Here is a 43,824-nt window from a genome sequence, read left to right as displayed (position 1 = left end):
GTTTCAGGCCGGTCAGTATATTAATCTGAAGCTGCCGGGCGTTGAGGGTAGCCGGGCGTTCTCTATCGCCAACAAACCCTCCGATGCCACCACACTGGAACTGCATGTCCGTCTGGTGCCGGGCGGGGCGGGCACCACCTACCTGCATCAGCAGCTGGAGGTGGGGGATACCCTGGATGTGAGTGGTCCCTATGGTCAGTTTTTTGTGCGTAAATCGGATCAGCAGGGCGCGATCTTTATCGCCGGTGGTTCGGGGCTATCCAGCCCGCAATCGATGATTCTGGATCTGCTGGAAGAGGGCGACAGCCGCCCGATCACCCTGTTGCAGGGCGCGCGCAATCTCTCTGAGTTGTATAACCGGTCGCTGTTTGAAAACCTCGACAGAGAGTTTGCCAACTTCACCTATGTGCCCGCGCTGAATGCGCCGGAGCCGGAGGATGACTGGCAGGGCTTTACCGGTTTTGTCCATGAAGCGGCCCAGGCGCAGTTCAATGGTCGGTTTGATGGCAATAAAGCGTATCTCTGCGGTCCGCCACCGATGATCGATGCGGCGATAACCACCCTGATGCAGGGACGGTTGTTTGAGCGGGATATCCATATGGAGCGCTTTGTCACCGCTGCTGATGGTGCTGAAGAGCAGAGCCGCTCGGCGCTATTTAAACGGATCTGATTGTTCTGATCTTTCACCGCTATACATACCGATAGCTTTGAGACAGACAAAACCGCAGCGCTATGCTGCGGTTTGCCTGTTCCAGTAGGCAATAAATTGCTGCGTAAAGGTTGTTACTCTGCTCGACAGGTGTTGACGGTGGGGATAGATTACATTAACCGGTATCTGGGTATTACACACTTGGGGCAGGAGGCTGACGAGCTCCCCCTTTTCTAGCATGGAATGAATGGCAAACTCCGGGCAAAAAGCGATCACTCTGCCGGTGAAAGCCATATTCGCCGCCGCCAGAGCGCTGTTCACCCGGGCAATAATCCTCGGTTTTATTTCAACTTTCTGTTTGTCTTGCAAAAAGCCCCAGCTTCCCGCTTGTCGATAGTTGCTATCAAATACACAGGGCAGGTCTGCCAGTTGTTCTATTGTGTCAGGCCGACCATAGTGCGCTATAAACTCAGGCGATGCGCAAAGGATCATCCGGGTGAAACCTGCAGGCTTTGCAATCAGCGATGAGTCCGCCAGCTTGCCAATTCTCAGGGCAACATCAAAGCCTTCGCTGATCAGGTCTACAAAGCGATCATTCAGTTGCAGTTCGATTTTCAGGTCAGGGTTGGCGGATGTCAGTTCTGCGATAAACGGCATTAACACCAGCTCGCCAAAGGTCGTTGGTGCCGAGATACGTAATCGTCCAACCAGACTTTGGCTTTCGTTAAGGAGCTGAGCTTCGAGATTGACAATATCATCCAGTATTTTTTTGGCCTGTTCATAGTAACTGTAACCTTCGCTGGTGACCTGCATGCTGCGTGTCGAGCGAATAATCAGTCTGACTTTCAGTAGCGCTTCCAGCTGTGATATATGCGTGCTGACGAGGGCTTTGGTTTTGCCTAAACGGTTTGCTGCGGCGGTAAAGCTGCCAGCCTCTGTAACGGTCACAAAGGTAGACATCAGGTTCAGTTTATCCATTCTCGGAAAGCCTTATCGGAAGTATTAACTAATTGTTAAATTATATTAAACAATATGTATATTAAATGGATTATTGTTTGTTTTATTGATTGAGTCAAAATGTATCCATCAACTACGAATCAATTGATGAGGATAACTCAATGAATACTTCTCCTGCTTATGCGGCAACGCTGCTGCGCCTCGCTCTGGGTAGCATGTATCTGGCACATGGCTTGTTAAAACTGCTGGTGTTTACACCGGAAGGCACGGCAGGCTTTTTTAGTTCACTTGGACTGCCAGGCTTCTTCGGGCCTGTCACTATGGCGTTGGAAATCGCTGGCGGTACTGCACTGATTTTAGGCGTTTATGCTCGCTACGTAGCGGCAGCCCTGATCCCTGTGCTGCTGGGCGCCGTCATCCTGGTTCATGGAGCCAATGGCTGGGGCTTTGGTAATAAAGGTGGAGGCTGGGAGTATCCGGTGTTTCTGATCGCGGCATCTGTTGTGCAGTTTTTGCTGGGCGATGGACGCTATGCCCTTAAGTCTCAGGTGGCAAAGTCCGCCGCAGCCTGAATTGTATGGGGACGCTGGCGGTCGGCTGTCGGCGTTCCTGTTGGCCGAGCTCAAGGAGTGGAATTATGTTAGTTAATGGCGTGTGGCAAAGTAAATGGGATCCGGTACAGAAAAAAGATGAGCAGGGGCGCTTTCTCCGTCAAAGCAGTGCCTTTAGAAAAACGATCGCTGCAGATCGTATTGCCGCGGTAAAGTATGGCGCTGTTGAAACGCTGGGGGTGAAACTCTATGTGGCATATATCTGCCCCTGGGCAACCCGCACACTGATCGCCCGGTCTTTGCTGGGGCTGGAAAAGTATATACCTGTCAGCATTGTTGATCCGCAACTAAGTGATAGCGGCTGGCAGTTTCACGGATATCCCGGGAGTACACCGGCAAAGCAGGAATCGATAAGCTATATTTATCAGCTGTACACCGAGGCCGATCCTGACTATACCGGACGTGCAACAGTACCTGTTTTATGGGACACAGAAGGTCACACGATAATCAATAATGAGTCTGCGGACATCATCAGGATTTTTAACCATGATCTGCGGCCTGTACATAACGCTGAGATTGATCTGGCACCTGAATTACTGCTGCATGAGATAGATCGCTTTAATGAGCGGATCTACGATACCTTAAATAACGGGGTCTATCGTGCCGGCTTTGCCTCCTCTCAGGAGGCGTACGAAGAAGCTTACAACGATGTGTTTACAACCTTAGCCTGGTTGGAAAAGCATTTTGGACACAGTGTGTATGCGGTTGCTGATCAGCTTACCGAGAGTGATATCCGTTTGTTTGTTACTCTGGCTCGTTTTGATGTGGCCTATTATGGATTATTCAAAACCAATAAGGCGCGAATCTCTGACTATGCAAATATTTCTGCGTATATGGCGCGGTTGTTAAAGATTCCGGCGTTTAGTCAGAATACTAATATCGATCATATAAAAGCCGGTTATTACTCCATCAAGGAATTGAATCCGATGGGAATAGTACCTCAGGGGCCAGAGTTAGACTGGTTTGATTATCTGAATTAGGAGATTGTTATGTCGGAAGTATCTGCACCGGTTATGTTTATCGGTCACGGTTCACCCCGCTGGGCGCTGTCGCCAGGTGCCGCGGCGGCCCGGTTGCAGGAGTACAGTGTTTACTTTACTCAGGTGAAGGCGCTACTGGTGATATCACCCCACTGGATTACCCGAGGGATGCAGCTGACTGCATCTCCTCAACCGGAAACCATCCATGATTTTGGTGGCTTTGACGAGGCGCTGTATCAACTGCAATATCCGGTTGCCGGAGACCCCGGTCTTGCGGGTCATATTCAGACCGTCTTGCAGGACCAGGGAGTAGCGGTTTCACTGAATCAACAACGTGGCTTAGATCATGGCACCTGGGTTCCGTTGCTGCATATGCTGCCGGAGCATAAAATTCCGGTACTGCAGTTGTCGATTGATGCGGGTTCGACACCAGAGTCTCTGGTAGCGTTGGGCGGGGCATTAAAGAGTCTTCGTAGTGAGGGGGTTGCGATCATCGCTTCCGGAAGTCTGACTCATAATCTCTATCATATGGGTGATGAGCAGGGTTCACCACTGGACTATGTGGTGCGGTTTCAGTCCTGGGCCAGAGCGCAGGTCATTGAGCGCAATATTTCAGCCCTGAGTCAGCCCCACCTGGAATCAGATGATTTTGCCCAGGCTCACCCGAGTGCTGAGCACTATCTGCCGCTGTTGATAGCGATGGGCGCCAGTCGTGAGTCCGATCAGCTCTCCGTATTAGACAGCCCGGTGCTATACCGCGCGTTATCGATGGAGTCTTATGGGTGGAGCTGATTAAATAATTAACTCAATACTGAAATTATTAACCATATGATCAACAGGCCTTGCGACTCAGCAGGGCTTTTTTTTATCTCATAATCTATCCTGATTAATAACTCTTTTTAAAACAGAGGGTTGTACCATGTTTTTCTGTTCAGCTTCGATGCTGGCACAGTGGTTGCTCATCTATTAAGGCGTAATAACTATAACAAGCGCCAGAGGAGATTCGTATGCCGGATCAGAACACCCATTTGATCAGGGTTGTTAACCGGGATCAAAGCTTTAAATGTGCATCAGATCAGGTGTTGCTGATTGCGATGGAGCGGATGTGTGCAAATGTGATTAACGTGGGATGTCGTGGTGGTGGTTGTGGCGTTTGTAAGATCCGTATTCTTCAAGGGGAGTATGAGTGCAAACGGATGAGTAAAGCGCATATCTCTGACGCTGAACAACAGCAGGGCTTTGTTCTGGCCTGTCGGGTTTTTCCGCGAACAGATCTTGAGATTGAAGCGGATCACTATCAGCCACGGGAATCATATTATACAAACAGGGACGCCAGGAAGGCGGCCTGCTAAATACTGAAAGCAGTTGAGCAATCAGTTGAACACTCAGCTGAACAATAAAAGCAAAGTGCAGAGGAAATCGAGATGAGAAAAGGTGTAATGCGCCCCGGTCATATTCAGATCCGGGTTTTGGATGTTGAAGAAGCTCTGAAACACTACCGGGACCTGATGGGCCTGATCGAAGTTGAACGCGATAGCCAGGGACGTGCCTACCTCAAAGGCTGGACCGAGGTGGACAAATTCTCCGTTGTCCTGCGGCAAGCCGATGAGCCGGGTATGGATTTTGTGGGTTACAAAGTGCTGGACAACCAGACGTTGGAAAAACTGCATGGCGAACTGGTTGAATATGGCTGCAACGTCGAAGAGATCCCTGCCGGTGAACTCAATGGCTGTGGTCGTCGTATCCGTTTTGATTCACCTACTGGCCATATGTTTGAACTGTTTGCCGAGAAGGAACAGACCGGTAAATGGGGCCTGTCTAAAGTAAACCCCGAAGCATGGCCCCGTGGCCTGACGGGCATGAAGGCGACCCGTTTTGACCACTGTCTGCTGTATGGGCCAAACATCGCCGGTACTCTTGATCTGTTCCAGAAAGTGCTGGGCTTTGAGCTGGCAGAGCAGGTGCTGGATCCCGAAGGTACCCGCATCGCCGGATTCCTGACCGCCAGTATGAAAGCCCATGATGTTGCCTTTATCGAGTGTCCTGAGCCGGGTAAGTTGCACCATGCCTCGTTCTTCCTGGATACCTGGGAAGATGTGCTGCGCGCCGCCGACCTTATCTCAATGGAAGATGTTTCTCTGGATATCGGTCCAACCCGCCACGGCCTGACCCATGGTAAGACGATCTACTTCTTTGACCCATCCGGTAACCGTTCAGAGGTATTCTGTGGTGGTGATTATCACTATCCGGATCATGAGCCAGTCACCTGGAAAGCGGAAGATCTTGGCAAGGCGATTTTCTACCATGACCGGGTGCTCAACGAGCGTTTCCTGACTGTTCTGACCTGAGCCCTGACTGGATAACCTGATAATTATAAGGCTGCACTGTTGTTTCAATCTGGCAGTGCGGCCATTGTGACGGGGGTTATAACCCCGTCGGATATAGTTCTATTGTCTGTTGTTCCCTGAGACTGCGAGCGTCAGACAGATTTTCCCCTGAGGTTAGCGAGTACCGACATGCACGAATTTAAAAACTTTATTAACGGTGAATTTGTCACCACGGCCAGCGGTAAAACCTTTGAAAACCGCAACCCGGTCGACAACAGTCTGCTGGGGCTGGTTCATGAAGCGGGGCAGCCTGAAGTGGATGCAGCCGTAAAGGCGGCTAAAGCCGCGATGCAGGGGCCCTGGGGGAAGATGACTCAGGCGCAGCGAATTGCTCTGCTGGATAAGGTCGCCAACCGAATCAATGAACGCTTCGATGAGTTTCTCGATGCCGAGTGTAAAGACACCGGTAAGCCCCACAAGATCGCCTCTCATATCGATATTCCCCGTGGCGCAGCCAACTTTAAAGCGTTCTCTGAAACCCTGGCGAACCATCCGACGGAAGCCTTTAAACTGGATACACCGGATGGCCGCGGTGCACTGAACTATGGCCACCGTACCCCCAAAGGGGTGATCGCCGTGATCAGCCCCTGGAACCTGCCACTGCTGCTGATGACCTGGAAAGTGGGCCCGGCGCTGGCCTGCGGTAACACCGTGGTAGTCAAACCTTCAGAAGAAACCCCCGCCACGGCAACATTGCTTGGTGAAGTGATGAACGAGTGTGGCGTTCCTAAAGGTGTCTATAACGTCGTCCATGGTTTTGGCCCGGATTCAGCCGGAGCTTACCTGACTGAGCATCCCGGTGTGAATGCGATCACCTTTACCGGTGAAACCCGCACCGGCGAGATCATTATGCGCGCAGCCTCTGTTGGCTTGCGTAATATCTCTCTGGAGTGCGGCGGTAAGAACCCCGGTATCGTGTTTGCCGACTGCGATATGGACAAAGCGATCGAAGGCACCATGCGTTCGGCGTTTGTTAACTGTGGCCAGGTCTGCCTGGGTACTGAACGGGTTTATGTTGAACGTCCTATTTTCGACGAGTTTGTGCAGCGTCTGAAAGAGGGGGTCGAAAAACTCAAACTGGGTGTGCCGGAAGACCCCGAGGTGGATTTTGGTCCGCTAGTGAGTCAGGAACACAAAGAGAAAGTATTGTCCTACTACCGCCTGGCGGTGGAAGAGGGTGCGACTGTGGTCACTGGTGGAGGTGTCCCCGAGATGGGTGATGCACTGAATGCCGGAGCCTGGGTTGAGCCAACCATCTGGACCGGCCTGCCTGATGATGCCCGTGTTGTGCGTGAAGAGGTCTTTGGGCCCTGCTGTCACATCCGTCCGTTTGATACCGAAGAGGAAGTGATCGAACTGGCCAACGATACCAAATATGGTCTTTCGGCAGCGATCTGGACGGAAAACTCTGCCCGGGCGTCCCGCGTCGCGGAAGCGATGGAAGTGGGGATCTGCTGGGTTAACAGCTGGTTCTTGCGGGATCTGCGGACCGCCTTCGGTGGCGCGAAAGAGTCCGGTATCGGCCGTGAAGGCGGGGTACACGGTCTGGAGTTTTATACCGAGCTGAAAAACGTCTGCATCAAGCTGTAATGGCTGATTCACTGACAACTAGATATTGAGACGATGATGAATACAGAACAGATAAAACTACTGGGCGATGAACTCTACCAGGCCCTGTGTCAGCGACAGCAGGTGAAGCCGCTGACCTCACGATTCGAGGATATCACCATCGAAGATTCCTACCATATCTCCTTGCAGTTGTTGCAGCGCCGGCTTGATGCGGGTGAACGGATTATTGGTAAGAAGATCGGCCTGACATCAAAAGCGGTGCAGAACATGCTTAAAGTCGATCAGCCTGACTTTGGTTATCTGACGGATAAGATGGCCTTCAGTCAGGGCCAGGAGATGCCTATCTCCCAGCAACTGATTCAGCCGAAAGCGGAGGGTGAGATCGCCTTCATCCTGAAGAAAGATCTGTTGGGACCAGGTATTACAGCAGCCGATGTTCTGGCGGCAACCGACTGTGTGATCCCCTGCTTTGAGGTGGTGGATTCCCGCATCGACAACTGGCAGATCAAAATTCAGGATACCGTGGCGGATAATGCCTCCTGCGGACTGTTTGTCCTGGGCGATAAAGCGGTCGATCCCCGCAAAGTGGATCTGTCCACCTGCGGTATGGTGGTGGAGAAAAATGGTTCGGTGATCTCAACCGGTGCCGGTGCTGCGGCGCTGGGCAGTCCGGTGAACTGTGTCGTCTGGCTGGCGAATAAGCTGGGTGAGTTTGGCATCCCGCTTAAAGCTGGAGAAGTGATTTTATCTGGTTCACTGGTGCCGCTGGAGCCAGTGCAAGCCGGGGATTATATGAGCGTTAGTATCGGTGGTATCGGTTCGGCTTCTGTCCGTTTTGTATAACCACTAGCAATATTTGGCTTCCTTATTCAGAAGCTTAGGGTGAAATTTTATGAGTAAGAAATTAAAAGCAGTGATTATCGGGCCGGGTAATATCGGTACCGACTTGCTGATGAAGATGAAACGGTCTGAGTGGATCGAACCGGTGTGGATGGTGGGGATCGACCCGGAATCCGATGGCCTGAAGCGCGCCCGGGAGATGGGTATTAAAACCACCGCTGAAGGCGTTGATGGGGTGCTGCCGCACGTCATCGAAGATGATATCCGTGTCGCCTTCGATGCTACCTCGGCCTATGTTCATGCCGAGAACAGCCGCAAGCTGAACGAACTGGGCGTCATCATGATCGACCTGACACCGGCAGCGATTGGCCCCTTCTGTGTGCCACCCGTCAACCTGCGAGCGCACGCACAAAATCTGGAGATGAACGTCAACATGGTCACCTGTGGTGGCCAGGCAACGATCCCGATGGTCGCCGCTGTGTCCAGCGTGCAGCCGGTTGAGTACGGTGAAATTATCGCCACCGTCTCCTCTAAGTCTGCTGGCCCTGGTACCCGCAAAAATATCGATGAGTTTACCCGTACTACCGCCGGTGCCGTGGAAAAGGTCGGCGGCGCGAAAAAAGGTAAAGCGATCATCATTATCAACCCCGCTGAGCCACCGCTGATGATGCGCGACACCGTGCACTGTCTCACCGAAGGCGAGCCGGATCAGGCGGCCATTACCGCCTCCGTTCACGCCATGGTGAAAGAGGTACAGAAATATGTACCCGGTTATCACCTGGTCAACGGTCCGGTATTTGATGGCAACCGCGTCTCCATGTTTATGGAAGTGGAAGGTCTGGGTGATTATCTGCCGAAGTATGCTGGCAACCTGGACATCATGACCGCCGCGGGGTTGCGCACCGCTGAGATGTTTGCGGAAGAAGCCGCTAACGGCAACATTACCCTGCCAGCACGCGGCTAAATGGAGGAGAAAACAATGAATCTGAAAGGTAAAAAAGTAGTCCTCCACGACATGAGTCTGCGGGATGGGATGCACGCCAAACGTCACCAGATCTCGCTGGAACAGATGGTGAATGTGGCCACGGCACTGGATGAAGCGGGTATGCCGCTGATCGAAGTCACCCATGGTGATGGTCTGGGCGGTACCTCGGTGAACTACGGTTTTCCGGCGCACAGCGACGAAGAATATCTCGGCGCGGTGATTCCGAAACTGAAAAACGCCAAAGTCTCTGCCCTGTTGTTGCCCGGGATTGGCACGGTCGATCACCTGCGCATGGCGAAAGATCTGGGTGTGAACACTATCCGTGTTGCCAGCCACTGTACCGAAGCCGATGTGACTGAACAGCACATCGGTCTGGCCGCCAAACTGGAGATGGACACCGTCGGTTTCCTGATGATGGCGCACATGGCCAGCCCAGAGAAAATTCTCGAACAGGCGCGGCTGATGGTCTCTTATGGCGCTAACTGCATCTACTGCACCGACTCTGCCGGTTACATGCTGCCGGATGAAGTAACCGAGAAGATCGGTCTGCTGCGGGCTGAACTGGACGCCTCTATTGAGGTGGGTTTCCACGGCCACCACAACATGGGGATGGCGGTCGCCAACTCCCTGGCCGCTATCGATGCCGGTGCCGGGCGTATCGATGGCTCGGTGGCTGGGTTAGGTGCCGGTGCCGGTAATACCCCACTGGAGGTGCTGGTAGCAACACTGGTACGGATGGAAGCGGACCACGGTATCGATCTGTACAAGATCATGGATGTTGCGGAAGACCTGATCGTACCGATGATGGACCAGCCGATCCGTGTCGATCGTGACGCGCTGACACTGGGCTTTGCGGGTGTTTACTCCTCATTCCTGCTGTTTGCGAAACGGGCGGAAGCGAAGTATGGCATTCAGGCCCGGGACATTCTGGTCGAGCTGGGGCGCCGCGGCACCGTTGGTGGACAGGAAGATATGATTGAAGACCTGGCACTGACCATGTTTAAAGAAAAGCAGGCAAAAGAGAAGGGGTTAATCTGATGGCTGACGTTCAGGAAAATAAGTTAACACAAGCACAGATCGAAGAGCTGGCGATTCACCTGGAAAACGCCGAACTGGAAGCATACGAAGTCACCAAGATCACCGATGATTTTCCGGAGATGACCTATAAGGATGCTTTTGATATTCAGTGGGAGATCCGTCGTCGTAAAGAGGCGAGGGGCAACAAGATTGTTGGTATGAAGATGGGCCTGACCTCCTGGGCGAAGATGGCGCAGATGGGGGTTGAACATCCCTGCTACGGCTTCCTCGCGGACTACTTCTCCGTGCCGGACGGTGGCGAGATCAAACATGATGAACTGATCCATCCGAAGATCGAAGCGGAACTGGCGTTTGTTACCAAAGCCCCGTTGAAAGGGCCCGGCATCCATATCGGTGATGTACTGCGCGCTACTGATTTTGTCATGCCAGCCGTTGAAGTGATCGATTCCCGCTATAAGGATTTCAAGTTCGATCTGAAGAGTGTTATTGCGGATAACTCCAGTTCCAGCCGCTTTATCACCGGTGGGCGTATGGCTCCTCCGGCGGATCTTGATCTGAAAACCCTGGGGGTTGTGATGGAGATCAATGGCGAAGTGGTGCAGACCGGTGCAGGTGCAGCGGTGCTGGGCCATCCGGCGTCATCTGTGGCGATGCTGGCGAATATGCTGGGTGAGCGCGGCGAAGAGATTCCGGCGGGCACCTTCATCATGATCGGCGCGATCACTGCGGCGGTGCAAGTCAATAAAGGCGATAGCTTTAGCGTTCGCTATCAGGATCTGGGGACCATTAGCGGTAAATTTGTTTGAGACCGCTGGGCCTGATCATTTATGATTGATCAGGCTGATCTTTAAACAAAGCGTTTAATCAGCAAGATCCGAAGCAGCCCTGATGATGGGCTGCTTTATTTTTTAGAGGTAAATCATGGCGGATAGCTGCATTCAGAGTCAACTGACGGAGCCGGGACAGGAAGGGCCGGTGACTGTGAGTATCTCCCGAAAAGTAAAACCCGGTTTCGAGGCTGACTATGAAGCCTGGATCTCCGGGGTCATTGAAGCCGCCTCAGAATATCCAGGGCATCAGGGCAGTAATGTGCTGCGTCCTTCAGCGTCAACAGGGAACCGTTATGTGCTGATCTACCGCTTTGACAGTTATGAAAACTGTGAAAGATGGGAGTCCTCAGAACTGCGAAAGCAGTGGCTTGATAAACTTGCCCCTCTGATTGAGGGGGAGGCCGAGGTGCAGCGGGGAACCGGTCTTGAGTTCTGGTTTGATCTTCCTGAGTTGCCAGTTAATAAACACCCTTCACCGCATAAGATGGCGCTGGTTTTGATTGCGGTGGTCTATGTACTGATTATGGCGATCAACCTGAGTCTGGGGCCCTACCTCAGTGGCGTTGATCTCTGGTTAAAAACCGCAATAATTGTAACCCTTCAGGTATTGCTGATGACCTATCTGGTGATGCCCAGAGTGACCCGTCTGTTGAAAGGGTGGTTATTTAAATAAGCGTTAACATAAGGACTGTTTTTAAATAAGGATGGTGTGATGCCAATAGTCTCTATTAGTATGATGGAAGGCCGCTCTGACGAGCAGAAAGAGCGGATGATAAACGAAGTCAGTGAAGCGATTGCCCGTTCTCTGGAAGCGCCGAAAGAGAGTGTCCGGGTATTAATTTACGAAATGCCAAAGCAGCATTTTGGCATCGGCGGACAGTCCGCAAAGGCGCTGGGTAAGTAAGTTGTGTTTTAAGCCTCCTGCCGGAGGCTTTTTTATCCCCCTTTGCTTTTCGGGTCAATAAACCGCTGTCGCGGTGTTATCATGGGCCTTCTACTTTTCCCCAAGCTAAATGAGCCCCGTTAAATCGTGAAGCCTGATCTTCTCAATGGTGAAATCCGCCCAACGCTGATTAAGATGACACTGCCGATGATGCTCGGCATCGTCAGCCTGATGCTGTTCAATGTGGCGGACAGTTATTTTGTCAGCCGGCTGGGGACTGAACCCCTGGCAGCGCTGGGTTTCACCTTTCCGGTATCGTTTACGGTGATCAGTCTCTCTATTGGTCTGAGTGTCGGTACCTCAGCCACAATCGCCCGGCTAATCGGATCAGGCAATGCCAGTGGTGCACGTCAATTGACCACGGATAATCTGTTACTGACGACACTGCTGATGGTGTTGATTGCTTCATTCTTCGTCCTGTTTATCGATCCACTTTTTCGGCTTCTGGGAGCAGGGGATACCTTGATGCCCTATATCCACAGCTATATGTCGGTATGGTTTTTTGGCTCGGTTTTTTACGTTCTGATCATGGTGTCGAATAGTTCTCTGCGTGCTTGTGGCGATACCCGCACGCCGGCGATGCTGATGGGGTTTTCCTCAGTGATGAATCTGCTTCTGGATCCGCTGCTGATCTTTGGCTGGGGGCCGCTCCCTGCTCTGGGCATTCAGGGGGCGGCTATTGCCAGTCTGATTGCCTGGGGAATTGCTGCCGCTGCTGCGCTGGCAAATTTATATCTGCGCAAAGGCTTGCTGGTGCTAAGAATCGAATCCTTGTCTGTTGCGATGCAGCATTGGCTGATGGTGATGAAAATCGGTTTTCCTGCGGCCCTTTCCAATATGATGACACCGATAACAGCAGCGATTATGACAGCGGTTGTGGCAACCCACGGGCCTGAAGCGGTGGCTGCGTTTGGTGTCGGAAACCGGCTGGAATCGCTTTCGCTGCTGGCAAACCTGGCGCTCTCTATGACGCTGCCCCCTTTTATAAGTCAGAATTTTGGCCGTGGGCAAGTAGTGCGGGTGCGGGCGGCATACCTGAGTGCTGTCCGGTTTGCTTTGCTCTGGCAAGCATTGATTTATATTATTTTATTTATTTTTGCCGGGGGAATCGGTGCGCTTTTCAGTGATCAGGCAGAGGTGATTAATCTGATCAGTTTATGGATTTTGATTGTCCCTCTGGGATTTGGTTTTCAGGCAGTCACTTTTCTCACCGCTTCAAGTTTTAATGCGGTTCATCAACCTATGAAAGCGATGCGTATCAGTGTTTTTCGTCTGTTCATTCTCTATGTACCCTGCGGTTATCTGGGGAATTACCTTGCCGGGCTGGAGGGGATGTTTGTGGCGTTTGTTATTGCAAATATGTGCACTGCAGCAATGGCGTTCAGGTGGATGCAGCGCCATCTGAACAGTCTTAATCCTTTGACAACGCTTAAATAAGTTGTATCTTGTCTTAACGTTGTAACAGAGACGCAGTACTCTTTCGCAGCGAAACAGGGCTGCTAAATTGACCTACTAAACGAAAGTCATATTACGCCTGTTCGTTGATAGATATATGATCTGGAAAAATACAAAAAATAAAAAACTATAACTACAACTCGAAACAACAAATCTCAAGAAGCAAAGGGGACGTGAGCATGACACAGAAAATTGCTCTGGTAACAGGTGGTACCGGTGGTATCGGTACCGCTATCTGTCGCGCATTGGCGGACGCAGGTGTAAAGGTCGTTGCTGGCTACAATTCCGGTGGTAATCACGAAAAAGCAAAAGCCTGGCAGGAAGAACAGAAAGCGGATGGCTACGATATTCTGGTAGCCTATGGCGATGTAACAGATGAAGAGTCATGTGCTGCCTGTATTAAAACGGTTGAAGAAGTGGCCGGTGGCAGTGTTGATATTCTGGTGAACAATGCAGGTATCACCCGTGATGGTACCTTCCGCAAGATGAGTTGGGAGCAGTGGAACGAAGTGTTGTCTGCCAACCTTGATTCTATGTTCCATATGACCCGCCTGGTGATCAATCCAATGCTGGATAAGGGCTGGGGACGGGTTATTAATATCTCTTCTGTTAATGCTCAGAAAGGTCAGTTTGGTCAGTGTAACTACTCTGCTGCGAAAGCGGGTATTCACGGCTTTACCAAGGCTCTGGCGCAGGAAGTTGCAGCGAAAGGGGTTACCGTTAACACCGTTTCACCGGGTTACGTTATGACGCCGATGGTTGCTAAGATTCCTGAAGAGGTGCTGGAAAAGATTATCCGTCAGGTACCCGTGGGTCGCCTTGGCGAGCCTGCCGAGATTGGCAAGGCGGTTTCTTACCTGGCCAGTGATGACTGTGGTTATGTGACCGGTTCTGACTTCTCCATTAATGGTGGTCAGCACATGTCGTAAGCTGTATTCAGCATTAAAAAAACCCGCATCTGCGGGTTTTTTTGTTACTTTAATAAGCGTTTCATAACCCTGCAGGGGTTAGTCGTGCGCCAATTAACCTGCTTGCTGAAGGTTGCTATAGAAGCGGATCTGCAATGCTTCATGTTGCAGGGTAAAGGGCTGACACTGCCACTCCAGCTCCAACAGTTTAAGGTCGTTGCTGTTGTCGGAGGTCTGACGTTGCTCCAGTGCTTTTTGCAGTCGGTCCATCTGGTATTCCATTCGCAGTGTATGATCCTGCTCTGGAGAGTCCAGTTCCAGCAGAATCTCAAGTCGGATACAGAGTTGCCGCAGGGCTTTCTCTGTCAGAGTCAGTAGTTCCTGCATCTCCATACGGCCCGAGATCAGTTCCAGAAGCAGTTCGTATCGGGCTTGTATGAGTGTTTCGAAATAATCATCAGCCGGATCGCACCGGTCCCAGACCGATTGAATTTCATCGAGCACTAATTGATCCAGTGTGCCGTCATCGATAAAGTTTTCCAGTTGATCACACAGTTCTATGCGCTGTAACAGGGCCTGATAGGATCTGCTTTCTGTGAGTGACGTGGCTGGTTGTTCATCTGCCTGGGTGTGTTTTTTCTCACTCTGTCTGCTTCGATTGAGGTTTTCAAACACCTCATTACAGGCTTTGCGGAATTCGGGCCAGAGTTTGCGTTCCAGACTGTGGAATGTATTGCCCGCCTCTTTCCAGCGTTTTTGCAGTGCTCTGGTCTGACTGGCAGCAGCGTGGGGATCTTCATCAGTAACCAGTAGCTGCGCCTGTTCCAGCAGGGATCGTTTTTCTTCAGCGATCTGTTCCCGGTGGGCGGCAATCTTGTTATCCAGCTGTTTTAGCAGGGCATTGAACTCGGTTTGCACCTGGCGCCCCGGTGTCCGGTCCACCGGTGCATATGCTTTCCACTCCCGTTTCGCGGTGCGGCTGACCTGCTCGATCAGGGACCAGTCAGGTTGTTGCCAGTCGATCTGCCCGAGGAAATCGTTTAACTCAGTCACCAGTTGCTTACGTTTACTGAGGTTATCCGTACGCTGTTGTTTCTGTTGTCGGAAGTACTGTTCACAAGGCGCATATGCCTGATCCGCTGCTGTTTTAAAACGCTGCCAGGTCTTATGGGAGTGAAGTGGATCATCGCTGTCGAGTTGTTTCCACTGTCCCTGAAGTGTATGGATCTGCTTTGCCAGCAGGGGAGGCTCAATAGCACTGTCAATCAGCGCTTCCATCGCTTCGCAAAGCTGTTCCTTCTTAGCCGAGACGGCAAACCCCTGCCAGTTTTTCAATTCCGCCAGGCGTGCTAGCAGGCCCTTATGGCGTTGCAGAAGATGCTTGGGGGTGGTGCCATTCATCCCGCTTAACTGAGCTTCAGCCTGTTGTTCCAGCTGGCAGGCGTGTTTAACCTGACCTGCTTCTATCTGCTGTTCCAGAGCGTCGAGCAGTTCTGCGAGATCCTGACTGCAGTGTTGCTGTTCAAGTTTCAGCTGGCTCAGTTGTTCAAGGATATTGCTGCGTTGTTGTTCTACTGTTTGTAGCAGGGCTGGGCGCTTAATCTCTTCTGGCCAGTTCAGCTGTTCATTCAGCCGGTCAAGCTGATGCAGATGCTGTTGGAGTCCGGCGCGATCGGCGTCACCGGATAATCCGCTATCTAACAATCCTGAAATCTCACCACATAGCTCCAGCCACTGACGGCCGGTGTGCTGATAACGTTCAAAGCGTTCTGATAACTGTCTGAAAGTCGATGTTATTGCGTTTTCAGCATCGCTTTGCAGCTGTTCGCAGGCCTGATTCCAGCAGGCTTGTTCCGCGTCGAGATCCGCTTTGCAGAAGTGTTCACCGCAGATCAGAGTGGTACAGCGATGCAGGGTGTCTTCAAGTTTCTGTAACAGAGCCCGGTTCTGTTGCGCCTCCGCTTCAGCCTGTTGCTGCTTTTCTTCAATCTGATGGCATCGGGCCTGCTCTGCAGACAGGGTTTTCTGACACAGTTCTACAAGCCCTGAATAGCGCTTTTCAATATCTGCATCTGTAACCTCATCCAGGCTATTCCACTGTTGGCAGAGGGCTTCGAGTTTGGCGCCGTATAATGGAAAATGATCCGTTCGGCTCAACTGTTCAAGACTACAGAGCAACTCCTCTTTACGCAGCAGAATCTGCTCCTGGTGGCGGGCGGTTTCCTGTAGCTGTTGCTGTTTGTTGCGGATAATTCTGAAAACTGATTTATCACGCCCCTTAATCGCTTTAAGGGTTTGTTCCAATAGTTCTGGCGAGTGAAGTTTTTCGGCGGCGGCCTGACGAAGCTGGGTGCTGCTTCCGTTGATCGCCAGTGAGCTGAGGCAGTGCTGATCGCTGACACGCTGGATAGCTTGTAGCTGAATATCGGATCTGTCACTGTTCAGGGCAATATGGGCGAGCATATTCTCATCGTGGAGATAGTTCAGACATTCGCTTTGTTGACTGTGGGTGTAGGACGGATCCAGAATCACTTCGCAGATCCGCTTAGCGGCACTTCTGCGGATATCCGGATTGATATCATGGGTCAGAATATCTGACAGAAGCTCAGGAGCCGCAATTTTTTCAACCGCAGCCAGCCGGACTTCGATACTCTGATCCTGACGGGCAAGCCGTGCGAGTACTTCTCTGTGCTCAGTCTTGCCTGGGCTCAGCCGGTGAACTGCCCGGATGCGGACAGCGGCTTTATTATGTTTCCATCGGGGTTTGAAAAACTTCGCAAACATTACATCGATCCTGCAAGGGCCACTATATATACAACGGTGCCTGTGGCCAGGTGCTCATATTCTAACGGCTCTTAGCCGTGCAGGAAAAGCCTTGACAGAAAAGAAAAGTGTCTCCCTGGGCAGACAATTGAGGCGATTGGCTTGTCTGCCGGGCTTTACAGTGGCTTATGAGGGGATAATTTATTTATTCCTTGGGTAGAATCTCAACCTTTCCGTCTACGTAATACCAGTGGTTGTCGTGTTTCTCGAAGTTTGATCTTTCGTGCAGGTCGGCTATCTGTTCTGCCGTTTCAAAATGCGCAATAAACTCAACCACCCCCTTTTGATCGTCTGCCTGACCTGCTTCGGTGCTGATAATTTTCAGCCCGGTCCAGGTGGTAGCTTTTATCTGTTCTGCGATCAGTGCGGCATCATCTGGCTGGCGGTGCGCCTGCAGCGTCGTTTTAATCAGGTAATCAACGGCGCCCAGGACAAAAGCGGTGTAGCGTGAACGCATCAGTGCTTCTGCAGTCGGGGCGGGTTTGTGGCCCTCGATCGCTGGTTCGCAGCAAAACGAAAATGGCTTATTTGAGCCACAAGGGCAGGCTAGCGTGGTATCTTTGTGGTCATGAAGCATAAGGGCCCCGGCTTAGATAGAATTCAGATATGAATAGGCTATTATAGGGAGCTGTAAAATTAAGCATATTGATCAAAAGCATAACCATACAGATATCATTGGTTTTACGGCCGATGATTTTAAGGCGAATAGAATGGCGGCATCCTCAAACACAACTTTTTTCTGGCATGACTATGAAACCTCCGGTGCAGACCCTAAGCGCGACCGCCCGCTGCAGTTTGCCGGTATCCGCACCGATGATGAGCTGAATATTATCGACGAACCGGTAATGTTCTATTGCAAACCCGCAGAGGATCTTTTGCCCCACCCGGAAGCCTGTCTGATTACCGGTATCACGCCGCAGAAAGCGCTGCATGATGGTTATTGCGAAGCCGAGTTTATGGCGCTGGTGCATGAGCAGCTAGCCCGGCCGGGCACCTGCGGCGTGGGTTATAACAGTATCCGTTTTGATGATGAGATAACCCGTTATAGCCTGTATCGTAACTTCTTTGATCCCTACGGCCGGGAGTACCAGAATGGCTGTTCCCGCTGGGATATTATCGATATGTTGCGACTCACCCGGGCGCTGCGGCCAGAGGGTATTGAGTGGCCTAAATATGAAGATGGTCGCCTCAGTATGCGTCTGGAGGATCTGACTAAAGCCAATGGTATCGATCATGGTAATGCCCACGATGCTTTAGCGGATGTATATGCCACTATCGCGATGGCTCGCCTGGTCAGAGAACGTCAGCCAAAACTGTATCAGTATGCGGTGAATAACCGGGATAAACGCACCATTCAGGGAATGCTGGATGTGATGACCATGAAACCGGTACTGCATATCTCGTCGATGTATCCGGCAGAGTGGGGGAATGCCGCTATCGTTGCTCCCCTGGCGATCCATCCGGTGAATAAGAATGCGGTACTGGCATTTGATCTGCGCTGTGATCCGGCGCCACTGCTTGAGCTTCCGGCCAGTGAGGTTCGTCGGTTGCTTTATACCCGCGCTGAGGATCTGGCAGAGGGCGAGCAACGCATCCCTGTGAAGCAGATTCACACCAATAAGGCGCCGGTGATCGCCCCCGCCGGGATGCTGACAGCCGTGGAGGCGGAACGTCTCAATATATCGGGAGAGAGCTGCCGCGCTCATCTGGCGATGTTGCGCAACAGTCCTGATCTGAAACAGAAACTTGCAGAGGTGTTTTCAGAGTCCGGTTTTGAGGATGACCTTGATCCTGATCATATGCTCTATAGTGGCGGATTTTTCGGAGATGCCGATAAGAGGAGTATGGAGCTGATCAGAACCACTGATCCGCAGCAGCTTGGAAGCCTTGAGCTGGCGTTCCAGGATAGCCGTCTGGAGGAGATGTTTCTGCGTTATCGGGCCCGGAACTATCCGTTTACTCTGAGTGAGGAGGAGCGGGGACGCTGGGAAGAGTTTCGCCGACGTCGCCTGTTGGGGCCGGATAATAACGGTCATCTCACCATGACCGAGCTGTTCAGTAAACTAAACGAACTGTATCAGCAGCCAGACCTGAACCCATCTCAGAAGGGGATTCTTGAGGAACTGGCGCTCTACGCTGAGGCGATCTATCCAATGGATGAGGTGTATTGATGAGAGATTCTGTTTGCACAGTGACTGCTGGACTGATGGCCCTGGCGATCAGTGGTGCAGTGCTGGCGGACAGAAAAGAGGATCTGGTCAACCCGATCCCCTATGCGGTGGTTAAACCGGCAGGACATATCGATTCACCCGTCGACCCGGAGACTATTTACGATAATAAACGCCGTGGCTTTGTTGACAGTGAGCCGATGCCTGAGATTGAGCCCTATGTGATTCCAGAGCGGCAGCTGCCGCCGCCCACCGTTGTGCCTTATAGCGATCCTGCGCCTGTTGAGCGGGTTGTCAGTGCGGAGAAGAAGGCGCCCCCCCTGAAAGGGGAGGACCGCATTTTTGAGCAGATTGCCCGTGATCAGCTGGAGATCCAGTGTACCCTGGATGATACCCTGGATCAGTGTGAGGGGATCGAGATTGAAGCTCCGAAAGAGAACAAGCCCCGCTCACACAGGGTGATCGACCGTCAGATTCAGGCTTCCGGCACAAACTGACCCTCAACTTTTAAACGCGCAATCTCCGGTTCGCAGTTCTGCTGCAGCGCTTTTTTATCCACCTGATCACGATGTTGCTCACCGAAGGAACGGACGGTCAGACGGCGTTCGGGCAACTGGGTATAACATCTGAGCAGATCATCGAGCGATAATTCTCTGACGGCGGTGACCAGCTTTTCCCGGCTGTCAAAGTTGGTATCGCCACGGTCGATCTCCTGCCAGTAGCGTTCGCTCAGTTCACCCATGCGATTCTCTTTCTGGTTAATCCGGGAGATAACGCTGCTCTTAAAACTGTCCAGCTGCTGTTTATTCATCGCTTTCAGGGTGCCTGTCATGTGCTCGATGAATGTGTTGATCTGGGTTTCCAACCCAACTGGATTAGTGTTAGGAGACTGAATCACAAATGCTAATCCTGGGGCTTTACGCATCGGCAGTGCGGTTGCGAAGACCACATAACCCAGTTGTTGCTCGGTGCGCAGACTGCTGTAAAACGGCGTCGAGAGAATCTCGCTCAGCAGAATATACTCAGCGCGGGTTTTGGTTTCACTGTTATCACCCTGAAAATAGACACTGATTGCTGAGTCGTTATGCTCCAACGGCAGGGTCTGAGTCAATTCGGAATCCTTGGGCAGCATAATAACCGGCAGAGTATGACTGTTGGCATTTATCTGTGCAGCGGGCAGGGCTGTCTCGACCGTTTGCGCCATTGCCAGCGCTTCAGTCCGGGTCAGGTTGCCATGGGCCAGCATGCGAACTTCGACTCTGTTTAGTAGCTGAGGTATGAAGGACTGTAGCTGTTCAAGGGTGACCGACTTTAATGCGGCGAGTTTTTTATCTGCGTTCCAGCTCTGTAATAACAGGTTATAAACCTCCCCGATCGTTTGATTAAACGGCTTATCCCGGCGGCTGTTTTCCAGCTCCTGAGCGTAGTTCTCTTTGATTCTGGCGAAGCGACTCTGGGTGAATTGTGCCTGTTGTAGTGCGTTGACTACCTGGGTTAGCAGCTGTTGCTGTTTATCATCATAGCCAGAGATTCTTACGCTCAGGCCTCGCATATGAGGGTAGATGCGGGTATCCAGTCCGGCCAGCGAGGCATCGTAGAGAGTTTCATTCAGCTGATCACTGACCAGTTTGGTGTAGAGGGCTGTCATCACTGCGTTCTCCGCAGTACGGTTGGCCTGGTCTGAGATAACCGAGAAAAAGAAGTCCGCTTTGGGCAGTCTGAAGATCTGATCCTGCTTATGCCAGAGAGAGTATCCACCCTGTTGCAGAATAAGTTCCGGCTTTTGTTGCGGATGTGCCACCGGTTTTATGTCAAACTGGTCAGCGATAAAGGGGTTAAGCTGACGTACCTGTAATGTGGGATCTGTCGCCGGATGGGCCCACTTTTGCAACCGTTCTTGACTGATCGGCTTAACACTATACCCGGCCTGGAACCAGGGGTCTTTCTGATCGGTTTCCACTGTTTTGGCCTGCAGGGTAACCAGCAGGTTGTCGGGAGTCATCTGCTCAAGAATATTGTTGATCAGCTCCGGTTCGAAGCGCTCCATCAGATAATCGGCGCTGATAACAGAATCGGCCGGATAAAGTTGCAGGTTATGGGAGAGCCGGGCTACCTCATGAATCGGTTCTGATTTCTCTTTGAAGCGGAAACCGATACGACTGATCTTCTGCTCCTCCTGGTACAGCGCTTCAGAAACCCCTTTTTGTTGCAGCAGGCGAATGGCCGCGAAAGTGGTTTCGATTACCTGATCAGAGTGTTTGAGCCCCTCATCGGTGAGCGATATCGACAGCTCAATCGAGGACTGGTCGGGCAGATCGTTACCACGGTAAGCGCCGAGTCCGTTTGCCCAGCCTTTGTTCTTCAGGGTAGCGAGCAGGCTGCCCTTGCCCTCATAGCCCAGCATCGATGCGATATACTGGGCAGGTTTTTCGCGATAGTAGTCCCGGGTTGCCTGAATCGGAAAGGTGAGGGTCAGCTGCTGAAGGTCTTGCAGGGTTTTGATGTTTTGTTGTTCCGGCAGATCGCGGTACAGCGGCACCGGTGAAATAAAGGGTTTGGCCTGACGGTTTTCTACCGCAGAAAACTTCTCTTCAACCAGACGTTTCAGCTGTGCCACCGGTTCTTTGCCCAGGACGACCAGAGACATCAGGTTGGCTGAGTAGTAGCGCTGATAAAACGCAATCAGGTCATCTCTTAACTTACCGTCATCATTAGACAGGGTTTCGAGACTGCCCACGGCAAAACGACTCATACTGTGTGCGGGATTCAGCACATGTTTACCGGCAGAGAAACCCCGGCGGCCATCATCTCTCAGCTTCGACTGATACTCTGAATTGACGGCATGGCGTTCCCGGTCAACATACTTTTCAGTAAACAGCGGTTCGATAAAAAAACGCGAGAAACGGTCCAGTGCCGGCGCCAGTTTGTCTGCTTGAATATCGAAAAAATAGTTGGTGTTTTCGAACGCAGTAAAGGCGTTATGGTTGCCGCCATTATTGCTGATGTATTGCTGGTAACTATCCGCTTCTGGGTACTTTTTCGTGCCCAGAAACAGCATGTGCTCGAGGAAATGGGCCAGACCAAGACGGTTTTCCGGGTTGGCATTGGAGCCGACATTGACATCCACCGACGCGGCGGCCTTATCGGTAGTGGGGTCTGAGATAACCAGCACCTTCATCTGATTGGGGAGTGTAAATGCAAGATAGTCGCGATCATCGGTGGGGCTTTTTATAACCGCGGCTGACACCGCTTTTGTGGTGAAAAACAGCAGCAGAAACAGTGTGTAACAGAACGTCTTCTTAGTCAGCATAGGGTGCATTCACTCAAACCTCAGGATGATGGAACTCAGATTAATTCATTCAAAAAGGATTGTCTTCAGGGGGACTTTACAGCGATTAACATTGCCTTGCCTGTTTATCAGCCTGCGGGAAACGCCGCAGGACTCGCCCAGTTGTCATGATCAGCGGATTATTGTGATGGTTATGTTGGTCGTTGGACATCAGTTTAAGCCTTACTGCTATAGCGTTATTCTGGGTGATCAGGCAATCTGGGATATTGGACCAGAAGTTTTACCGTAGGTTCGATTGTTTCTTTATTATTCTCGTATGCTTTACAATCAGTTGCAGCAAACTTTTGTTGTTATAACTTTTTGGGTGGGATGGATTCTATGAATCGCGAAAAGGTGATTTACGCTTTCTTTATTGTGCTGGCCTTAACCATGAACTTTGGCTTTTTCATCGGCGAGATAGATGATCCTGCACACCATAATGTCTATGAGTTTTTTGCTGCCATCGTCGTGAGTATGATCTGCACGGTGCTTAAGTTCGGTGACCGCACACATCTGGGTGCACTGATGATGGCAACCAGCCTGGTGGCAGACCTGCAGCTGGTGATTGCTGCGCTGATCTGGGGTTATGGCGCCCAGCTGTCAGATGTCGGTGTCACCACAGAGATGTTCAGCAGTGTGATCTCGATGTCCGGAGGTGCGTTGCTGGCGAATATTGTGTCGGTGATTCTGCTGATGGTCGAGACAATCGTTGTGCGCCGTTAAGAGCGCTTCGTTATGAACGATATCTTCTATGTGATGTTGCGCCGCCTGCGACATCCCCTGATCACCCTGATCTCTATCTACTCGCTGGCAACTCTGGGATTTGTCATGATTCCCGGTCAGGATGATCAGGGCAACGTCTGGCATATGGATTTTTTCCATGCCATCTACTTCGTCAGTTTTATGGGCTCGACCATCGGTTTTGGCGAGATCCCCTATGCCTTTACCTCGGCTCAGCGGGCCTGGACTCTGGTGTCGATCTACGGCACGGTGATTGCGTGGTTGTACAGTATCGGTTCACTACTGGCGCTGTTTCAGGAACCGATGTTTGGCCGTATGCTCCGCCGCCGGGCCTTCGCCAAAGAGGTCAGAAACTTTAATGAACCATTTTATCTGATCTGTGGTTATGGCATCACCGGCAGTGCCATTATCAAAAAACTCTGTAATCGGGGTATCCGTTCGGTGGTGATCGATATCGAACAGGAACGCATCGATGAACTGGAAGTTGACGGGCTAGTACTGCGTGTCCCCGGGCTGTGTGCCGATGCTTCTCTGCCTGAGGTGCTGGATGATGCGGGGTTGCAACATTCCAGCTGTATCGGGGTTTTGGCGCTGACCAATGATGATAACGTTAATCTGTCTATCTCAATCGCCAGCAAACTGCTGGCACCGGGCCGGCTGGTGGTGAGCCGCACAGAGTCTGAAGTGAATGCCCGTAATCTGGCCTCTTTTGGCACCGACTATATTGTCGATCCGTTCAGGGACTATGCTGAGTACCTCTCTCTGGCTGCCCATGCTCCCTATACCCATCTGGTCTATGACTGGCTGGTTAATCCCTATCATCGGCCACTGTCCAGTGCTTACAAGAAAACCAGTGGCCGCTGGATCATTTGCGGCCTGGGTCGTTTCGGTAAGGCGTTGACGCGGGAGTTTGCCAAACATGATGTGGAGCTTATCCTGCTGGATGATGATCCCTTACAGCTGAAGAGTTTTAATAACACCGTGGTCGGGCTGGGCACAGAAGCGCAGACCCTGGAGCTGGCGGGTATTCAGGACGCGGTAGGTATTGTTGCAGGCACCGATAACGATGCCGATAATCTGTCGATTATTATGACCGCAAAAGAGTTAAATCCAAAGCTGGTGACGGTGGTTCGTCAGAATCTCAGTACCAATATGCTGGTGTATAAGAACTCCAAGGCTGACTTCATTATGGAGCCCGGCAAGATCATCGCCAACCGGATTCTGGCGAAACTGAAAACGCCGTTACTGCCGGTTTTTATCGAACAGATGCAGTTGCAGGATGATGTCTGGTCACATACCCTGCTTAACCGGATGAGTAGTATCGCCTCTGACAGAGAGCTGGATAGCTGGTCTATTACCGTGAGTCCGGAGACAACCCCGGCAATTACCACACTCTCGGCTGAGGGGGTTGGCGTTAAGCTGAGCAACCTGATGAAAGATCCGCGCCATCGTAAGGATCAGTTGCCCTGTTTTCCGCTGATGTTTCGCCGCAATGGCGATCTTAAACTGTTACCGGGTGAGTTGACTGAGCTGGAAGAGGGGGATGAGATACTCTTTTGTGGTCTGGCGGAAGCCAGCAATCAGATGAGCTGGAGTATCAATAATTACAATATTCTTTACTATCTTCAGACCGGCGAAGAACCGAGTCATAACCTGCTGGCCAAATTGTTGAAGCGAATCTGATGCCCTATTTTCTATTGACCCTGACAGTCCTGTTCTGGGCGGGTAACTTTGTTACTGCCCGGGGCATTCATGCTGATTTTCCCCCTCTGACCATGTCATTTATGCGCTGGGGGCTGGCGTTGCTGATCATCCTGCCCTTTGTGCTGCCACGCATACTGCGCAAATGGCTCCTGATCCGGCAACATCTGCCCATATTAATCCTGTTATCGGTACTCAGCGTGGTCTGCTTTAACTCCTTTATCTATCTTGGCGTACAGACTACCCAGGCGACCAATGCGACGCTGATGCAGTCGGCGGTGCCTATTATCATTCTGGTGTTTACCTCGCTGTTTCTTGGGGAAACCGTGGTTCGCCGGCAGTGGCTGGGGGTCATTATCTCGCTGACCGGGGTATTGATGCTGGTGGCCAAGGGGGATCCGGAGATTCTGATGACCCTGTCGTTTAACCGCGGTGATCTGTGGATTTTAGCCGCGGTGCTGAGCTGGTCCGCTTACTCGGTGATGTTGCGACTGAAACCGGTTGAGCTGGATGGTTTTACCTTTTTCGGTTTTACCGTGGTGGTGGGCGTCGTGGTGTTGTTTCCTTTTATGCTGTGGGAATATCTCGCCGGAGCGCGTCCACAATGGAGTCCGCAGACCCTGTCAGCGATCGTCTATATGGCGATCTGTCCGTCGATTCTTTCCTACATCTTCTGGAACCGGGGGGTGGCGGAGCTGGGGCCGGCTAAGGCCGGACTGTTTATCCACCTGATGCCGCTGTTTGGCCTGATTCTTTCGGTTATCTTCCTCAATGAGGCGGTGGAACCTTTCCATTTTATAGGGATGGGGCTAATATTCAGCGGCATCTATCTGGCGATCCTTGCCGGTCGCAACCATAACGATAAAAAGTCATCAGCATAATCATCTGTACCGCTGAATGGCTGAAATACAGTTCTAGGAGTTTCTATGCGTACCCTGTTGGTCTCATTATTTGCACTGATTATCGGTTTTGGTCTGCTAGTACCCGATGCCGAAGCAAAACGTTTTGGTGGTGGTTTCAGTTTTGGTAAATCCTATTCAACGCCGAAGAGAGTTCAGCCTGCGGCTCCGACTCAGCAGAAAGCTGCGCCAACGGGCAGTACAACCAATGCAGCAGGTCAGCCACGTCGCAGCGGCTTTGGTGGTCTGATGGGCGGTCTTCTGGCGGGTGGTTTGCTCGGCGCACTGTTCTTCGGTGGTGCTTTTGATGGCATTCAGTTTATGGATATCCTGCTGATCGGATTATTGATCTTTGCCGCAGTGAAGATCTTTTCGGCGCTGAAAGGAGGTTCACAAACCCAGTATGCAGGTCATCAGCGCCCCGCAGATGCGATGGCTCAACCCCAGCAGCGGGAGCCATCAGCAACAGCCGCCTATCAGGATATTTCTCCGGCGACCGGGTCCGGGTTTAATTTCGCAGCAGATGCGTTAGAACTGCCACAGTGGTTTAACGAACAGGCCTTTCTGGAAGGGGCCAAAGGGCATTTCAGTCATCTGCAGAACGCCTGGGATAACAGTGACTGGGATGATATTGCCACCTATACTTCTGCAGAAGTTCTCGATGTTCTGAAACAGGAGCGGCTAAAGCAACCGGCTGATCAGACAACCGAAGTGGTTTCCGTCATGGCCGAACTGGCAAACTTTATCGATAACGGTGATCATGTGATCGCATCAATCAACTTTTACGGCTGGCTGAAAGAGGATAGTGATCAGACCACAGAGTTCAGTGAGATCTGGCACCTGCAACGGGATATGAATGGGACTGAGGCTAACTGGATTATTGTTGGCATTCAGCAGCCCTGATTCAGTCTGATCGCCCCAGAGGTGACTAACCCCCAAAACGCAGCTTCTGAATGAAGCTGCGTTTTGTTATGCCTGAAAATCTTTTTCAGTGGAAAAAGATCAGCTTTCTTTGCGGGTAAAGACCCAGGTATCGCCACTCGAAAGGCTGTCATCATACTGATAACCGGCCAGATCGAAATTTTTCAGCTGTTCAGCATCACTGATCTGGTTTTTGATCGCGTAGCGACACATCAGTCCCCGGGCTTTTTTGGCAAAGAAACTGATGATCTTATATTGCCCATTTTTCCAGTCTTTAAACACCGGGGTGATGATCCGTCCATTGATCTCTTTAGGCTTAACGGATTTGAAGTACTCATTAGAGGCCAGGTTAATCAATACCGGTTGATCGTTTTCTGCCAGGGCCTGATTCAGGTCATCAGTGACAATGTTGCCCCAGAACCCATAGAGATCCTTGCCCCGGCTGTTTGCCAGTTTGGTTCCCATCTCCAGACGGTAGGGCTGCATCAGGTCCAGAGGTTTCAGTACGCCATAGAGGCCTGACAATATACGCAGGTGTTGCTGGGTAAACTCCAGTTCGGCTTCGCTGAAATCTTCAGCGTTGAGTCCACTATAGACGTCCCCGTTGAAGGCCAGAACCGCTTGTTTGGCATTGTCTGGAGTGAAGGGTTGAGACCAGCTTTCATAGCGGGCAACATTCAGCGCCGATAGCTTGTCGCTGAGTTTCATCAGTTCGGCAATATCCTGAACTGAGTAATCCCGCAGTGTCTGAATCAGTTGTTCGGCATGATCCAGATGCTGCGGTTGTGTATAACGCTCGGTTGTGGCCGGCGTATCGTAATCGAGATTTTTAGCAGGAGAGATAACCAGTAGCATAGTATATGTGTGTCATTTTCTGATAATGCTCTGATCCTAAACTAAAAAGGCCAGCCCTGAAAAGGGCTGGCCGATAAGTTATCGCTATGATCCTGATAGTCAGGAGTGAAGTCTGGTATTCAGATCATCCACTACCTCACACCAGTCTGAATCTGTTTCCAGACACTCTTTAATAAAATTGGCCTGGCTGTCTGTCCAGAATGTGGCTTCAGACAGCTTAACATCCTGGCTGAACAGGGTGTGGGTGCGGATAAACTGATCGATATATGAATCATCGCCGGGCATACCCAACTGTTCAAACAGGGCGTTCATCGTATGTGCTGATCTGTCCATCACGACCTCCATTTTAAAAATTGCCCATTAAGTCTTGGCCAGGATGGGGGCTTTGTCAAAGTGCTGGCGGTGAAGCTGATCGTTCTGTGTTGATATGTCTGGTGTTCAGTCGTTGTTGCCCCGTTGCCGCTCTAGTTTCTGTTTTTCATCCAGTTTGATATAGATTGCCAATGCCCCGAATGTACCGATAGCGACCAGAATCGCAATAATAAACGGGCTCGAGTTTTCATTGCCTACGGCACGGGTATACATGGCAGAGATCAGCATGCCTCCGACAAAACAGAGCGCGCTCATAATGATGTTGTTAACAATCGTTGCAGGTTTACGGTCAGGTGCGCGGCGTATCATGATAACCAGGGTTATCAGCAATGAACCCAGAACAATAAAAGAGGGGAGAAGCGAGGTCATAATGATTCCTTACATAAGAGATGGCTATTTGTACCACTGATCAGGGTCTGAAAAAACCCTTGTGATCATTTCATCGGCGATAACCCAGGCCAGCCACTTAATTTTCTTGTATTATAGGGCGCAATTTTCGTTAGCTTTCAGTAAAAAGATAATCCGATGACCAAGCAGACCGTTCTGACCGGTATTACGACCACCGGTACCCCACATATTGGTAACTACCTGGGCGCCATTCAGCCCGCGATTGAAGCCAGCCTGAACAGTAACTATAACAGTTACTTCTTTCTGGCTGATTTTCACGCTCTGATTAAATGTCACGATCCTGACCGGGTGGCCCGTTCCACCCGTGAGATTGCGGCAACCTGGCTGGCGCTGGGGCTGGATACCGATAAGGCGACCTTCTACCGGCAGACCGATATTCCAGAGATTACTGAGCTGACCTGGATCCTTACCTGCATGACCTCTAAAGGTCTGATGAACCGCTCCCATGCGTATAAGGCCTCTGTCGATGCTAACCGTGAAGCGGGCCGTCAGGACGACGATGATGTCACCATGGGACTGTTCAGCTATCCGATTCTGATGGCGGCGGATATTCTGATGTTTAATGCGGACATTATCCCCGTGGGTAAGGATCAGATTCAGCATATTGAGATGGCGCGTGATATCGCCGGTCGTTTCAATCACACCTACGGCACACTGTTTAATCTGCCGGAAGCCCAGGTGGATGAGCAGACCCAACTGATTCCGGGCCTGGATGGCCGCAAGATGTCGAAGAGCTACGATAATACTATCCCGTTGTTCAGCCCTTCCGATGAGCTGTATAAGCTGATCAAACAGATTAAAACCGATGCCCGGGAACCGGGTGAGCCGAAAGATGCGGATAGCAGTACCATTTTCCAGCTGTACGCAAACTTTGCTACCGCTGCTGAGCAGGAACAGATGCGCGCGAAGTTTGATAATGGTATTGGCTGGGGTGATGCGAAGAAAGAGCTGTTTGAGTTTCTTGACAGCTATCTGAGTAAGCCCCGCGAAGAGTATAACCGGCTGATGAATGACCTCGGATTTGTTGAACAACAGCTGCTCAAAGGTGCTGAAAAAGCCCGTAGCCATGCGGCGCCATTCCTCGAGGATATCCGTGTCGCGGTGGGCATTCGTCCTCTGACCTGGCAGGGAGGGGATTCCACGGCGGCTGCAGAGAAAAAAGAGAAAGAGCAGTCTGCCGAACAGCTTGCCCGGGCGGAAGAGGGACGTCGCCGGGCGATCCTGATGCAACTCAAGCCGTTGCTGGATCGGGTCAACAGTGCTGACGACAGTGCGGCGGAGGCGAAACGACTGATTGCCGAGAAAGCGGCTGAAGTTGAGACGCTGAAGAAAAAGGCGAAGCAGAAAGCGCAGAATGAGCTGGACCTGCTGCGCGAAGAACTGGCCGCGTTGCTGGTCTAACTACCCTTGCTGGTTTAAGTATGACAACTGTTGTCAGGGGGAGGTCTGCCCCCTGGCGATAGTGCTCCTGAATGATACGGACTCTGGAGAGATACAAATGTATACCACTCTGATCTCAGTTACACAGCTGGATACTCTGCTTCAGGCAGAGCCTGCGGCAGTGGTTGTGCTCGACTGCCGTTTCTATCTGACGGCACCGGAAAAGGGTGAAGCGGTCTACCTTGAGGGGCATATTACAGGCGCGGGTTACCTGAATCTGGATACTGAGCTTTCATCTCCTGTCACGCCCGCCAGTGGTCGGCACCCACTGCCCGATTTTGCAACACTCTGTGCAGTGCTGCGTAAGCGTGGCGTGAATAGTGGCACTCAGGTTGTGGTCTATGACGATTGCAATGGCGCGATGGCATCCCGCGCCTGGTGGCTGTTGCGCGTGCTGGGGCACAAGCAGGTCGCTGTGCTGGATGGAGGCTATCCCGCCTGGCTTGCCGCGGGTCTGCCCGTCAGCGATCAGTTGCCTTTACCATCAGCGGGTGACTTCAGTGGTCAGCCTGATCTTTCGATGATCCTGCCCTTGCAACAGGTTGCCCGCTATCCTGAAGAGGGCGCACTTGTCGACGCCCGTACCCCTGAGCGCTTTCGCGGCGAACAGGAACCGATCGATCCGGTTGCAGGACATATTCCCGGGGCGATTAACCGCCCACTACAGCTGAACCTTACAAGCGATGGTCTGTTTAAATCTGCCGATCAGTTACATCAGGAATGGCTGAGTTTTCTGCAAGGCTGCCCCTCGCAACAGGTGGTTCACTACTGTGGCTCAGGGGTGACCGCCTGTCACAATCAACTGGCGATGGAACATGCCGGGCTCCACGGCTCGAAGGTCTATCCGGGCTCCTGGAGCGAGTGGATTCGTGACCCTCAGCGACCGGTGGCAACCGGTCAATAGTTGCGCTGAGGAGAGTCTTATGGATCACCAGAGTGCGCGTAATTACCTGCTCAGTCGCCCTGAAGCCTGGGAAGATTTTCCTTTTTACCCCCATATCGCTGTTATGAAGGTGCGCACTAAGATGTTCGCGACACTGTCCGTCGAAGACGGTGTCGCGCGGATGAATCTTAAATGTGATCCTGCAGAGGCGCAGATGCTGCGGGATATATTCACAGCTGTGCTGCCTGGCTATCATATGAATAAACGCCACTGGAACACGGTTATACTGGATGGGAGTATCCCTGCCGGAGAGCTGCAGAGGATGATCGATCGTTCCTATGGTCTGGTGGTGAAAGGGATGACCCGGAAAGAGCGACTGCCGCTGGAACTGAAATATGGTTGTGAAACTTTATACCGTTAACTTCTGATCAGCCCGGCTTTGTCAGGAAATCCTGAAAACGAGTTTAATCTGCTGGTCATAAGCGGTAAGCTCTGTATCAGTTGAGATAGCTGTTATTAGCACTGAATATTCACGATATGGAGTTCGTTATGACCCGTTTTCAGTCAGGGGTTATTGCCGAAGCTAACGCTGATGCCCTGTTTATTACCCTGAATATCAACCGCTCACCCGAGTCAGCAGACTGCCTGCGTCAGGTACTCGCTGAGGTGCCTGCGACCGAACAGGGTTTCAGACAACGCTACCCTGATGCGGATATGCACATCACCGTTGCCATTGGCAGTGAATACTGGGATCAGCTGAGTCCGCAACAACGGCCTGCGCAGTTAAGGGCATTTCCGGCCCTGAGCAATGACGGGATCAGCATGCCCCATACACCGGTTGATCTGTTGCTGCATATCCGCTCTGAACGACACGATCTTAATTATGAAGTGGCTGCGTTATTCTCTGAAAAACTCACCGGCCATGCTGAACTGGCTGAAGAGGTTCACTGTTTTCGTTATCTCGACAGCCGGGATCTGACCGGTTTTGTCGATGGTACAGAAAACCCCGAAGGGGATCATCGGGCAGAGGTTGCACTGGTCGGGGAGGAGGATTCTGTTTTTGCTGGTGGCAGTTATATACACCTGCAGCGCTATGAACATGATCTGAAAGCCTGGAATCAGATCCCGCTGCAGCAACAGGAAGATATTCTCGGCCGGACCAAAGCGGATAACCGCGAATATGCCAGCGCTGATAAAGCCGCTTTTGCTCATACTAAACGGGCATCACTGAAAGGCTCTGAAGGGCGCTCAATTGAGATATTGCGCCACAGTATGCCCTACGGCAATCTGACGCGCAGAGGGCTGATGTTTGCTGCATACTGCCGCTCGGCTGAGCCCTTTACCAAGATTCTGGAAAGTATGGTGCTGGGTGATGGTTCGGGTCATCACGATCATCTGATGAACTTCACCACAGCGGTGACCGGGCAGGCCTTTTTTGCACCCTCTTCAGCGTGGCTGGAAAAGCTGATCTGATAACTTTTTGTGTAACGGGATCGACTGCAAAGTGTCACCGGTTTGTCAAACTGGCTCAATAGACTAAACTTAAGGAATTGGAAAATTCTGGAGATACGAGCTGCAGTCCAGATTTCGTAGTCTGCGGAGACAGGCACGTGAACGGACTGTAAAAGAAGCAGAGTGCTAATATAAGAAAGCGGAGCCGACTATGCAAAATGAGGCGATAAAAAGAACGATTGCAGTACTGGGAGTAGATGGCGAAAACTTTGAAGTGGATGGTCATTTTAGTGGGGACGAGCGTAAAGCGCGTTGGTACACTGTTAAGAAACTGAGCAATGGCAAAGTTTTTGTTGATCATCTTCCTAAGTTCCCCAGTCACGAAGAGATTCGGAGAATGGTTTCCTGAAGACTTAGGTTTTACTGTGAAGATCGGTTTTACTGAACAGATAGAGTTTCACGGTAAGGACAAGGTTTGACGGAGCAGCTAAGAATTTCGAATCAGATAGACGTTTACGGAACAGTGAGTGATTTCCGTTAAAAAAACCGGGCCAGGCCCGGTTTTTTGTTGTCGATAGAGCGAGTTACTGAACTAACTCATTATCGCTGAACATCCCTTCAAATAGCGGCGTGGAGAGATAGCGTTCGCCGGAGTCGGGGAGAATGACAATGATCATCTTACCTTCATTTCCCGGCTGATCGGCAACCTTCATCGCGGCGCTCAGCGCTGCGCCACAGGAGATACCTGCCAGGATACCCTCTTTCTGCATAAGCTGGCGAGCCATCTCGATAGCATCCTCATTGGAAACCTGCTCAACCTGATCGACGATAGACATATCCAGGTTTTTAGGCACAAAACCTGCCCCGATCCCCTGGATTTTGTGCGGCGAGGGTTTAATCTCTTCATGATTAATCGTCTGGGTGATCACCGGAGACGCGGTCGGTTCAACGGCAACCGTAGTGATCGCTTTGCCCTGTTGCTGTTTAATATAGCGTGATATGCCGCTGATTGTTCCTCCGGTACCGACCCCGGCAACCAGAATGTCGATCTGACCATCGGTATCGTTCCAGATCTCCGGCCCGGTGGTTTTTTCATGAATCTCTGGATTTGCCGGGTTCTCAAACTGTTGCAGCATCAGGTGGCTTTGGGGATCGCTATTGACGATCTCCTGGGCTTTTTCGATGGCCCCTTTCATACCTTTGGCCGGTTCTGTCAGCACAATTTCAGCTCCCAGCGCTTTCATGAGCTTACGACGTTCAAGGCTCATAGAGGAGGGCATTGTCAGAGTCAGATTATAGCCCCGTGATGCGGCAACAAAAGCCAGCGCGACACCGGTATTGCCTGAAGTCGGTTCAACCAGCGTCATCCCGGGTTTCAGTGTGCCATTCTCTTCAGCGGCCCAGATCATGTTTGCCCCGATGCGGCATTTAACTGAGCCAGCAGGGTTGCGGCTTTCCAGTTTAGCGAAGATTTTCTTTCCAGGGGCGATTCTGTTCAGGTGAACCAGGGGAGTTTCACCGATGGTCAGTGAATTATCTTCAAATGTTTTCATAAAAGTACCTGTAACGACTTAAAAACGCGGCCGCAGAGGTGTTCGTGAAGACGCCTTCGACCGGACTAAAATATTTAACTTCTGCTTAAATATATTCTTTATAGCTATAAAAAATCATTTTTCTATAGCTAAACTGTAACTGATTTAAGCGCAATAATCGGTTTATAGCAAGTGATTGAGCCACACACTTTGTCAGGGAAAGAGTGGGCTGTCGATTCAGTATAAAACGGCCCAGGTCTGATCGACTCTTGTTATAAGAGAGTCGAGTAATAAGAGAGGCGAGTAATAAGAACTCTTTACGAAAAGTTCTCTGTGCAAGACGCTGTGTTTGAGTGAGACTGGTCTATGATAAAAATATGCTGGTAACGGCCAGTTTGCTAAGCTGGGATGTTAATCCTTAACTTTAATCAGTTTTAATATCAGACAGTTCTGATATTGTTGCGGCTCAGATTTTCTATTGGCTAAGGTGTTCTGATGCGTTTGTTTATGACATTGATCGCTCCACTGCTGGGCTGGATCGCTTTCCAGCTGTTTCATCTGCCCCTATTCAAGGGGTCGAAGGCTAAACATCGGTTTGTCATGAAACTGTTTCGGTATGCTGCTGACTATGGCAGCGTAAGGGCTCTCTCGGTGTATGGCCATCTGTTGCACTTTCGGGGCGAGGGGATGAACAACCGCATACAGGGGTTGATCTATCTGGAGCGGGCGGCTGATAAAGGTGATAGTAAAGCGGCTTACCAGATGGGAAAGATCTTTGAAGAGGGGTATCAGACCTATCCGGCAGACCCGCTTAAGGCAGTTAAGTATTATCGTCAGTCGGCTGAATCCGGGCATATTCTGGCTCTCAGGCGAATGGTCGATATCTGCAGTAAGGGAGAGTTGCAGCAGGAAAAATCCGGCATCGATGCAGCCTATTGGCTCGATCAGCTCGAAGCGGGGCACTATTAAGTAAGCATCTGCGTTAAAGGGCTGGTTTAATGCCTCCAACATCGTGATGAAAACAGCACCCCTGGAACTCCGTCGGGGTGCAGATTCCGTGCTTTATTAGTTTTTCTTCAGCAGACTTTTAAGTTCAGTTTTAAATTGCAGGTGGCTGGTGCTATCTGCCGGTAGACTGATGGTCCAGCGCAGCTGACTGGCGTTTACCCGGGTATAGGGGTGGCTGCTCTCGGTCACCTTCCAGTCCTGATGGAAGTTTGCGCTGATCTCTATCTCTTTTGGCTGATGACTGCTGTTGCTGAGCTTCAGGTCATAACCACTGAGAATGCTGTTGTCGTGTTTCTCAAACAGGGTTTGTTGCTGCCTGATGGTCAGATCAAATGCTTTGCCTATTGGCAGGTTGATGGTTTGCCCTTTGCTGCTGTTTGGGATAGCGGCGCTGCCAATAAAGTGTTTCAGCCCCTCTGTATCAGGACTGAACACTCTGGCGGTACCGGCTGGCAGAGGAAAGCCCAGTCCCTCTTTTTCCCCGTTGCGAAAGCTGATAGTAATATCCGGTTTCTGATCAAGGGTCTCTCGGTTTAGTGAGGGGTATACCTGAAACTGATAGTGATAGGTTTTGTTGGCAGTAACCTTATCGGCACTGATCAGGCTGACCTGCTTGGTTTGCCCATTTAGCAGGCTGGCCCGTTGAGGCAGTTTGTACAGTTGATAATCCTGAAATGCCTGTGGCGCACCGCTGTCTGCCATCGACTCGGCCATCAGCATGGCTGTTTTCTGGCGCAGCATCGGCGCAGGAGATTGATTGACCTGACCGGCCATTAACAGCACTTTGCTGTTTTGGAAGTCCACCCCGGTATTGTTGTTCAGGGTTGCCAGTCCATCGAGTTTAAGCTGATCGCCCTGGGTATTCAGCACCAGGGCATAATCCATCTGCCAGCTGAGTCCCGAGGTGAGGTAGGTCAGTACGGCATCACTGGCTTTGGGGGTGCCGGCTGAGCGGATCTCCAGGCTTGGACGGGCCTGCATCCCCTCCGGTATGGATGGAAAAATAAAGCGCCAGCCCTGCTGATTTACCGGTACGGTTTCGATCTGTCCCTGTTGTTCAATCAGTGCCTGGTTGCCGTCGGAACTCAATAACAATACATCCGCAACGGTTTCGTTGCCGGTGACGCTGTTAAAGCGTGCCAGTTGCACGGTCTTGCCGGTATAGGCGTTAAGCAGCGCATAAACGGAGATCAGATTATTGTTGAGATTCTGCTCAAGAATTTTTCCGGCATTCTCTACCTGCAGGGTCTGGCTCATTATCTGGTGGCTGACATCGCGGATATAGAGAGTCTGCCCCTGATTGATGGGGGGGAGGCTGCGGACATCTCTGACCAGTCCCAGGTTCTGATTGTAGAGGGTAATACTCAGATCCTTTTGTTTTTCAGCATCCACGGACAGTGGGGCAGCGTGCAGTGCTGTGCTGGCTAACACGCCTATCATCATTTTGGGTAATAGTGCGGGCAGGCGGGTGTTGGTCTGGTATTTAGGCATCACTCTTACTCGTTTGGTTTATCGGACAGGTCGAGTGCTATACGGAATCCCCAACTGTTCTTACTGCTATCTGGCAGGTGGCGGTAGCGGCTTGATGAGCGGATTACCCGGCCGATATCGAACCAGGAGCCGCCGCGCATTACACGGAATTCACAATCACCATCAATCATGGCAGAACCATCTTCGGGGGCTCCAAAATAGGAGTCCTGATAGCAGTCCTCAACCCATTCATCGACATTACCGTTCATATCATGAATGCCCCATGAATTTGGTGGAAAAGATGCCACTGGGGCGGTTTTCTTACCGTCCCATTTTGTGCCGCACTCACCACACACTGCGCGTTCCGCTTCAAGCTCGTCACCCCACCAGTAGTTGGTGTCGGTTCCTGCCCGGGCAACATACTCCCACTCTGCTTCAGTGGGCAGGCGGTAAGGCTGCCCCGTCAGTAATGCCAGCCACTGCACATAGGCTTTCGCATCTTTCCAACTGACATTGATCACCGGGCGATTGCCGCGTCCCCAGCCCTCATCGCTGGGTAGTGGCCGTCCCATGGAGCGGGCATAGTAGTCATAGTCGTTGAAGGTGACCTCGTTCCGCGACAGCGCAAAACGGTGGCTGATAGTCACCTGGTGGGCGGGTAGCTCGTTGTCATCACCGACCAGTTTCTGGTCGCCCATGATGAAGCTCCCCCGGGGAATAATGATCATCTGTGGGCCCTTGAATCCGTCGTCCAGCTGATCGGTGAACACGGTCAGCTTATCCGGGTCAGCAAACTTTACATCCATCAGCTCTTTATGCAGCGACTGGGCTTCATCGGCCTTGCTTTTTAGTTCATTACGCAGCGTTTCGGTTTCAAGGGCTCGATCCTGACGTTCCGTCCTGAGCGTTTGTTGCAGCGCTGCGATATCTTCCCGGGCGAGTTGCAGTTCTGTGCGGACCTGATCCAGAGCCATCTCAACCTTCCCGGTGTTGTCTAAACCGATGAAGAAGGCAACCGTAAAACCCAGTAGAAAACCAGAGATGAAAATCAGGACTGAGATCGCCCAGTCGGGTACATGGATGGGCCAGAATCTGCGTCGTTGTACTGAGTCATCCTGTAGCGGTTCAGGAATATCATCCTCAGGCTGAGGTTCCTTTTTATCGCCAGCTTCAATGATATTTTTGAATAACAGAGTGGCCTGGCGTGGCCGCTGCTCCGGATCAGTTGCAAAGGCTGATTGCAGAATTTCCCACTGCTCCGGGTTCAGTGAAGCTGGTTTTTTAAGCTCTTTGCGTACCCGGGTTGATTCATCATCAGTAGCCAGGAAGGGAGCTTTACCACTCAGTAGCTGGTAAACAATACAGGCGAATGCGTAGATATCGGCTTCGACGGTGACCGGATTAGGGTGGAACGACTCAGGCGCCTGATAAGCCAGATGGGAGGAGGGAATATTGCTCATCTCATCGGCTATAGTCATCGCTTCATCGAAGGCAAAGTTAGCCAGCTTTACTCCGCCCTGCTTGTTGATAAAGATTGATGCGGGGCAGATCCCTTTATGCGCTTGGCCTGCTCCGGCATGGGCGGTATCGATGGCCGTCGCCAGCTGCTGTAGCAGCCCTTTTTTCTGGTTATCCTTGAGCTTATTGGCCTGGCCGCTGCTGAGTAGTTTTTCCAGAGTCAGGCCGTCCATCAGCTCAATGGCAAAGAACAGCAGTATCCCTTTATGGCGGAACATTCCATAGTATTCCGCAAGGTGTGGGTGTTTAAACTTTTTGCTCAGAACGATATGTTTCTGGGCCGAATCGATAAACCCCTGATGCTTCAGCAGCGCTGGGTCAAAGATCTGCAGGGTAACAGGTACTGACCGGCTGGTGGACAGGTCCTCTGCGTACCAGAGCTGGCCAAAGCGGTTAGTCTGAAACTGGCTGGTGAGCCTGAACTGATGATGATCCGGGCCGATCACCTGGCCCGGTTCAAGTTTGTCGTAGATGAGGTCGCTTGGTGTAGCCATTCCTGTGCACCCTTAATCGATAATCCTGGCGATTCTGTATGATAATAGAGTATGACTAACAAAGAGTTAAGGTTAACAGCTGTCAAAACGACAGGTATCTTATCAGAAAGGTAACAGACAGGCTGTTGGCGGCCCCGAAAGGGCCGCCACACGAGGGTTATTCAGTGATCAGTGGGGGGAAGCTTTTTACCAGTTCATCCACAGCCTTCATCTGGGCCAGATAGGGTTCCAGCTTGTCCAGTGGCAGAGCGCAGGGGCCATCACATTTTGCCTGGGTAGGGTCTGGGTGCGCTTCAAGAAACAGCCCGGCAATGCCCTGAGCTAGTCCTGCTCTTGATAACTGGGCGACCAGTGCGCGACGACCATCGGCCGAGTCACTTCTGCCGCCAGGCATCTGCAGTGCGTGAGTTGCATCGAACATCACCGGGTAGCCCATCTCTTTCATGATGGAGAAGCCGAGCATATCCACAACCAGGTTGTTATAACCAAAGCTGCTGCCCCGCTCACACAGAATCAGATTGCTGTTGCCTGCCTCCTCACATTTTTTGAGGATATGTTTCATCTCCTGAGGGGCCAGGAACTGGGCTTTCTTAATATTGATTACCGCCCCCGTTTTGGCCATCGCCTGTACCAGATCGGTCTGGCGGGAGAGGAAGGCTGGCAGCTGAATAATATCGCAGACCTCTGCAACGGGTGCTGCCTGATAGGGTTCGTGCACATCGGTGATCAGAGGGACTTGAAACGTTTCTTTGATCTCCTGCAGAATTTTCAGGCCTTCATCCAGTCCGGGACCACGGAAAGAGGTCAGAGAGGAACGGTTGGCTTTATCGAAAGAGGCTTTAAAAACGTAGGGGATATTCAGTCGGCGGGTGACTTCAACATAATGTTCTGCGATCTGCATCGCCAGATCTCTGGATTCTAAAACATTCATGCCACCAAACAGCACCATTGGCATCTCATTTGAGATTGAGATCTCCCCGGCTTTAACCACTTTCTGTTGCATATTCACAAACCCTGTCAGTATTAATACGCGGGAGATTATACGTTAATCTGCCGGGCAATGGAGTATATTTATATTCAGGCGGTTGATTAATAACCATTGGAGGAGGTCGCAATGCCAGAGACGCAGGCCGGTGATCAGGCGGTTGAACAGTTGAATCATTTGTTGCATGACAGTAGAACGCTGCAGCTGGCGACTCAGGGCGAGAGCAGCCCTGAAGCAAGTTATTCACCGTTCGTTTTAAGTGACCGTCAGCTCTATATTTTTGTCAGTCAACTTGCCTCTCATACTGTTAACCTGATGCGCTCGCCGGCCGTTGGGGTCATGTTGATTGAGGATGAGGCGGTCAGTCGCAACCTGTTTGCCCGAAACCGGGTAAGCCTGCAATGTCAGGCCAGTGAGGTGGATCGTAATACCCCGGAGTATGATACGGTGATGGAACTATACCGCGAAAGACATGGACCGACGGTGGAGTTGTTGAGCACCCTTCCGGATTTCATACTGTTTCGACTGACCCCAGGACAGGGGCGCCTGGTGCTGGGATTTGGGAAGGCATTCAGTATACTGATGCCGGGCTTTCAGCTACAGCCGGTTACTGCCGACACGCTACAGCGCTGAGCTCTTTTAAGGGCGGTTTTGATTACAGAACACTGATATAAACGTTTTTATATCAGCCCTCTATCATGTATACAACCACCGTTTTCACCAGAAAAGCAGCCAGACCCAGACCCAGTGCAAAGAACAGAACGGCCGTGCCAAACTTGCCTGCATTTGATTTTTTGGCCAGATCGTAGATGATAAAAAACACATAGGCGGCGAAGACGGTAATGCCCACATTCAGAGAGATCGCTTCAATTTCAGCCAGACGCACCAGGTAATCCTTATCTTAATAAACCTAAAGGGACTCGGATTGTACAGATTCTGGGCGCCGATGTGCAATCGGAACGGGCGTGGCGGAGCATTTTTTGCTGGATGTTTTCGGTATAAGCTTATGCCTCAGGTTGGTGAAGGCGTCAGGTTAACGCTCCACTGCATCCGGTTATCGATCTCCTGCTTTAGTGTCAGCAGACTGAGTTGGTCACTGCAGTGGACCCCCAGTACCTGGTTGTCAGCCAGCATCACCAGATAGTAGCCCTCTGTCCCGGTACGCAGGGTAAAGCTTTCGATGGAGCCACAATCATCTATCCGACGACGCACCGCAGGAAGGTCGGCAGTAAACGTCAGCAGTTGCTGTAGCTGATGATGTTTAAGAGAGGAGTATTCAGGTTGGTTGTCGACGTTCAATAGCGCTGCGCCGGTCACCGGGCCAATCGATTCAATCTCAGTGATCAGTGCGGGAGTGAATAACGGATAATCATGTGTCGTTGCAAACAGGTCTTCGAGGCTTATTTCTTCTTCTGTCTGCGACACACCATAATCACATGCGTTGGCATGCCCGGGCAATTCCGGTTGCAGGATCTGATCAATCAATAACTGGATGTCTTCAGCCCGGCGGGCATCGATAAAAAACAGTGGGGCCTTTATCTCCAGTTCGGTGAGCCATGCAGCATAATCAGCCCGGGTTGGTGTGGGGACCAGGTCGCTTCCGGTGACGCCGATAACCAGGCGGGTATGAGGATTGTAAATAGTGAAGTTATGCAGGTAGAACTCGAGATCTTTACGGGGGTGGTTGCGGGCATTATCCAGCAGCATAATGTGGCCACTACAGTCCTGGGCGAGCTCGGTTGAGACCATTTCCCACATAAACCGGAACCGCTCCTGTCCCGGGGTACCGTAAAGATGGATCCGTTGGCCGTCGTTTTCTAACAGCGCATAATCCATCGCTACGGTGGTTCTGCTTTTGCGCCTCAGGCCGGTATCCGAGATACGGGCTTCGGTGGTGGCGCTGTTATTGTTAGTGATTGTCGCGATAGCGGTTGTTTTGCCAGCGCCTACCGGACCAAAGAAGACAATTTTGGGATCTTTCATCGCTATAAATGGCCCGTTGTAAGCGGGCGCTTTGCCTCTTTTCTCTACTGATTCTTTCTACTATCTCTCTACTGTAGGGAACGCATGCCCGCTGTCGGTCTCAACAGATCCTTCTGGCCCTGTCAGCCAACAGGGTATGAGAGTATAAGGTACCGCTTTTATAAGCAAAGGTTTCAGGTTTTTTTGTACAGAGCGAGGGTCGCCAGCAGTGTGCCTATAACGGCAACGGCTGAAGTCACCAACAGTGCTTCTGCCATGGTAATACCGAACATCAGTTCTGGGGTCCAGCCGCACAGTTCCCAGGGTTCAAAAATAGCGGGTAGCCAGCGGTCCAGTGCAAACCAGTCAGGCAGGCCTGTGCCCATCGTGCAGCTGCCTTCAATCAGGTTGCGCTCAATGGCAAAGGTCATCCAGGAGCGCTCGGTTAAACCCACCGCAGCCACCACCGTCAACAGGCTGATCAGAATACTCAGGGGCCGGCTGTTGTGGCACAGTAGCCCAAGAATCCCCAGCAGGATAAATGCCAGCACCCAGATGCGTACGTGGATACAGAGTACGCAGGGACCATAGTTGAGGACATACTGATAATAAAGTGCTACGCCTTCCATAGCCATGCCGACCACTATCATGGCCAGCCAGTACCATGGGCTGCGGAAAAAACAGTTGAGAGTGTTGAGCATTGCCAGTCCTGTATGCAAAAGATGAAATGTTGCAGGTCAGATTCGTGATGCCAGCGGAAGTTCCGTCAGCGCTTTAATATATCCTCAATAATGGGATGTATCGATACTGCCAGTTGTTGATGTTGTTCCAGATCGAGGTGGATACCGTCTACTTTGCTGGCGCTGATTACACTGCCAGTGTCAAAAAAATCGCACTGAGTGTCAGCGGCGATTTTTTTCAAAGCCTGGTTGAATCCTGACCACTTGGTTTCAGCTCCTCTGAATTTTGCAGCAATGGCCCCTTTAGGCTGGATAATAGGGGGTGGGCAAAGCAGTAAGATCGGGGGGATCGGCATGCCCGGTTCTACGGGGGCTTGTCGAATCGTCTGTACCAGTGTGGCAACTCCCTGAGCGGCTTCCGCTGCGGTAAACGTATGCGGGCTCTGAAAATCATTATTGCCCAGCATAATGATGATCAGTTCCAGAGGGGTGTTTATCTCGATACGTTGTTGCAAGCCTGTGGCGGCGTTACGCCCCGGTTTGAAAGGATCATCCAGTACCGTTCTGCGACCATTGAGGCAGTCCTCGATCACCCGTATCGATGCCCCCGTCTTATTGATCAGCTGTTCCAGCCGGCCGGGCCAGCGCTGGTGAAATTCAAACCGTTGGCGTGTATCGGGGATAATGCCCCAGCTTAGCGAGTCTCCATAAACCAGAATCTGTTTCATAGGGCCTCCTTTTAACGTTTATTCCTGAAAATGGATCTGACTGTTAAAGGCGATAATAACCCGGTCTTGCTGACCAAAATAGGGCATCGCTGCATGCTTGAGATAGGAGGGGAAAATAACCACCTGCCCCTCAACGGCGGCAAAATCCCAACTGCCAGTGCCGTTGAGATAGGCGGTGCCTGCATCCAGATACTGGTCCGCGCCGTGGCGTGGATCGTAGAAGCGGTTTATGCCATTACGACTCTGGATGTCGCACTCCCCGGCGTCAACATAGTAGATGCCGCACCAGGAGCAGTTCGGATGCGCATGGGTGTCATGATAACCCCCGTTTTCGGTGACATGAAACCAGGATTCGACGATATCTGCCCTCGCCTGGGCGCCTTCAGGCCAGAACGGTTCATTGACGGCACTGGCAACAGTAACCAGCATCTCCTCAATAAACTCCCGCAGCTCTGAAATAACCGGATCGGGGTGCTGCAGCAGATCCAGCGTACTTTCATAAAGTGCGTGTTTAGCTGTTGGCGCGACGTCACTCTCTATGGCCTGTTGCTGATTATCCCGCAGGCTGTAAATCAGTTTCAGAAGGGGAGCCCGGATAGTGCTGTGCAGCGGATTTTGCACAGTAAACATCTGGGTTTCCCAGACGTTGATATCTTCAATGAGGATCTCTGCTTGATGCATGAACGGGTTCTTTTTTCAGGTCTTGTTGCACGTCTTATTTAGGCGCGTTGAGTATATTCAGCAGGGCGTGAGCCTGATCTGCTGCTTCGTGTCCAAGGGGCGTCAGATAGCCGCCGTCAATCTGTGTAATGAGTTTCTTATCAAACAGACGCTGAGTTGCGTTAACCAGTTCCGCTGCCGCTACATCCTGATGTACTTTGAGTCCCTGATGATCACTGCTCTGGCTGAAACGAATCAGCATATTGATCTCTTCCTGGATATCGTTTGTCAAAGGCATATTGTTATTCTCCAACTGCTATTCAGATATTTCCCACACATTGGCACAGGAGAACGACAAGGTACAGAGGCGGAAGTGAATAAATGTGCGGGTTATTGATTTAGGGTGGACTTTATCGAAGTCAGATGTCTGGGAGTCACAAAGAACGAGGCTTGTCTTGTGTCAGCGCGAGTGCTGGTTAGTCGGTTGGAACGTTAGCTTTTTCGAGCAACTCGTAAGCGACTAGGTCGCGTCTGGCGAGCCGCGTTCTTTGCTGCGGTCTGAACGAAGCGTTCGGATGGATTACGGCTGCGCAAAGAACGCGCAAGGTTTGTCTCCGTTCGCAGGCTCACTTCGACTCGAACCA

At 51.5% G+C, this 43,824-nt stretch carries 45 protein-coding genes; 28 read left to right on the top strand and 17 right to left on the bottom strand.

All coding sequences use genetic code 11. The annotated features are described in order from the left end of the window. Nucleotides 1–670 (top strand): FAD-binding oxidoreductase (locus tag BMY09_RS17660; RefSeq protein WP_245756622.1); only part of this gene is annotated, 670 nt, incomplete at its 5' end. Nucleotides 671–730: 60 nt separating this feature from the next. Here BMY09_RS17660 and BMY09_RS17655 read toward each other — a convergent pair. Next, nucleotides 731–1,627 carry a LysR family transcriptional regulator gene (locus BMY09_RS17655; protein ID WP_091360857.1) on the bottom strand — a complete coding sequence of 299 codons (897 nt, stop codon included), beginning with the start codon at nt 1,625–1,627 and terminating at the stop codon, nt 731–733. 140 nt (nt 1,628–1,767) lie between these two features. On the opposite strand from BMY09_RS17655, the gene BMY09_RS17650 reads away from it, so the two are divergent. The 14 genes from BMY09_RS17650 to phbB all read left to right on the top strand — a co-directional run bounded on the left by BMY09_RS17650 (nt 1,768) and on the right by phbB (nt 14,173). Next, on the top strand, nt 1,768–2,178 hold the full coding sequence (locus tag BMY09_RS17650) for a DoxX family protein (RefSeq protein ID WP_091360855.1): 411 nt from the start codon (nt 1,768–1,770) through the stop codon (nt 2,176–2,178). 65 nt (nt 2,179–2,243) lie between these two features. Next, entirely contained in the window at nt 2,244–3,197 is a 954-nt protein-coding gene (locus BMY09_RS17645) for a glutathione S-transferase family protein (protein ID WP_091360854.1), read from the top strand. 9 nt (nt 3,198–3,206) lie between these two features. Next, nucleotides 3,207–3,989, top strand: a complete 783-nt coding sequence (locus BMY09_RS17640; protein WP_091360852.1) for a DODA-type extradiol aromatic ring-opening family dioxygenase — start codon at nt 3,207–3,209, stop codon at nt 3,987–3,989. 215 nt (nt 3,990–4,204) lie between these two features. After that, nucleotides 4,205–4,549, top strand: coding sequence for a 2Fe-2S iron-sulfur cluster-binding protein (locus BMY09_RS17635; RefSeq protein ID WP_091360850.1), 345 nt, complete (start codon nt 4,205–4,207; stop codon nt 4,547–4,549). Nucleotides 4,550–4,621: 72 nt separating this feature from the next. Next, complete coding sequence (locus tag BMY09_RS17630; RefSeq protein ID WP_091360849.1) at nt 4,622–5,545, top strand: catechol 2,3-dioxygenase; 924 nt, start codon at nt 4,622–4,624, stop codon at nt 5,543–5,545. A 168-nt stretch (nt 5,546–5,713) separates the two neighbouring features. Continuing rightward, the gene (locus BMY09_RS17625) at nt 5,714–7,174 is read left to right on the top strand and encodes a 2-hydroxymuconic semialdehyde dehydrogenase (protein ID WP_091360847.1); all 1,461 of its coding nucleotides are present in this window, start codon (nt 5,714–5,716) and stop codon (nt 7,172–7,174) included. A gap of 36 nt (nt 7,175–7,210) precedes the next feature. Beyond that, complete coding sequence (gene dmpE, locus BMY09_RS17620) at nt 7,211–7,996, top strand: 2-oxopent-4-enoate hydratase (protein WP_091360869.1); 786 nt, start codon at nt 7,211–7,213, stop codon at nt 7,994–7,996. 49 nt (nt 7,997–8,045) lie between these two features. Continuing rightward, nucleotides 8,046–8,957 carry an acetaldehyde dehydrogenase (acetylating) gene (locus BMY09_RS17615; protein ID WP_091360845.1) on the top strand — a complete coding sequence of 304 codons (912 nt, stop codon included), beginning with the start codon at nt 8,046–8,048 and terminating at the stop codon, nt 8,955–8,957. A 15-nt stretch (nt 8,958–8,972) separates the two neighbouring features. Next, on the top strand, nt 8,973–10,016 hold the full coding sequence (gene dmpG / locus BMY09_RS17610) for a 4-hydroxy-2-oxovalerate aldolase (RefSeq protein WP_091360867.1): 1,044 nt from the start codon (nt 8,973–8,975) through the stop codon (nt 10,014–10,016). Next, nucleotides 10,016–10,822, top strand: coding sequence for a 2-oxo-3-hexenedioate decarboxylase (gene dmpH / locus BMY09_RS17605; protein WP_091360843.1), 807 nt, complete (start codon nt 10,016–10,018; stop codon nt 10,820–10,822). Before dmpG ends, dmpH begins: the two co-directional genes overlap by 1 nt. A gap of 115 nt (nt 10,823–10,937) precedes the next feature. Next, complete coding sequence (locus BMY09_RS17600) at nt 10,938–11,519, top strand: antibiotic biosynthesis monooxygenase (RefSeq protein WP_091360841.1); 582 nt, start codon at nt 10,938–10,940, stop codon at nt 11,517–11,519. 39 nt (nt 11,520–11,558) lie between these two features. Continuing rightward, nucleotides 11,559–11,750, top strand: coding sequence for a 2-hydroxymuconate tautomerase (locus BMY09_RS17595; RefSeq protein ID WP_091360839.1), 192 nt, complete (start codon nt 11,559–11,561; stop codon nt 11,748–11,750). 126 nt (nt 11,751–11,876) lie between these two features. Further along, complete coding sequence (locus BMY09_RS17590) at nt 11,877–13,226, top strand: MATE family efflux transporter (protein WP_217647467.1); 1,350 nt, start codon at nt 11,877–11,879, stop codon at nt 13,224–13,226. A 197-nt stretch (nt 13,227–13,423) separates the two neighbouring features. After that, nucleotides 13,424–14,173, top strand: coding sequence for an acetoacetyl-CoA reductase (gene phbB, locus BMY09_RS17585; RefSeq protein WP_091360837.1), 750 nt, complete (start codon nt 13,424–13,426; stop codon nt 14,171–14,173). Between the two features lie 93 nt (nt 14,174–14,266). Here the strand turns inward: phbB and BMY09_RS17580 are convergent, their stop codons facing one another. Together BMY09_RS17580 and BMY09_RS17575 are read right to left on the bottom strand one after the other, a co-directional pair. After that, on the bottom strand, nt 14,267–16,936 hold the full coding sequence (locus BMY09_RS17580) for a DUF349 domain-containing protein (RefSeq protein WP_091360835.1): 2,670 nt from the start codon (nt 16,934–16,936) through the stop codon (nt 14,267–14,269). Between the two features lie 184 nt (nt 16,937–17,120). Then, nucleotides 17,121–17,552 (bottom strand): YchJ family protein, encoded by a 432-nt coding sequence (locus BMY09_RS17575; protein ID WP_091360833.1) that lies wholly within the window; start codon nt 17,550–17,552, stop codon nt 17,121–17,123. Between the two features lie 133 nt (nt 17,553–17,685). On the opposite strand from BMY09_RS17575, the gene sbcB reads away from it, so the two are divergent. Both sbcB and BMY09_RS17565 read left to right on the top strand, forming a co-directional pair. Next, complete coding sequence (gene sbcB / locus BMY09_RS17570) at nt 17,686–19,146, top strand: exodeoxyribonuclease I (protein WP_091360831.1); 1,461 nt, start codon at nt 17,686–17,688, stop codon at nt 19,144–19,146. Beyond that, nucleotides 19,146–19,640 (top strand): hypothetical protein, encoded by a 495-nt coding sequence (locus BMY09_RS17565; RefSeq protein ID WP_091360829.1) that lies wholly within the window; start codon nt 19,146–19,148, stop codon nt 19,638–19,640. Before sbcB ends, BMY09_RS17565 begins: the two co-directional genes overlap by 1 nt. Here the strand turns inward: BMY09_RS17565 and BMY09_RS17560 are convergent. After that, on the bottom strand, nt 19,619–22,462 hold the full coding sequence (locus BMY09_RS17560) for an insulinase family protein (RefSeq protein ID WP_091360827.1): 2,844 nt from the start codon (nt 22,460–22,462) through the stop codon (nt 19,619–19,621). The two genes, BMY09_RS17565 and BMY09_RS17560, sit on opposite strands and share 22 nt — an antisense overlap. A gap of 348 nt (nt 22,463–22,810) precedes the next feature. Between BMY09_RS17560 and BMY09_RS17555 the strand changes: the two genes are divergently transcribed. The 4 genes from BMY09_RS17555 to BMY09_RS17540 are packed head-to-tail and all read left to right on the top strand — an operon-like array spanning nt 22,811 to nt 26,715. Beyond that, entirely contained in the window at nt 22,811–23,194 is a 384-nt protein-coding gene (locus BMY09_RS17555; protein ID WP_091360863.1) for a DUF6394 family protein, read from the top strand. Nucleotides 23,195–23,206: 12 nt separating this feature from the next. After that, nucleotides 23,207–24,895 (top strand): potassium channel family protein, encoded by a 1,689-nt coding sequence (locus BMY09_RS17550; protein WP_091360826.1) that lies wholly within the window; start codon nt 23,207–23,209, stop codon nt 24,893–24,895. Continuing rightward, nucleotides 24,895–25,794: a DMT family transporter gene (locus tag BMY09_RS17545; protein WP_091360824.1), complete on the top strand. Its 900-nt coding sequence runs from the start codon at nt 24,895–24,897 to the stop codon at nt 25,792–25,794. Before BMY09_RS17550 ends, BMY09_RS17545 begins: the two co-directional genes overlap by 1 nt. A 45-nt stretch (nt 25,795–25,839) precedes the next feature. After that, a complete protein-coding gene (locus BMY09_RS17540; protein WP_091360822.1) occupies nt 25,840–26,715 on the top strand; it encodes a Tim44 domain-containing protein in 876 nt (291 codons plus the stop codon). Between the two features lie 99 nt (nt 26,716–26,814). Here the strand turns inward: BMY09_RS17540 and yaaA are convergent, their stop codons facing one another. The 3 genes from yaaA to BMY09_RS17525 all read right to left on the bottom strand — a co-directional run bounded on the left by yaaA (nt 26,815) and on the right by BMY09_RS17525 (nt 28,329). After that, the gene (gene yaaA / locus BMY09_RS17535) at nt 26,815–27,588 is read right to left on the bottom strand and encodes a peroxide stress protein YaaA (protein ID WP_091360821.1); all 774 of its coding nucleotides are present in this window, start codon (nt 27,586–27,588) and stop codon (nt 26,815–26,817) included. Nucleotides 27,589–27,687: 99 nt separating this feature from the next. Then, nucleotides 27,688–27,921 (bottom strand): DUF2789 domain-containing protein, encoded by a 234-nt coding sequence (locus tag BMY09_RS17530; protein WP_091360819.1) that lies wholly within the window; start codon nt 27,919–27,921, stop codon nt 27,688–27,690. Between the two features lie 105 nt (nt 27,922–28,026). After that, on the bottom strand, nt 28,027–28,329 hold the full coding sequence (locus BMY09_RS17525) for a hypothetical protein (protein WP_091360818.1): 303 nt from the start codon (nt 28,327–28,329) through the stop codon (nt 28,027–28,029). 156 nt (nt 28,330–28,485) lie between these two features. Between BMY09_RS17525 and BMY09_RS17520 the strand changes: the two genes are divergently transcribed. The 5 genes from BMY09_RS17520 (at nt 28,486) to BMY09_RS17500 (ending at nt 32,552) form a co-directional block, all read left to right on the top strand. Next, nucleotides 28,486–29,769, top strand: a complete 1,284-nt coding sequence (locus BMY09_RS17520; RefSeq protein WP_091360816.1) for a tryptophan--tRNA ligase — start codon at nt 28,486–28,488, stop codon at nt 29,767–29,769. Nucleotides 29,770–29,866: 97 nt separating this feature from the next. After that, nucleotides 29,867–30,712 carry a sulfurtransferase gene (locus BMY09_RS17515; RefSeq protein WP_091360814.1) on the top strand — a complete coding sequence of 282 codons (846 nt, stop codon included), beginning with the start codon at nt 29,867–29,869 and terminating at the stop codon, nt 30,710–30,712. Between the two features lie 19 nt (nt 30,713–30,731). Further along, nucleotides 30,732–31,112 carry an MmcQ/YjbR family DNA-binding protein gene (locus BMY09_RS17510; RefSeq protein ID WP_091360812.1) on the top strand — a complete coding sequence of 127 codons (381 nt, stop codon included), beginning with the start codon at nt 30,732–30,734 and terminating at the stop codon, nt 31,110–31,112. Between the two features lie 128 nt (nt 31,113–31,240). Further along, on the top strand, nt 31,241–32,164 hold the full coding sequence (locus tag BMY09_RS17505) for a Dyp-type peroxidase (protein ID WP_217647466.1): 924 nt from the start codon (nt 31,241–31,243) through the stop codon (nt 32,162–32,164). A gap of 190 nt (nt 32,165–32,354) precedes the next feature. Then, a complete protein-coding gene (locus BMY09_RS17500; protein WP_091360809.1) occupies nt 32,355–32,552 on the top strand; it encodes a hypothetical protein in 198 nt (65 codons plus the stop codon). A gap of 175 nt (nt 32,553–32,727) precedes the next feature. Here the strand turns inward: BMY09_RS17500 and cysK are convergent, their stop codons facing one another. Then, the gene (gene cysK, locus BMY09_RS17495; RefSeq protein WP_091360808.1) at nt 32,728–33,696 is read right to left on the bottom strand and encodes a cysteine synthase A; all 969 of its coding nucleotides are present in this window, start codon (nt 33,694–33,696) and stop codon (nt 32,728–32,730) included. A 474-nt stretch (nt 33,697–34,170) separates the two neighbouring features. On the opposite strand from cysK, the gene BMY09_RS17490 reads away from it, so the two are divergent. Beyond that, on the top strand, nt 34,171–34,644 hold the full coding sequence (locus BMY09_RS17490) for a tetratricopeptide repeat protein (protein ID WP_091360806.1): 474 nt from the start codon (nt 34,171–34,173) through the stop codon (nt 34,642–34,644). 96 nt (nt 34,645–34,740) lie between these two features. Here BMY09_RS17490 and BMY09_RS17485 read toward each other — a convergent pair whose 3' ends face one another. The 3 genes from BMY09_RS17485 to kdsA all read right to left on the bottom strand — a co-directional run bounded on the left by BMY09_RS17485 (nt 34,741) and on the right by kdsA (nt 39,168). Next, nucleotides 34,741–36,174 (bottom strand): DUF4139 domain-containing protein, encoded by a 1,434-nt coding sequence (locus BMY09_RS17485; protein WP_091360804.1) that lies wholly within the window; start codon nt 36,172–36,174, stop codon nt 34,741–34,743. Between the two features lie 5 nt (nt 36,175–36,179). Further along, nucleotides 36,180–38,165, bottom strand: coding sequence for an SUMF1/EgtB/PvdO family nonheme iron enzyme (locus BMY09_RS17480; protein WP_091360802.1), 1,986 nt, complete (start codon nt 38,163–38,165; stop codon nt 36,180–36,182). Nucleotides 38,166–38,322: 157 nt separating this feature from the next. Continuing rightward, the gene (gene kdsA, locus BMY09_RS17475) at nt 38,323–39,168 is read right to left on the bottom strand and encodes a 3-deoxy-8-phosphooctulonate synthase (RefSeq protein WP_091360800.1); all 846 of its coding nucleotides are present in this window, start codon (nt 39,166–39,168) and stop codon (nt 38,323–38,325) included. Between the two features lie 111 nt (nt 39,169–39,279). On the opposite strand from kdsA, the gene BMY09_RS17470 reads away from it, so the two are divergent. Beyond that, the gene (locus BMY09_RS17470; protein ID WP_091360799.1) at nt 39,280–39,783 is read left to right on the top strand and encodes a HugZ family pyridoxamine 5'-phosphate oxidase; all 504 of its coding nucleotides are present in this window, start codon (nt 39,280–39,282) and stop codon (nt 39,781–39,783) included. Between the two features lie 52 nt (nt 39,784–39,835). On the opposite strand, the gene BMY09_RS17465 is transcribed toward BMY09_RS17470, so the two are convergent. The 6 genes from BMY09_RS17465 to BMY09_RS17440 all read right to left on the bottom strand — a co-directional run bounded on the left by BMY09_RS17465 (nt 39,836) and on the right by BMY09_RS17440 (nt 43,478). Next, entirely contained in the window at nt 39,836–40,036 is a 201-nt protein-coding gene (locus tag BMY09_RS17465) for a DUF2788 domain-containing protein (protein ID WP_091360797.1), read from the bottom strand. A 125-nt stretch (nt 40,037–40,161) separates the two neighbouring features. Then, on the bottom strand, nt 40,162–41,133 hold the full coding sequence (locus tag BMY09_RS22085) for a GTP-binding protein (RefSeq protein WP_217647465.1): 972 nt from the start codon (nt 41,131–41,133) through the stop codon (nt 40,162–40,164). A gap of 173 nt (nt 41,134–41,306) precedes the next feature. Continuing rightward, entirely contained in the window at nt 41,307–41,813 is a 507-nt protein-coding gene (locus BMY09_RS17455) for a disulfide bond formation protein B (RefSeq protein ID WP_091360796.1), read from the bottom strand. Between the two features lie 65 nt (nt 41,814–41,878). Then, a complete protein-coding gene (locus tag BMY09_RS17450) occupies nt 41,879–42,520 on the bottom strand; it encodes an SGNH/GDSL hydrolase family protein (RefSeq protein WP_091360794.1) in 642 nt (213 codons plus the stop codon). A gap of 18 nt (nt 42,521–42,538) precedes the next feature. Next, nucleotides 42,539–43,201: a TIGR02466 family protein gene (locus BMY09_RS17445; RefSeq protein WP_091360793.1), complete on the bottom strand. Its 663-nt coding sequence runs from the start codon at nt 43,199–43,201 to the stop codon at nt 42,539–42,541. 34 nt (nt 43,202–43,235) lie between these two features. Further along, a complete protein-coding gene (locus BMY09_RS17440; protein WP_091360791.1) occupies nt 43,236–43,478 on the bottom strand; it encodes a TIGR02647 family protein in 243 nt (80 codons plus the stop codon). Nucleotides 43,479–43,824: the final 346 nt, after the last annotated feature.

The sequence above is a fragment of the Amphritea atlantica genome (genome assembly GCF_900111095.1).
Taxonomy (GTDB): Bacteria; Pseudomonadota; Gammaproteobacteria; order Pseudomonadales; family Balneatricaceae; genus Amphritea; species Amphritea atlantica.
Note: the sequence above shows the minus strand (reverse complement) of the source record. Positions and strands in the feature narration are given on the sequence as shown.

Coding starts and splice junctions, on each gene's coding strand:
- BMY09_RS17575 (WP_091360833.1), bottom strand. CDS start 17,552: ATGCTTCATGACCACAAAGATACCACGCTAGCCTGCCCTTGTGGCTCA.
- BMY09_RS17545 (WP_091360824.1), top strand. CDS start 24,895: ATGCCCTATTTTCTATTGACCCTGACAGTCCTGTTCTGGGCGGGTAAC.
- BMY09_RS17615 (WP_091360845.1), top strand. CDS start 8,046: ATGAGTAAGAAATTAAAAGCAGTGATTATCGGGCCGGGTAATATCGGT.
- BMY09_RS17580 (WP_091360835.1), bottom strand. CDS start 16,936: ATGTTTGCGAAGTTTTTCAAACCCCGATGGAAACATAATAAAGCCGCT.
- BMY09_RS17595 (WP_091360839.1), top strand. CDS start 11,559: ATGCCAATAGTCTCTATTAGTATGATGGAAGGCCGCTCTGACGAGCAG.
- BMY09_RS17655 (WP_091360857.1), bottom strand. CDS start 1,627: ATGGATAAACTGAACCTGATGTCTACCTTTGTGACCGTTACAGAGGCT.
- BMY09_RS17525 (WP_091360818.1), bottom strand. CDS start 28,329: ATGACCTCGCTTCTCCCCTCTTTTATTGTTCTGGGTTCATTGCTGATA.
- BMY09_RS17515 (WP_091360814.1), top strand. CDS start 29,867: ATGTATACCACTCTGATCTCAGTTACACAGCTGGATACTCTGCTTCAG.
- BMY09_RS17630 (WP_091360849.1), top strand. CDS start 4,622: ATGAGAAAAGGTGTAATGCGCCCCGGTCATATTCAGATCCGGGTTTTG.
- dmpH (WP_091360843.1), top strand. CDS start 10,016: ATGGCTGACGTTCAGGAAAATAAGTTAACACAAGCACAGATCGAAGAG.
- kdsA (WP_091360800.1), bottom strand. CDS start 39,168: ATGCAACAGAAAGTGGTTAAAGCCGGGGAGATCTCAATCTCAAATGAG.
- BMY09_RS17650 (WP_091360855.1), top strand. CDS start 1,768: ATGAATACTTCTCCTGCTTATGCGGCAACGCTGCTGCGCCTCGCTCTG.
- dmpG (WP_091360867.1), top strand. CDS start 8,973: ATGAATCTGAAAGGTAAAAAAGTAGTCCTCCACGACATGAGTCTGCGG.
- BMY09_RS17600 (WP_091360841.1), top strand. CDS start 10,938: ATGGCGGATAGCTGCATTCAGAGTCAACTGACGGAGCCGGGACAGGAA.
- BMY09_RS17505 (WP_217647466.1), top strand. CDS start 31,241: ATGACCCGTTTTCAGTCAGGGGTTATTGCCGAAGCTAACGCTGATGCC.
- cysK (WP_091360808.1), bottom strand. CDS start 33,696: ATGAAAACATTTGAAGATAATTCACTGACCATCGGTGAAACTCCCCTG.
- sbcB (WP_091360831.1), top strand. CDS start 17,686: ATGGCGGCATCCTCAAACACAACTTTTTTCTGGCATGACTATGAAACC.
- BMY09_RS17540 (WP_091360822.1), top strand. CDS start 25,840: ATGCGTACCCTGTTGGTCTCATTATTTGCACTGATTATCGGTTTTGGT.
- BMY09_RS17565 (WP_091360829.1), top strand. CDS start 19,146: ATGAGAGATTCTGTTTGCACAGTGACTGCTGGACTGATGGCCCTGGCG.
- BMY09_RS17640 (WP_091360852.1), top strand. CDS start 3,207: ATGTCGGAAGTATCTGCACCGGTTATGTTTATCGGTCACGGTTCACCC.
- BMY09_RS17530 (WP_091360819.1), bottom strand. CDS start 27,921: ATGGACAGATCAGCACATACGATGAACGCCCTGTTTGAACAGTTGGGT.
- BMY09_RS17440 (WP_091360791.1), bottom strand. CDS start 43,478: ATGCCTTTGACAAACGATATCCAGGAAGAGATCAATATGCTGATTCGT.
- BMY09_RS17560 (WP_091360827.1), bottom strand. CDS start 22,462: ATGCACCCTATGCTGACTAAGAAGACGTTCTGTTACACACTGTTTCTG.
- BMY09_RS17455 (WP_091360796.1), bottom strand. CDS start 41,813: ATGCTCAACACTCTCAACTGTTTTTTCCGCAGCCCATGGTACTGGCTG.
- phbB (WP_091360837.1), top strand. CDS start 13,424: ATGACACAGAAAATTGCTCTGGTAACAGGTGGTACCGGTGGTATCGGT.
- BMY09_RS17625 (WP_091360847.1), top strand. CDS start 5,714: ATGCACGAATTTAAAAACTTTATTAACGGTGAATTTGTCACCACGGCC.
- BMY09_RS17510 (WP_091360812.1), top strand. CDS start 30,732: ATGGATCACCAGAGTGCGCGTAATTACCTGCTCAGTCGCCCTGAAGCC.
- BMY09_RS17645 (WP_091360854.1), top strand. CDS start 2,244: ATGTTAGTTAATGGCGTGTGGCAAAGTAAATGGGATCCGGTACAGAAA.
- BMY09_RS17485 (WP_091360804.1), bottom strand. CDS start 36,174: ATGCCTAAATACCAGACCAACACCCGCCTGCCCGCACTATTACCCAAA.
- BMY09_RS17555 (WP_091360863.1), top strand. CDS start 22,811: ATGAATCGCGAAAAGGTGATTTACGCTTTCTTTATTGTGCTGGCCTTA.
- BMY09_RS22085 (WP_217647465.1), bottom strand. CDS start 41,133: ATGAAAGATCCCAAAATTGTCTTCTTTGGTCCGGTAGGCGCTGGCAAA.
- yaaA (WP_091360821.1), bottom strand. CDS start 27,588: ATGCTACTGGTTATCTCTCCTGCTAAAAATCTCGATTACGATACGCCG.
- BMY09_RS17470 (WP_091360799.1), top strand. CDS start 39,280: ATGCCAGAGACGCAGGCCGGTGATCAGGCGGTTGAACAGTTGAATCAT.
- BMY09_RS17450 (WP_091360794.1), bottom strand. CDS start 42,520: ATGAAACAGATTCTGGTTTATGGAGACTCGCTAAGCTGGGGCATTATC.
- BMY09_RS17635 (WP_091360850.1), top strand. CDS start 4,205: ATGCCGGATCAGAACACCCATTTGATCAGGGTTGTTAACCGGGATCAA.
- BMY09_RS17490 (WP_091360806.1), top strand. CDS start 34,171: ATGCGTTTGTTTATGACATTGATCGCTCCACTGCTGGGCTGGATCGCT.
- BMY09_RS17500 (WP_091360809.1), top strand. CDS start 32,355: ATGCAAAATGAGGCGATAAAAAGAACGATTGCAGTACTGGGAGTAGAT.
- dmpE (WP_091360869.1), top strand. CDS start 7,211: ATGAATACAGAACAGATAAAACTACTGGGCGATGAACTCTACCAGGCC.
- BMY09_RS17445 (WP_091360793.1), bottom strand. CDS start 43,201: ATGCATCAAGCAGAGATCCTCATTGAAGATATCAACGTCTGGGAAACC.
- BMY09_RS17480 (WP_091360802.1), bottom strand. CDS start 38,165: ATGGCTACACCAAGCGACCTCATCTACGACAAACTTGAACCGGGCCAG.
- BMY09_RS17520 (WP_091360816.1), top strand. CDS start 28,486: ATGACCAAGCAGACCGTTCTGACCGGTATTACGACCACCGGTACCCCA.
- BMY09_RS17550 (WP_091360826.1), top strand. CDS start 23,207: ATGAACGATATCTTCTATGTGATGTTGCGCCGCCTGCGACATCCCCTG.